Below are 57,671 nucleotides of genomic sequence, written 5' to 3'. Positions count from 1 at the left end.
CTTCTCGAACCTGGGGAGTGAGGGTGCGCCATCAGGGACTCGAACCCCGAACCCGCTGGTTAAGAGTCGTTTTGATCAAGGTTCGGGCGGTGTCGCGTGATGCCGCGCAGGGTCGTTTTCCTCGGCGCGGGGTGTCGCCGGTGTCGGGTGGTGTCGTGGTTTGTCGTCGAGTTTCTGCGCGCTCGGGCTCCCCTCGGGCTCGCAAGTGCCGGGCTCTGCCGACCGGTCCACCACGCTCAGCTTGGCGGTTTTCGCCGGTGCTCGGTCGTGTGGCGGGGGCGCTGTCGTGATGGGCGGGCAGCGGGACCGGGTTGCCCCGAACCTTGCCCTGTGGGTGCAGTGCGGCTGTACGGATCTGGTGGCGGTCGGTGCGGCGTATGCGTCGTATCGCCACGGTCGGGAGTTCGCTCTGCGGTTCGGTGCTGATGTGTCGACTGCGTCGATTTGGCCGTTGTTGGTGGACGGGTTGTTGGCGATCGCGACGGTGGAGTTGTGGAAGCGGCGCCGGGCTGGCCGGGAGCGTGGCCGGTGGGTGGCGTGGTCGGCGTTCGTGTTCGGGATCGGGCTGTCGTAGTTGGCGAACGTGGGGTCGGCTTCGGCGCTGAGCCCGTTGCAGGTGGTGGTCGCGGCGTGCCCGCCGGTGGCGTTGCTGTTCACGGTCGAGCTGCCGAACCGGGCGTTGAAGCAGCACGGCACCGAGACTTGCTCCGAGACCGTGTCTGTGCGAGATAGCGATGGCCGGACCGTCTCGTCGGCCCAGCGAGATGGGGTTCGACGGCCCGGGGCGAGTGGAAGGGCTGACGGCCGAGCAGTACATGTGGGCGTACTACGTGCAGCAGGTCGCTGCGGGGCGGTCTCTGAGCGGGGCGGAGCTGGACCGGGTGGCCGGCACGCACAACTACGCCCGGAGAGCGGCGCGATGAGAGATCCGGTCCTAGTGCGTCTCGGTGCCCTCGGCGGAGCATCGCTGACATTCCTCAAGGATCTGGTGTCCGCTACGGCAACTCACCTTCTCGTCAGGCCGACAACTCCCCTGGTGTCCTGGGCCTGCCCCAAGGGGTACCTGCGCCGAGCAGATGGGGTGAGGGCCGGGCTCAACCGGCGCGTCGTGATGGTGCCCCTGCTGCCGGAAGATCCGGCCGGCGATCAGGCGCGGCCCAGTTGGCGCGTCACGGAACCGCGTTTGCCATCAGTGTGTCGGAGAACGACAGCGGCGGTGATCGTCGCTGAACGCGGTTAGGGTGTCGGTCATGGCAGGGACCGCGGCTGTCGAAGCGATCGGTCAGGTCACGCGTTATCTGGACCTGGCCGGGGTGTTCGCGTGTGCGATTCTGGGCGGTGCGGTCGCGCGTGCCGAGCAGCTGGATCTGTTCGGCTATCTGGTCGTCGGCACGGTGTCCGGGCTGGGCGGCGGGGTCATCCGGGACACGCTGCTGCAGCATGGCCCGCCGGTCGCGTTGACGGATTACGCGTATTTGCCGACGGCGATGGCCGGTGCCCTGCTGTCGTTTGTCATGACGATCAGCGAGAGCTCGTGGAATCGGGTGTTCACTGCGCTGGACGCTGCTGTTGTCGGGTTGTGGGCAGTGACCGGAGCGCAGAAAACGCTGGCTGCCGGCCTGGGCTGGCTTCCGGCGATCCTGCTCGGGACGACGACTGCAGTGGGCGGCGGCGCATTGCGCGACATCATGCTGCGCCGCGTACCGGCAGTGCTGGGCCGAAACGGCCTGTACGCGACGGTCGCGGTTGCCGTGGCGTCGGTCATGGTCGTTTGCTCGGAGCTGGGCGCTCCGCTGGTCGGGGTGGTCAGCGGCGTCGTGGGTGCCTTGGCGTTCCGGGGTGTTGCGCTCGCATTCGACTGGAACTTGCCTTCGGGCCTCGAATGGCACCCCCGAGCGCGGCTGCGCGAGGGTCGGCGCAGCCGGCCACGCCCGCCGGAAGAAGGAGGAGCTTGATCATGGAAGCCGTGGTTCGCGCAGTTCTTGCGCCGCTGGAGGAAATTCGCTCAGGGATCGAGGAGCTGTACCGGGATCTGCACGCGCATCCCGAGCTCGGGCTGCGCGAGCACCGTACGGCGGCGGCGGTCGCGCAGCGGCTGGGCGCAAGCGGTTACGAAGTGACGGAGGGGATCGGCGGCACCGGAGTGGTGGGCGTGCTGGTCAACGGGCCGGGTCCGACGGTGATGCTGCGCGCGGACATGGACGCGCTGCCGGTGGAGGAACGGACCGGCCTGTCGTATGCCTCGCAGGTCGTCGCGGCCGGGCCGGACGGCGTGGAGGGGCCGGTCATGCACGCGTGCGGGCACGACGTGCACGTGGCCTGCCTGGTCGGTTTCGCCGAGTTGATGACGCGCGGGGCCAGGGAGTGGCAGGGCACGGTGATGGTGTTGTTTCAGCCGTCGGAGGAGAACGGTGACGGCGCGGACGCGATGATCGCCGACGGCTTGACCGAGCGCGTGCCGAAGCCGGACGTGGTGCTGGCCCAGCACGTCCTGCCGTATCCAGCGGGGTATGTCGGTACTCGTGCTGGCTCGTTTCTGTCGGCGGCGGACAGCCTCCGGGTCACGTTGCACGGGCGCGGCGCGCACGGTTCCGCGCCGCAGGCGGCGATCGATCCGGTTGTGATGGCGGCGATGGCGGTGGTGCGGTTGCAGACGATCGTGTCGCGCGAACTGGCGGCCACCACGCCGGCGGTCGTCACGGTGGGCAAGATCCAGGCGGGTAGCGGTCCGAACGTCATCCCGGACCGGGCGGAGCTGGAGCTGAACGTGCGTACCTACGACCAGTCGTCGCGGGAGCAGGTGCTTGCTGCGGTCGAACGGATCGTGCGCGCGGAAGCTCAGGCCGCGGGTGCGCCGCGCGAGCCGGAATTCGTACGGCTGGCGACGTTCCCGCCGACGGTGAACGACGAGGAACCGACGCGGAGGGTGGCGGATGCGTTCGCCGGAGCGTTCGGCGCAGACGCGCATACGATCGACTTGCAGACCGCGAGCGAGGACATGAGCCAGATTCCGCAGGCGTTCGGGGTCCCGTTCACCTATTGGGGAATCGGCGGGATCGACCCGGGCCGCTACGCTGAGGCGGAGCGTGGGGGGACGCTTGCCCGAGATGTCCCGGTCAACCACAGTCCGGAATTCGCGCCGGTGCTGCAGCCGACGCTCGACACCGGCGTCAAGGCCCTCACCGTCGCCGCTCTCTCGTGGCTGGCCGCCGGGCAGCCGGCTCGCGAATGAATCGCGCAGCCATCCGGTGCGAAGCGGCCGACGTCTTGAGGTGCGCCGCAAGTCAGATCGGTGCAGCTGAGCTGCCCGCCGCGCGGTGCGCAACGGCGGGCAGCTCGTCGGCCGGCCGAACGCAGGGGTCAGCGGACGCTGCCAGACCCGCCCTGCTGGCACTGCGCGGCTGGTTCGTCGCCGGGCGTCATCGTCGGATGATGTTGTGTTCCGGTCCGTACGGGAAGCCGGTGATGTCTTCGGCACCGGAGTCGGTCACCACCATGATGTCGTGCTCCCGGTAGCCGCCGGCGCCCGGCTCGCCTTCCGGGATCGTGATCATCGGTTCCATCGAGACGACCATGCCCGGTCGCAGCGCGGTGTCGATGTCTTCGCGGAGTTCGAGTCCTGCCTCGCGTCCGTAGTAGTGGCACAGCACGCCGAAGGAGTGCCCGTAGCCGAAGGTCCGGTTGGGCAGCAGGCCGTGCTCGGCGTAGACCTCGTTGAGTTCGGCGGCGATGTCGCGGCATACCGCCCCGGGTTTGATCAGTTCGAGCCCGCGCCGGTGCACCTCGGTGTTGATCTGCCAGTAGCGCAGCGCTTCGGAGCTCGGCTCGCCGTAGAACAGGGTCCGTTCCAGCGCCGTGTAGTAGCCGGCGATCATCGGGAAGCAGTTCAGCGAAAGGATGTCGCCGTCCTGGACGCGTCGTGTCGTAGGCCAGTTGTGGGCTCCGTCGGTGTTGATGCCGGACTGGAACCACACCCAGGTGTCCCGGAGTTCGGCGTGTGGGAAGGTTTCCGCGATCTCGTGCACCATCGCCTGGGTGCCGGCTAGCGCGACTTCGTATTCCGGGACGCCGGCGCGCACGGCCTCGACGACCGCTGCACCGCCGAGATCGGCGATCCGCGCGCCGTGTGCGATGAGCTCGATTTCCTCGCGCGACTTGACCATGCGCTGGCTCATCGCCGCGGCGGCGACGTCGACCAGTTCGACTCCGGGCAGGGCATCGGACACCTGTGCCTTCAGGGTTGGCGGGATGTGGTCGTCCTCGAGGCCGAGCCGGCCCCGGGTGAAGCCGGCGCGCTCGAGCGCGGTGGTCACCGCGTGCGGGAAGTTGTCGCGGCGCCAGTCGGTGTAGACGATGTTGTCGCCGAAACTGCGCCGCCAGGGCTGTCCGGCGTCGATGTTCGCGGAGACGCTGATATGGCCGTCGACGGTGATGATCAGCCCGTAGTTGCGGCCGAACGCGGTATACAGGAAGTCGCTGTAGTAATTGATGTTGTGGTAGCTGGTGAACAGCACTGCGTCGATGTCGGACTCGGCCATGTGCTTGCGGAGCAGGGTGATCCGTCGGTCCATCTCGTTGGCGGAAAACGTCGGGGTGACCTTGGCGCCGTTGCGGATTTCTTTCAGACGTTCGGTCATCGTGTCGCCTCGTTTCTGTGCGGTCGGGATCTTCGGGTCAGCTGTGCGGACTGGCGCGGTCACGTCGGTCGGCTCGGCCGGTGCTTGATCGGCTGGGGACGGTCGGGCGCTGCCGGGGGAGTGCGCTGGATGTGCAGCTGCGGGATGTGCGACACGTCGAACCGGGTGTGAGTGATCGTTTCGGTGCACACCCGCTCGGCGTGCTCGGCGATCTCCTCCAGCGGCGCGACCCACATTCCGGGCAGGGCCTTGACGGTCTCGATCAGCTCCTCCAGGGCCGCCGCCCGAGAGGGGCGTCCGGAGAGGAAGGGATGGTTGGTCAGGACGAAACAGCCGCCCTCCCGGTGCTGCGCGACGGCCTCGAGCGACCACATCTCGCTGACTTTGGCGGGGCTTTCGATGACGCCGCTCCCGGTCCAGCCCGGGTAGAAGGCGTACTGCTCCCAGTCGTCGAGGGCCCAGTCGACGGGGATCTCGATGAGCGTGCCGGGTTCGTCCGGGGTGACGAGGAACCGGTAGGGCGCATCGCCGTCGAGCAGGCTGGAGTCGTAACGGAAACCGCGTTGCCGCAGCAGTTCCGCGGAGTGCCAGTTCAGTTCCCACCACGGCGCGCGGTATCCGGTCGGGCGGACCCCGGCGATCCGGTCCAGCGCGTCGAGCCCCCGGTCGAGGTAACCGGCCTCGGTTTCGGCGTCGATGTTGCGCATTTGTTCGTGCAGGTAGCCATGATGGCCGATCTCGTGTCCGCCGTCGGCGATGGCGCGCACCACGTCCGGGTAGCATTCGGCGGTGAAGCCCGGCACGAAGAACGTCGCGCGCACCTCCTGCCGGTCCAGGATCCGCAGCAGCCGGGCGACTCCGACTCGCGCGCCGTAGCTTTGATGGGACATCAGCGACATTCGGCTGGTCGCCGTCGGGTCGTGGGCGAGAAGGCAGGATTCGGCGTCGACGTCGAAGGTGAACGCTGCGGCCGCGGTGCGTCCCGGGGGCCAGTCGAACAGCCGGAATCCTTTGGGCGGAACAGCATTCGTCATGCGTGTGGCCTCCTCGTGGCGATGCGTCTGAAGCGGACGATGGTGTTCGGCGCGACTGATGGGTCACTTGCCTGTCGGCGGCTCGGCCGATGCGCTGGCCGGCTGGGCGGAAGTCGTGACCGACGCCGCCGCGAGGGACTGCCGGTGCGCCTTCGGCGCCAGGACTGTGTAGAGGGCGGCCGCGACGGCACCGCCGGCGAGCCAGGACAGGTCCACCCCACCGAGGGCGGCAGCCACCGGCCCCTGCAATGCGGGAGTGCTGCCGTACATGAACAACCAGGTCGCGACCATGCTGGTCACGAAGGCCGCGATGGTTGCCCAGTTGATGTCCGGAAGCCGCTTGCCGCCCACCGGGTCGAACAACCGTTCCGTATGCGCGGCATTGCGTTCCAGCCGGAAGTAGTGCACGAGCATGATGCCGCCCCAGGCCGCGATCCAGGCGACGATTCCGGAAAGCCAGGTGTCCAGCACGGTCGCGATGCTGGATTGGAAGACGAAGAAGATGACCGCGAGGAAGGCGAACACTCCGACGAACACGCTGAGTTTGCGTCGGTCGACCTTCACGTCCATCGCCTGCGCGGCGACGGTGAAGGTGTAGATGTTGAGGATGTTGGTCGCGATCGGCCCGTGGATCACCAGAAACAGCACGGGCAGCGCGAGCCGGCCGTAGTTGTCGACGATCAGCTTGCCGGGGTCGATCTGTCCGCTGGCGGTGGCGAGACTGGCCCCGAGCACGCCTAGCCAGACGACCGGGACGAACTGGCCGAGCACGCTTGCCAGGTAGAGCCTGCGCCGGGGCACTGTGCGGCTGACGAAACGGGAGTAGTCCGCAGCATAAGTGAACCAGGTGATTCCCCAGCCGATTCCGATCGCCGTCATGACGCCGGTCATCGCGGCCAGGCGGGCGCCGCCGGTCAGCACGTGCCCCGGGGCGCCGGCGTAGGACCAGTTGACGTGCAGGTGGGTCCAGGCGACCACGGACATCGCGATCAGGACGAGCAGGGTCGGCGGCACCGTCCACCGTTCGAACGCCGCGATGACGCGGTAGCCGAGCCACGCGATCGCCACCTGCACCGCCATGATCAGGCCGGCGACCACGATGCGGGCGACGATATTGGGCGCCGCGGGGTCGACCAGCCCGAGCTTGCCGAGCAGCGCCATGACCAGATCGAGGATGATCCATGTGTTCACCGCGCACCAGCCGACCGCGAGGCACGCCTGGACGGCCGCCGGAAGATAGTTGCCGCGACGGCCGAAGGCGGCCCGTCCGAGGATCATCGCGGTGGCTCCGGTGCGCTGCCCGAGCAGCACGAACAGGCCGAACAGCGCCATCCCGACCAGATTGCCGGCGACCAGCACGATCAGCGTGTCGCGCAGGCCGAGGCCGAGGCCGATGCCGAGCGCGCCGAGCACCCAGTTGATCGGAGCGATGTTCGCTCCGGCCCAGATCCAGAACTGGCCGGACACTCTGCTGGTGCGGGCCGTCTCCGGGATCGGCTGCAGCACCTGTTCGAGCTCAGCGATGCTGGCATCGGGCTGAGTGTTCTTCATCTGATCGCCTCCAGTGGACTGCCGGTCCCTCGGAAGACAGAGTGATCCGGGTCACCGTCGCGGTCTATGGTCATTGTGTAAGCAGTTCGACCGTTAAGGAGTGACAGAATGACGCTCTCGCTGCGGGAGGTGTTGTCGAGCCCGGCCCTGTCCCGAGCGACACCGGTCGTCCGCGCCGGCCAGGACGCGCTCGACCGGCCCGTTCGCTGGGTGCACTCCAGCGAGGTCCTGGAGATCGCCCACCTGCTGCGCGGCGGCGAATTGCTGTTGACCGGCGGCGTGGTCCTCGCCGCAGCGGACGGAGACGGCCGGCGCCGTTACGCGCGGGAGCTCGCCGCGCGCGGCATCGCCGGGCTTGCCATCGAAACCGGTGCCGAGTTGCCGGCCATACCTGAGGAACTGCTCCACGAGGCCGCCGCCTTGGGGCTGCCGGTGATCGAACTGCGCCAGGTGGTGCCGTTCGTCGGCGTCACCGAAGAGATCAACGGCATGCTGGTCAACGAATCGGTGCGCGGATTGCGGGCAGCCGATGCCCTCTCCCATCTGTTGTCCCAGGTGCTGGCGGATGGGGGCGGGCCGCGGGAACTGATGGCCGCGCTCGGCGACGCCACTGCCTGCGAGATCAGCCTGCTCGACCTGGCCGGCCGGACCCTGGGCTCGACAACCGGCCCGTCCGGGTACCGCGCCGACGCCGATGCGGCATCGGAGGTCCCGATCTCCGTGCACGGGATGAGCGTCGCCCGGCTGGTCGTGGTTCCGGACGCCGAGACCGACCCGGTCGTCGTCCGCGCGGCCCTCGAGCGGGCGCCGCAGATCCTGGCGCTGGCACTGGCCCGATCCGGTGCGGTGACCGCGGAAGACCGCGCTGTTCGCGAACTCCTGCGCTCGGTGCGCGCAGCCGATACGAGGCCGGAGCACATCGCTGTACTCGCGCATGCTGCCGGGGTTCCGGAAACATCGTGTGCGGTGGGGGTCTCGGCGACCGGCGACGGCGATCTGCCCGCGCTCGGCGCGCTCGACTCCGTCCTGCGCCAGCACGGCCGGCAGGTGCTGGCGACTGTGGAGGACGGGACGTTGTCCGGTCTCGTCGTGCTACCGACCGCGTCCGCGGAGACGCAGCGCCGGGCGCTCATCGCCGACCTGACCGGCACCGGCCGGCTCGGGCGGCTCCGGGTCGGCGTCGGCCCCTCCGCCCGTGCGGCAGCCCGATTCCCGCACACGCTCGCCGAGGCCGAGCGCAGCGTGGAAATCGCCGACGAATTACTGTGGCCGCAACGGGTTCTGGACACGGCGGCGATCGGAGTCGAGCTGCTGGCGCACCGCATCGGATCCGCGTCGGTGCTCGGCGATTTCATCGAGGACCACCTCGGCCCGGTCCTCGCGCTGGGCGCGCCGCGCGCCGCGGTCCTGCTCGAGACACTCGCGACCTACTTCGCCGCCGGCTGCCAGAAGACGGAGACCGCTCGCCGGCTCAATCTGCAGCGACAAGCGCTCTACCAGAGGTTGGCAAGGGCTTTCTCAGCTCTCGGCGGCGACCCGACCGGCACGCCGCGAGCGGTCGGGGTGCACCTCGCGGCTCGGCTCTACCTCGGCGGTCGGGCCGACACCGGCGGGCCGTCGGCCCGCCCCCGACTCTCGTTGTGACCGGCCCGGCAGAACCTGCCGGATCAAGGATCGCGGGTGCCCCGCCCGCGGTGTGCTGGTGCGCACGCGCGATCGAGGAATCGATCGACAGCCGCTGGGCGAGTTCCGGGCAGTCGTCGATGCCGTGGCTGGAGCGCACCACGTCGAACATCCGCTGAAACCTACCGTCGACAGAGAACCTGTGGCGTCGTTTCCCGACGGATCTGCCACGGCCCGAAATCTACGAGCAGGTCAGGCGATCGCGCTCAGGTCCGGAACCGCCGCGCGATCCCTTCCCGGATCAGCGCGGGAAATGAAGTCGACCGTTGTCGGGATGGCCACGGCCGTACGACCGTCCAGGGAGATTCCTCCCTCTTTACCGATCGTCGCGGTGCCCCTGCGCACGCCGTTGACATCGACGACGTAGGTGCCGGGTGCTGGCAGTTTCTCCGGGGCACAGCGACATTCAGGCTTGCCGCACACACTCGCGCGGTGGGGGCGGCCGAGAACCCGTGCTGCGCCGCGTACGTCGCCCTTGCCGAGGAGTTCCCGGACCCGTGTCGACGAGCAGCCCGGGCGCAGCTCGACCTCGTGCGCTGCGAAGCCGTGACAGGCGCCGAGGTCTTTGAGCCGCGCGATGTCTCCTGCCCCTCGGTGTCCGAAGCGAAAGCGGGCACCGACGAGGACGGCGCGCGCCGACAGGGCCTTGTCGAATACAGCCGCGGCGAAATCTTCGGGCGAGGTCTGTGCCATGACCTGGTCGAACGGGAGGACCAGGACAGCCGCACACCCCAGGTCGGTCGCCAGCGCTGCCCGGCGTTCCAGGGTCGTGAGCAGCGAGGTGTCCCGCCGCTGCCCGACGACTGATGCCGGATGCGGATCGAACGTCGTGAGGACTACCGGCAGCCCGCTCTGCCGTCCCAGGCTGACCGCCCGCTCGATCAGCCGGGCATGACCTCGGTGGACACCGTCGAACACGCCCATGGTGACGACGGTCGGGCCGCAATCTTCGGGGACGGAGTCCAGACCGATCCAGGTCGGGCTGGACTGTGCGGGACCCGGCCACGCCTCCGCGCGGGCCGGACGGCTGTCTCTTGGGCGAGCTTTGATCGGCACGGCTGCCTCCTGGGCAGATCAACGCAGCGTCGGTTCGAGGACGAGGTGGCGCAGATTCGATACGTCTCGGCGTCAGGCGGAATTGACAAGCGGCGAGGCTTCACTGCGCGGGAACTCCGCTGCCGCCGCTGCCGCCGCGCACCGCTGGTGCCCCGCATCGACAACCGACTTCGACGCGCCCGCCTCGGAAGGGCATGTTTGCACCCGCCGCGGCTCGCTCGGACCGCGCATCGCGAGACCTCCTTGTCTCCAGTGCGGCACCCGTCCCCAGATCGGCCCCTGGCGGCATCGAAACGTCCGCTGCTCTGGCGTGCCGCTTGATCGCTGAGGAGCAAACCCGGGCCGGCGAAACCTGGCCGAAATGGCCGGTGCGCTGCAGGCGAGGGCTTACTTTTCGCCTTCATTTACGCCGCTTGAAGACTCTGCGTCGACGAGCTTCGTCAAGGGAGACGTGGTGGATCTTGGAGGCAACAGCACATGACTACGACCGAGGACCGTGCCGGTGAAGCGTCGGCGCCAGCAGCGACGACGCCTTCGCCCAACGGTGTGAAGCCGCCGCCGACCGGTGCCGAGTACCTGGAGACCCTGCGAGATGGGCGCGTCTTCTACTTCGAGGGTGAGCAGGTCGATGACGTCACGACCCACCCGGCGTTCACCACGACGGCCCACTCCGTGGCCCGGATGTACGACGCGTTGCATGACCCTGCCAAGCAGGACAAGCTGACTTTCGTGACCGAGCGCGGTACGCGTTCGCACAAGTTCTACAAGATGGCGACATCCTCGGAGGACCTCTTCGAGTCGCGGGACGCCATCGCGGAGTGGGCTCGGATGAGCTACGGAAGTCTGTCTCGTGGGCCGGACTACAAGGCGGGCCTCGTCGCGGCGCTGGCCGCCGACGCGGACTTCTACGGGGATTTCGCGGGCAATGTGCGGAAGTGGTACGAGAAGACCACGGACGACGTGATGTTCGTGAACCTGAGCCTGCTCAACCCCTCTTCGGACCGGACGCGGTCGATCGCCGACCAGCGCGACACGTACATGCACGTCGTCAAGGAACGAGATGACGGAATCGTGGTCCGCGGTGCGCGGATGATCTCTACCGGAGCCGCGTTCAGCCAGGTCACCTACGTCAGCCAGTATGTCCCCGCGGCCGGGCTCGGCGTCGACGACAAGGATTTCGCACTCGGGTTCTTCGTCCCGTTCGACGCCCCGGGCGTGAAGTTGATCGGGCGCTATTCCTACGAGTACATGGCGAAGAAGATCGGAACGCCGTTCGACTACCCGCTCTCGAGCAGGTTCGACGAGTCCGACTACTCGGTGATTCTTGACGACGTGTTCATTCCATGGGAGAACGTCACGGTCTATCGCAACCCGGAGGTCGTCAACGGGTTGTTCCCGCGCGGTTTCGCCCAGCGGTTCATCTTCCACGCCTGTACGCGCACGGCGGTGAAACTCGACTTCCTGTGCGGTCTTCTGCTCAAGGTGACCGAGATGAACAAGGTGTCGGCGTTCCGGGGCGTGCAGGCGCAGATCGGCGAGGTCCTGGGGATGCGGCACAATCTCTGGGCGCTGGCGACGGCGATGGCGGCCGAGCCGAATCCGGCCGTGGGCGGCGGGCCGTACGTGCATCCGAACGTCCATTACGCGCTGCAATGGCGAAACATCTACGGCGACATGTTCTCGCGCATCCGAACGATCTTCCATAACGTGATGGCGGGCGGTTTCATTCAGATTCCTTCCTCTGCGAAGGACTTCAAGAACCCGGCTACCCGCCATTGGCTGGACAAGTACTGGAACGGGGCGGAGATCTCCGCCGAACAACGGGTCAAGCTCATCCGCCTGGTGTGGGACGAGTTCGCTACCGAGTTCGGCGGTCGAGCCGAGGTGCACGAGCGGAACTTCTCCGGGAGTTACGAGGGAAACCGCGTGGAGACGTTCCACACCGGCGAGGCGGTCGGCAGCAACGCGTACTTCCGGTCGATGGTCGACCAGTGCATGAGCGAGTACGACCTCGACGGCTGGACCGATCCGGCATGGCCGGCGTGGAAGCAGATCGGCGAGGCCTGACCGGGCTGGCGTCAACATCATGAAGATTCCCCGACTCTGGACAGGGTCAACACGAAGAAAGCGAGAACCGGCAGTGAGTATCGGCATTATCGGGACCGGCAGCATGGGCAAGGCGATCGCCGGCCTTTTCGCAGACGGCGGACACGACGTGTACGTCGCGGGTTCGGACCCTCGGAAGTCCGAGGCCGCGGCACAGGAGCTGGCTTCGCGCGGGCCGGGCAAGGTCAGTGCTGTTCCCACGGCCGAGGCCGCCGCCCGAGGAACCGACGTCGTCGTGCTCGCCACCTGGTACGCGGTGTCCGCCAGGATCGCCGTGGCGCTCAGTGACGTGCTGCGCGGCAAGATCGTCGTGGACATCTCGAATCCGTTCAATGCGACGTTCGACGGCTTGATCACCGACCACGGCAACAGCGCGGGCCTGGAGCTGCAGCGTCGTCTCGACGGATCCGCCCTGGTGAAGGCGTTCAACACGACCCTGGCGCCGACGCTGCAGGGCAAGTCGTTCAGCGGAACCGAGGTGGATGTCTTCCTCGCTTCCGACCACGACTCGGAGAAGGCCCAGGTTGCGAAGTTGATCGGTTCAGCGGGGCTGCGTCCGATCGACGCCGGTGGGCTCGGCAACGCCGGGACGCTGGAGCGGATGGCGTTGCTGCTCGTCGAGCTGCAGGGGCGCTACGGCCTCGAGTTCGCGGCCGGGATGAAGTTCCTGCCTGGGCAGTCGTTGTCCTTCCCCGCAGTGGTTGCCGCCTCCTGATCGGTCGGTATTTCGCGAAGAATGGGAGGTCCGGGACCGTCTGCGGCGGTCCCGGACCCACCCGTTTCCGGGCAGGCGCGCCTGGTTCGGCACCATAGAATGAAGCGACCGCGACGGGGTGAGCGATGACATCGAAGTCGGACCGGCGCGGCACCGTGCGCTCAGCGGACGGGGGCACTGTGCCGAGGGGCGACCTGCGCCCGTCTCAGCCGCCGAGAGTCATCCGGAGCAAGGTAACCCCGCCGATCCTGCAGGCATCGGCTGTTCGCCGCCCGCGTATCGACGAATTGCTGTTCGAGCTGCTCGACCGCAACCCGGTCGTGTGCGTGTACGCCACGGCCGGAGCGGGGAAGACCACGGCTGTTCGGCACGCTCTCGATCGCTTCGACGGCGCTGTCGCCTGGCTCTCCGTGGACGACACAGACGGCGCTCCTGGCCGGTTGCTGACCTATCTGCAAGCCGCGCTGTCGGCTGCCGAGGTCGCACCGGCGGACATCGTCGGCGCCGCTCTGCTCGCCGGGCTGACGCATCTGGAAGCGGCCGGCCTGCTCGCCGACTCGATGGCCGGCAAGCCGACCATGATCGTTCTGGACGACGTCGAACGGATCATCGACTCGGACGAAGCCTTGGCCGTGATCGGCAGATTCGCCCAGTATCTCCCGGTCGGCGCGCGCATGATTCTGCTGAGCCGCCGCGAGCTCCCGCTGCGGTCCTTCCCGGACACGATGATGCTGGGCTTGGACGAGCGCACCCTCGCGTTCACGCCGGAGGAGGCGGCGGAGGCGTTGAACCTGCTCGGCCGGGGGGAAGTCGACGTCCGTCATGCCGTCGAGGTGACCGGAGGCTGGGTCGCCGGGGTGCTCTTCGAGGCGTGGCGCTCGCAAGCGCACACGAGAGGGCTCAGCGGCGAGGCTGACCCGCTGTACGGGTACCTGTCGCTGCACATACTGGACCAGCTGACGCCGGAACAACGAGACTTCCTCGTGTGTACCTCCGTACTGCACGAGGTCACCGAGGACGCGGCGACCGCGCTCGGGTTGCATTCCGCGGCGGGACACCTGCACGCTCTGCAAAGCGCGCACCTGCCGGCCCTCTGGGAGCACGAGGACGAGGTCGTGCTGCGGTGCCACCCGCGTTTTCGTGAGTACCTCCTCAAACTGCTTGGGCGCCGCAGCAGCGTGGAGGTCCAGGAGATCTACCGGAGGCACGCGGCGATCCTCGCCGTGGCAGAGCGCCACGAAGAGGCTGCCGAGGAACTTCTCAAAGCCGGGCTGCTCGAGGAAGCGTTGACGCACGCGGAGTATGCCATCGAGGCGGTCATGGACCGGGGTGACTTTGCCGTCGCCAGGCGGTGGCTGACTCGGTTCAGCGCATTGGAGACCGAAGGGACGACCGCGCTCCCCGCAGCGGAGCTGATGATGGATCTCGTGACCGAGAACTACAGAGGCGGTCTCGCCGTGGCGGATCGTCTGGCCGCGCAGGGGCTGCGGGACGAGCTCGCCCGGTCGTCGAGCCGGATGGCCGCCGCGCTCGCATGGTGTTATTTCCACGCGGGGCGGACCAGCGACATTCAGGAGGTCCTGGAGGTCGCGAAACCGGGACCCGAAGTCGACGCAGCTCGGTACTGCATGACGATGCTCGACGAGGGGGCGGCCGGCGCGGTCGCCGGTGACCGCAACATCCCGCTGAGCGGCGGGCCTCTCGATGCGTTGATCATGCGAACGCACTATTACCGTGGCCGACTCGCACTTCTGCTCGAGGAACCTGCTTCGCCCTGGGCGGTGATCGCCGCGCGCCCTTGGCAGCTCGGCGCGCGGCTTGCGATGGGGCAGATCGGCCAGGCGGCGGCCCTGTACGAACAGGAACGTGCGTCCGGCTCGCCTGGTGGCGCCTGGCTGAACGCCGTGTTGAGCGTCCAGCTGTGCCGGGAACAAGGCCGGCGTGAGGACGCTTGGCGCCTTCTCCTGACCGGCCGCGAACAGATCCGGGCCAGCGGAAGCTTGATGCTCGAAGCCTTCAGCTACGTCATTCAGGCCGAGCTGGAGCTGCTGCTGAACAAGGATCCGGCTGCCGCTCAGTCCGTGCTGCTCGGGGTCCGACGGCATCCTGTCGGCGGCGCCTACGGCTTCATCGTGGAGCAGGCCGACACCTGGCTCGGGTTCAGCTACCTGCTGCAGGACGACGTCGCTCGAGCTGTCGTCACCCTCCGGCATGCCGTCGCGAGCATGCGGCACAGCGAACGGGTGCTGATGCTGCCGGCGGCCGCGGTGTACCTGGCCGAGGCCGAATGGCGGGCGGGGAACGAAACCGCCGCGGACGATGCGATGGACGTCGCTTTGCAGGCGGCGCGGGTGCAGGGCTCCAACCATTCGTTGCTCGGCGCGATGGCGATGTTCCCCGCGACGTTGTCGCGGCGTCTCGACGCCGAGAGGTCGTCGGAGTCGGCGTGGCATCAGCTGGGCCGCTTGTTGATCGCGCGCGACGTCGAGCTGAACTGCTATGTGGGCGCGTCGGTGGACATCGCCGAGTTCGGCGGGATCGAAATCAAGGTGGACGGCAGCGTCGTCAGGCCGCAGATCAAGAAAAGCGCCGAGCTGTTGGCGTTCCTGGCGCACCGTCCCGGCCACAGCGCGACCCGCGAACAGCTTCTCAGGGCGTTGTTCGGCGGCCGCAGCGACGAGTCGGCGACCTCCTATTTGCGGCAGGCGGTGCGCTGGCTGAGGCAGGTCCTGCCGGACGAAGACAGCGTCGTGGTGGCGGACGGCGTGGTCCGGTTGTCGTCGACGTTGCGGGTGCGGACGGAATCGGCACAGTTCAAACGCACGGTTGCCGAGGCCGCAGACCTTCCGCCGCGCTCCCGATACGAGGCTCTCAGGTCGGCACTCGCCATGACGGAAGGCGGCTTGTTCGCGGCCGGCGTCGAGAGCCCCTGGGCGGAGGAGCGACGCCGTGACCTCGATTCGGCGGTCCTCGACGTGCGATGCTCGGTCGCCGAACTCGCTCTGAACGGGGGGGACCACCAGACCGCGTCGATCGAGTCGAACCTGGTTCTGCGGGCGGACCCTTACCGCGAGTCGATGTGGCGTCTGGCCATGCGGCTGGCCGACGCCAGCGGCGATCCCGACGGCGTGCTCGCCGCGTACCGCCGTTGCGAGGACGCGATGCGCGAATTGGGAACGAGCCCGGACCATACGACGGTCTGCCTGCTGCGGGATCTGCGCCGCTGACGAGACGACACCCGGTATTTCGGGCTCCTTCACGCTCTTGCCCGATGCTGATGAAATCTCGCTGACTGAGCGGGTGCAGCATGAGGAGGCGTCATGGACGAACCGGACTTCCGCCGGGCGATTAGCCGCTTCGCCACCGGCGTCACTGTCGTCACCGCGCGAACGGGAGATCGAACATACGGAATGACGCTCAGCGCCATGACGTCGCTGAGCCTGGAACCGCCCTCGTTGCTTGTCTGCATCAATCGCAGGGTGCCGACCGAACAAGCCGTGGCCAGCAGCGGGAAGTTCGTCGTCAACGTGCTGGCCGATTACCAGGAACGTATCGCGCGGCGGTTTGCGCGTCCGGCATCGGACAAATTCGACGGGGTGGACATCGAGTTCTCGCGAACGGGGATCCCGGTGCTCAAGGGGACCGTCGCAAGTTTTGAATGCACCGTGCGGGAACGACTCGCCGGCGGTACGCACTCGATCTTCGTCGGACACGTCGATTCTGCCCGTTTCAACGACAGGCTCCCGCTCGTTTACCACGCTGCCGGGTTCGGCGATTTCAACGCGCGGACAGGACGCACAGCCGCGGAGGGACAAGTTGGATCAGACCAGTTCGCGTCATTCGGCGCCACCCCGGCCGAAGGACTCGCCGGAGTGGGAGCCTTCTTCTCGTCATGACCGCCTGCTGCGGCAGTTGCTCGATGCTGCTTCGGCCCGGCCCCCGGCGATCGATCTCAGGGACGCGGGCCTGCCCTGCGTCATGACTGGATCGAGGGAAACCGTTGGACCTCATTCACGGCCGTTGCATGACACGGAGGCAAGATAATGGTCGACCCGATTCCGGCGATCCGGGCTAATCACGTCGTCTTGTTCGTTTCCGACCTTGAGCGATCGGTGCGCTTCTGGACGGCCGCTTTTGCTATGGACGTCGTCGCGCGGGAGCCCGGCGCGAATGCCGCCTTCCTCCGTCTTCGCCGATCGGGGAACCATCACGATCTGGGACTGTTCGGCATCGGTCCGTCCGCCCTGCCGAAAGTTTCGGGATCCGTCGGGATGTACCACGTCGCGTGGCAGGTGGACGTGATCGAAGACCTCGAGGAGGCGCGGCTGGTTCTCGTCGAGCTGGACGCCTATACGGGCGAATCGAGCCACGGCGCGACCAAGAGCGTGTACGGCAGGGATCCCGATGGCAACGAATTCGAGGTGATGTGGATGATGCCGCGAGAGGAATGGGGGGCCTATGCGTGCGAGGCGCCCGTGGGCCCGCTCGATCTCAGCAGGGAGGTCGCGGTCTGGAGCGGAGTGGCGACCGCGGAGACCGTCGGAGGCGGCGTGTTCGGGGCGGCGTCGTGACTTCGGCCCCGTCGCAATACGGCGATCCGGTCGTAGCCACCAGCGGAAACGACGATGAAGAAGCCCCGCTGGTCGTTCTGCTCCACGGCCGGGGGTCGCATGAACGAGACATCATTTCGCTCGCCGACCGCCTTCCGCCCGAATTCGGCTACGCAGCCGTTCGTGCACCGATCGTGGAAGGAGGCGGCTACGCGTGGTTCGCGAACCGCGGCATCGGTCGGCCAGTCGCCGCGTCGCTGCGCTCCACTACGGACTGGTTCCGCGGCTGGCTGGACTCGGCCGTGCCGAGAGAGCGTCCGGTGGTGCTCGCGGGATTCAGTGGCGGAGCCGCGTTCGCCGGCGGCTTGATCTTGGACGAACCCGGGCGGTTCGCCGGCGCGGCGATCCTGTCGGGAACGATGCCGTTCGATGCGGGAATGCCGGCCACGCCGGCGCGCTTGGCCGGCCTCCCGGTGTTCCTCGCACTCGGCGCCCGCGACACTGTGATTCCCGCGGAGCTGCTCGCGAGGACATGGGCATATCTGACGGGGGAGTCAGGCGCGCCGACCGTCGCCCGGCGGGACGCGACCGGGCACTCGATCACCGAAGAGCAGCTCCGGAATCTCGCCGGATGGGTCCGGGAACGCTTCCTGTTCATCAAAACCAGCGGCCTGGCACCGAACCCAGCGGAGTCTCGCTCGGCGCGCTGGCCCACACTGCCGGCGGGTGCCTTGGCGGCACGAGTGGGCCGGCGACCCGAAGTGACGACCTCGATCCCTCAACAGCAGGTATCGCAGAATGCTCCGGCGACATTGCAGGAACAGCTGTTCGCGACTCTTGCCGGGCTGCCGGGGGTCACAACGCAGCAGTCTGAGGTCTCGGTGCCGGGTGCGCGCGGCTTCGTGCTCGAAGAGCGGAGAGGCCCGGAATCGGCTTTCCTCGTTCCCTCGGCTGGAGAGTTCGCGCATCTTCACCCCGCCTTCGACGGTTCGATGCATCTCGCCCTTCCATTGGTCTTGGCCGCCGATGCCGTAGCGAAGGGCTGGGCGCTGGCGCATCCCCTCGCCGGCGTGCGCCTCCCGCCAGGCATGGTCATGGTCTACGGCCCGCGTGATGGCGACGAGCTGCACACCGTCACCGAGATCGCCCGCAGCTCGTATCTGTTCGCCTCGGGCCGGCTGCGCGCGGATTTTGCGACCGATTGGCGGAAGTCCTAGTCGGCCGCTCCGTCGGCCGCCTGCGGACACTGGCCGACGCAGGTCGCAGGGCTGCACGCGGCACCGGTCGAGATCAGCTGCGCTCCGCAGCCGGCAGGCCCGTCGTAGCGATCCTCGACCACGCGCAGGTAGGCGTCGCGCGGGCGACCGGCTTCAACCGGTCGCCCGCGCGACACCGGAGGATCAGGTTGACGAACATGAGTTCGTCGGCCCTCTTCTCGTTTCGCCTCCGGACGTTGCCCGCGCACTCCCCGGAGAACACGGGTGTCTGAACCGGCCCGGCGACCGGAGCCGCCGTGCAGTCCGGCCCGTGCGCCAAGCTGTCGCTGCGCTGCAGAGCCCGTTCGGCAGAAACCGCCCGTTCCGAAGGTTCTCCAGCCGCTGCGCTCCGGCCGGCAGTTCGTCGACCGGCGCCGGTGGTCTGAGGTCCTGCGCGGGTCCCCGGCGAACAGCGTGCGTCGCCGAGTCCGCCTTCGTTCGTGCGATCGGAGCGGGCGCTAGGCCGAAGCGAGATGCTCCGTGGCGGCAGGCTGCTCGGCGTCCGGTCAGCCGGCTTTCGAGGGGTGCGCCGCGAGCGGCGTCACTTTGATTTTCATGTAGGGAAAGAGCGGCAGGCTCGAGAGCAGGGTGTGGAGCGCGTCGTTGTCTTCGACGTCGAAGATGCTGATGTTCGCGTATTCGCCGACGATTCGCCATAGTTCGGGCCATGTCCCGGTGCTCTGGATCTCTTCGGCTCGTGCTTTCTCCCGCGCGACGAGGTCGGCTCGGGTTGCCGAGTCCAGCTCGTGCGGGATCGCGACGTCCATCCGAACGTGGAACAGCATTTTTCCTCCTGGTCTGATGCGGGGGTCAGTCGCGAGTGAGTCCGCGGCGCCGGAGGGCGCGGACTGCTTCCGGGTCGACGGTGACGCCCAGGCCCGGGCCGGTGGGCACGTGCAGGTGTCCGGCGGCGAAGCGCAGAGGTTCGGCGATGATGTCTTCGGCGAACAGCAGAGGCCCGAACAGCTCGCTGCCCCAGGTGATGCCGGGCGCGGCGCAGGCCAGATGGAGCGAGGCAGCAGTGCCCAGCCCGGTTTCGATGGATGTCCCTGCGTGGCAGGGGATTCCGGCGGCGGCGCCGAGGGCGACGAGGTCACGGGCCCGGCGGAAGCCGCCGACTTTGGTGAGTTTCATCGACCACACGTCGGCTGCTCTGGTCCGGACCAGGCGCAGCGCGTCCTGGGAGGTGCGCAGGCTTTCGTCGGCCATGACGGGCACGGGGAGCGCGTGGTTAATCTCGGCGAGTGCGTCGATCTGGTCTCCGGGGACCGGCTGCTCGATCAGGTCGATGCCGGCGGCGGCCAGCCGGGGCAGGAGCCGGAGGCTGGTCGGGAGGTCCCAGCGGGCGTTGAGGTCCACGCGCAGGCTGGCGGAGGAGGACATCTTCTCGGCGATCGCGGCGATCCGGTCGATGTCGTCGGCCGGATCGAGGGCGCCCATCTTGAGCTTGAAGCTGCGGTGGTCGCCGCTGGCGAGGATCCGCTGGATCTCGTCCACGACGACGCCGGCGGGTTCGGCGCCCAGGGCCCAGGTGACCTCGATGCGGTCGCGGGCGAGACCGCCGAGGAGGGTGTGCACCGGAACGCCGAGGCTGCGTGCCCAGGCGTCGTGGAGGGCGACTTCCACTGCTGTCTTGGCGTAAAGGTTCGCGGCGACGTGGTCGGTGACGTCCCGCATCAGGTCGTCGATCCGGTCGACCGGCCGTCCGTGCAGCAGCGGCGCGATGTAGGTGTCGATGGTGACTTTCATGGACTCGACCGATTCGCCGCCCCACCACGGGCCGCCGGGCACGACGCCTTCACCCGTTCCGACGATCCCGGCTCGGGTGCGGACGAAGACCAGCAGGACCGGTTGCGCGTGGAGCGTCACCCGGGCGAACTTGTGCGGGCGGCGGAGGGGGACGTCCAGGATGACGGTTTCGATGCTTTCGACGAGAACGTCGTCATGGGTCGGGGACATGGTGCCTCTCGGGAGCCTGGGCGGAATGCAACTGCAAGGCGTGGCTGCAGGGGCGGCAGCCGCCGTCCCCGCAGCCACGTGCGCAGCGTCAGTCCTTTTCCAGTTCGAAGTCGTACGTCACGCGGCGAACACCGGTGCCGTCGTCGGCCGGCGCGATGACGAGTTCGGGTTTGGTTGCCGCGGCGACGTCGGAGTCCAGGTACTCGCCGGCTTCGAAGTACAGCTGGGTGGTGATCGTGCGGTGACCGTCGGCGCGGACCATGAGGTGGATGTGCGCCGGTCGCCACGGGTGCCAGCCCGCGCTTTCCAGCAATGCGCCGGTCGGGCCGTCGTGCGGAATCTGGTACGGCGCGGGCTGGACAGTGCGGATCGCGAACCTGCCGTCCTCGTCGGTGACGACGACGCCGCGCAGGTTTCCGTCGGGGATGTGCGGGGCGAATCCGGCGTAGTAGCCCTGATCGTCGGCGTGCCAGATGTCGACCTCGGCACCGGGCAACGGGGTGCCGTCGACGTCGCGCACCTGGCCGGACAGCACCAGCGGCGTCCCCTTTTCGTCCGGGCGCATGGGAAGCGTGCAGTCGGCGGAAAGCTTGACCTGGCCGGGCAGGTAGTAGGGTCCCTCGATCGAGCCCTTGGTGCCGTGCTGCGACCTCGACACCTGGTCCTCGACGAAGTGTTCGACGAACACGTCGAGCACCAGCGGCCATTCTCCGCCTTCGCCGACCGACATCAGCCACGCTTTGGCGGCCTGGTATTCGGGGTACGTGACGTCGTGGCGGTGCACGACGTCGTCGATGGCCTTCAGAATGTCGCCGACAATTCCGGCGACGCGCTCGGGGCTGCTTCCCGCGGTGCTGCGCCGTGTGGAGCTTTCCTTGAACGCAGCGGTCGCGCTGGCGCCGGATCCGGCCGCGGTAGGGGAGTGATGTTCATGGGTGGCAGTCATTCGGTGCTCCTGGTCGGATGATCAGCGGTCGTGAATGCGGCTCGCGTCGATAGGGCTGATGAGGTCCAGCACTTTTCACGGCCGCATCGTGCGGCAGGTCTCCACCGGTCGTGCACCCGATGCCGGTGGCGAATCGGCCGAACGCGTCTCGCATAGGTCGAGAGTCCGCACTGGACCTCTGTCGTACGCTATGCGTACGACGAATACGATGTGCGGTTCACACCGTGGGCTGCGACGGCGGGTTTGTCAAGTCAGATCCGCGCGCCAATTGCTGGGAGGATGGGCCGATGGAGCGCAAACCCGTCAACGAGCGAGACTTCGTCCAGAGCATCGAACGCGGTTTCGCCGTGCTGAACGCTTTCGACGAACAGCATCCGCGGATGGGCATGCCGGAAGTCGCGCAGCGGACAGGGCTGTCCCGTCCGGCTACCCGCCGGATTCTCCTGACGCTGCAGGAACTGGGCTACCTTGCGAATGCGGGCGGCACGTGGTTCCTCACACCGCTGGTGCTCACCCTGGCGCAACGCTATTCGGCCAGTCACAGCATGATCGAGTGGGCGCAGCCGTTGCTGCTGCGGCTGGCCGAGGAGACGCAGGAGTCTGCGTCGCTGGCGACCCTGGTCGGCACGGAAGTCGTCTACGTCGCGCGCGTCCAGGTGCGCCGCATCCTGAGCAACACCGTCGACGTCGGCAGCCGCATGCCGACGACCGCGACCTCGACCGGTCGCGTGCTGATGGCCTGGCGCGGGCCGGACTTCCTCGCCAAAGTGATCGCCGAACAGGGCATGCCGCGGCTGACCGCGCACACCGTGATCGACCCGGCGCGGCTCGCCGACATCCTGCGCGAGGTCCGACAGCAGGGGTACTGCATGGTCGAGTCCGAACTCGAAATGGGATTGCTCGCCGCTTCCGTGCCGGTGCGCGACGTCAGCGGGGAGGTCACCGCGGCCATCGCGTACTCGACGTCGCTGGGCAGATTCACCCGCGAGCACGTCGAAACCAAGGTGATTCCCCTGATGCTCGACATCGCCGGCGAGCTGTCGCGACTGCTCGGCCACGGTTCGGCGGGCAAGACGCCGCGCCCGGAACGAGACGCGTTCTACTGAGCGCTGCGACTCATCCGGCCGAGAATCGCGAGCGCGCGCTCCATCACCAGGTCGGTCTCGTCCCTCGTCGCGGCTACGAGCGGGACTGTCGGCACGTCGTCGAGCGGCAGGTGCACGACTCCCGGCACGCCGAGGAACTCGGTCGGCTCCGGCACCACCGCAACGCCGAGCCCCGCGGCCACGAAGGTCAGCAGTGTCGAGGTTTCGGCGACTTCGTGCGTGACGTGCGGGGCGAATCCGGCGTCCTCGCACAGCCGGGTCACCAGCCGGTGCATGGAGGATCCGGCGGCCCCGCTGTGCAGGACAAGGCCTTCGGCCTCGAGGTCGCCGATCGCCAGGCGCGCACGCGTGGCCAACGGGTGGTCCTGCGGCACCGCGACCAGCAACCGGTCCTCGCGCAGCACGGTTAGGCGCAGGTCCGGAGCCAGCCCCTCGGTGTGCCGCAACAGGCCCAGATCGAGTGAACCCTCGCGCAGGCCCGCGACCTGCTCCGGGGCCAGCATCTCGCCTCGGAAGCGGACCTCGACGGCTGGCAGCTCCGCTCGCAGCTCCCGGGCGAGCGCCGGCAGCAGCGAGTACGTCGCAGATCCGACACAGCCCACGGTCAACCGGCCTTCGCGGCCCTCGGCGACGCGCCTGGCCCGGGCGCGCGCCGCATCGACCGCCGCGAGCACCGCGCGAGCCTCGTCCAGATACGCATCCCCGGCCGGGGTGAGGGCGACCCGGCGGGTCGTCCGCTCCAGCAGGTCGACGCCCAGCTCGGCCTCGAGGTGCCGGATCGCTCGGGACAACGGCGGCTGCGCCATCCGCAGCCGCTCCGCGGCGCGCCCGAAGTGGCTTTCCTCGGCGACGGCGATGAAGTACCGGAGGAGGCGGAGCTCCATTAATACCTCCAGAGTTGACTTCCGAACTTAAATGATACTTCTGTTCTCTCGGTCGGGCTCTTACGCTCGCCGCGTGAGCAATGTGGTGATCTGCAATCCGGTCCGTACGCCGGTCGGCCGCTACGGGGGCGCGCTGGCCTCGCTGACCGCGACCGACCTGGCATCCGGGCTGCTGAGCGAACTCGCCGGCCGAACCGGGCTGGGCGAGGGCGACGTCGACGACGTGCTGCTCGGCCAGTGCTACCCGAGCGGCGAGTCGCCGGCCATCGGCCGGGTCGCCGCGCTCGACGCCGGTCTCGGGACTTCGGTGCCCGGGCTGCAGATCGACCGCCGCTGCGGCTCGGCGCTGCAGGCCGTGCTCTACGCGGTCGGGCAGGTGGCCTCGGGCGGTGCACGGCTCGTCGTGGCCGGCGGAGCCGAGTCGATGTCCACTGTGGAGCATTACGCCACCGGCCTGCGCGCAGGCAAGATCGCCGGAGGGATCCAGCTGCACGACCGGCTCGTACGAGCGCGGGAGACCGCGGGCGGCAAACACTTCCCGGTTCCCGGCGGGATGCTCGAGACGGCCGAGAACCTGCGCCGGCAGTACCGGATTTCCCGCCACGAGCAGGATGAACTGGCCGCAGCGTCGCACGAGCGGGCTGTCGCCGCGCACGAGACCGGGAAATTCGCCGACGAACTCGTCCCGGTGGTCGTCCCGGGAAGTCGGCGCGCGCCGGAGACCACTGTGGACCAGGACGAGCACCCGCGGCCCGGCACGACCGCGGAGCAGCTCGGCCGGCTGCGTCCGGTGCGGCTCGCTCTGGACGAGGCGGCGACAGTCACCGCGGGCAACGCCTCGGGTCAGAACGACGGTGCCGCGATGTGCATCGTGACGACCCGCGAGGAAGCGGACCGCCGCGGCCTCACCCCGGTGCTGATGCTGAAGTCGTGGGCGGTGGCCGGCGTCGGGCCGGAGGTCATGGGCATCGGCCCGGTGCCCGCCACCCGCGAGGCGCTCAAACGCGCCGGGTTGACCATGGCCGACCTCGACGTGATCGAGCTGAACGAGGCGTTCGCCGCCCAGGTGCTGGCCTGTCTGCGCGAGTGGGGCATCGACGCCGACGACAAGCGGCTCAACCCCAACGGTTCCGGCATCTCCCTCGGCCACCCGGTCGGCGCGACCGGAGCGCGGATCCTGGCGACGCTGGCGCACGAGATGACGCGTACCGGGGCACGTTACGGCCTGGAAACCATGTGCATCGGCGGTGGCCAAGGCCTCGCCGCGATCTTCGAAAGGGTTCAGCCGTGAACGAGTCCATTGTGGTCCATCATGAGGTGACCGGCCGGGAAGACGGCCCGGTCGTGGTGCTCTCGAACTCGCTCGGGACCACGATGGCGATGTGGGACGCGAATCTGGCGGAGCTCGAGAACCATTTCCGCGTCGTCCGGTACGACACCCGCGGCCACGGGGGCTCACCGGTCCCGAGCGGCCCGTACACGATCGACGACCTCGCCGACGACGTCGTCGCGCTGCTGGAGCGGCTCGGGGTGCGCAGCGCCCACGTCGTCGGCCTGTCCCTCGGAGGCATGACCGCGATGCGGCTCGCCGCGCGCCGTCCGGATCTGGTCGACCGGATGGTGCTGCTGTGCACGAGCCCCTACCTCGAACCGTCGTCGGCGTGGCGCGACCGTGCGGCGCTCGTGCGGGCGGAGGGATCCCAAGCCGTCGACGCCGCGGTCGTCGCGCGCTGGTACACCGCAGCGCATCTCGACGCCCACCCCGAGGTGAAGGCGGCGGGCGCGGCCATGGTCGCGGCGACACCGGCCGAGGGCTACGCCTCGTGCTGCGAAGCCATTGCCGCCATGGACCTCCGGCCGGATCTCGCGTCGATCACCGCGCCCACGCTGGCCATCGCGGGCGCGGAGGACCCCGCCACGCCACCGCCGCACCTGCAGCAGATCGCCGACGGCGTCGCGCAAGGCCGCCTCCTGGTGGTCGACAAATCGGCCCACCTGGCCAACGCCGAGCGACCCGAGATCGTGACGCCGGCGATCCTCGAGCATCTGGGAGCGGCGCAGTGATCCCGGACAAGGTCGTCGCCGATGCCGCCTCCGCCGTGGCGGACGTCCGGCCGGGCAGCACCGTCGCGGTCGGCGGGTTCGGCCTCGCTGGCATCCCGTGGTTCCTGATCGAGGCGCTGCTCGAGCAAGGCGCCGACGACCTCACGGTCGTGTCCAACAATTGCGGCGTGGACGGCGGCGGGCTCGGGCTGCTGCTGGAGCAGCGGCGGATCAGCCGGGTGATCGCTTCCTACGTGGGCGAGAACAAGGAATTCGCCCGCCAGTACCTCGCCGGCGAAGTCACCGTCGAGCTGACGCCCCAGGGAACGCTGGCCGAACGGCTGCGTGCCGGGGGCGCGGGGATCGGCGCGTTCTTCACCCCCACCGGCGTCGGCACCGTGGTGGCCGAAGGGGGTCTGCCCTGGCGCTACCGCCCGGACGGCTCGGTCGCGCTCGCTTCCCCGGCCAAGGAAGTGCGCACGATCGCAGGCCGGGCGATGGTTCTGGAAGAGTCGATCGTCGCCGACGTAGCGCTGGTGCGGGCCGCGGTGGCGGACCGCGCAGGGAACTGCCGATTCCATCGCTCCGCCCGCAACTTCAACCCTGCCGTGGCGACCTCGGGCCGGCTGACGATCGTGGAGGCCGAGCGGCTGGTCGAGGTCGGCGACCTCGACCCGGACGACGTCCATCTGCCCGGCGTATTCGTCCAGCGGGTCGTGCCGTTGACCCCGGACCAGGCGTCGCGCAAGGAAATCGAGAAGCGCACGATCCGCGAAAGGCGGGCATGACATGCCGTGGACCCGTGAGCAGATGGCGGCCAGGGCCGCACGCGAACTGCGCGCCGGCGAGTACGTCAACCTGGGCATCGGACTGCCGACCATGATCACCGAACACCTCGCCGCCGGCTCCGGGGTGACCGTGCACGCCGAGAACGGCATCCTCGGCGTCGGCCCCTTCCCCGACGTCGACGAGGTCGATCCGGACCTCATCAACGCGGGCAAGCAGACCGTGACCGTGACGCCCGGGGCGTCGTTCTTCGGCTCCGACGAGTCGTTCGCGATGATCCGCGGAGGCCACATCGACGTCGCCGTGCTGGGCGCGCTTCAGGTGGCCGCCAACGGCGACATCGCGAACTGGAGCGTTCCCGGCCGGATGATCAAGGGCATCGGCGGCGCGATGGACCTGGTGTCCGGCGCGTCGCGGGTGATCGCACTGATGGAGCACCGCACCCGTGACGGCGAACCGAAGCTGGTCGCCGAGTGCGCGCTGCCGCTGACCGGACGCGGCGTGGTGTCCCGGGTGATCACTGACCTGGCCGTGCTCGACATCTCCGACGGCAGCTTCGCCCTCGTCGAGTGCGCCCCCGACGTCACGCCCGAACAGGTGCGCGCCGCAACCGGCGCACCGGTCGCCGAGCGGCAGGCGGTGGCCGGATGAGCCTCGAAGAACGCGTCCGGCGGATGGAAGATCTGCACGCCCTGCAACAGCTGCGCGCCCGCTACTGCCAGTACCTCGACGACGGGCGCTGGAAGGAACTCGTGGAGCTGTTCACTCGCGACGGCGCCTTCGTCGGGCTGTCCGCGGTCCGCGGACACGCGGAACTGCTGGACTTCTTTCCCGGTCTGCAGAAGGGAAGCCTGAGTTCCTGGTGGCACTTCTCGGCCAACGAAACGCTGGAACTCGCCGGCGACACCGCGACCGGCGAAACGTGGCTGCTGCAGCCTTGCGTCGTCGACGGCCGGGCGCAGCTGGCCGCCGGCCGGTACGCCGATCGCATGGTTCGTGCCGAAAACGAGGGCTGGTTGTTCGACGAACGCAAGGTCACCTTCTTCTGGTGGTCCGACCTCGCCGAAGGCTGGGACGCCGGACGGTTCGCCTGGCCTCCCGCGCGCGTCGCGGCCGACGACCGGTATCCCCCGCGATGAGCGCGCGAACACCGGATTGCGCGCTCGTTCCGCGCTCGTGCCTGGTGGTGCCCGTGAGCGACGAACGCAAAACAGCCAAAGCCCTTGCCTCAGAAGCCGACGAAGTCGTGCTGGACCTCGAGGACGCAGTCGAGCCGGGGAGCAAGACGACCGCCCGCGAACGCGTCGCGCAGATCCTGGCCGAGGCCGCACGACCAGGCCTCGCGGTACGGGTCAACCAGGTCGGCACCGCCTGGTGCCACCTCGACGTGCTCGCCGCGGCGGCGGCCGCGACCAGACCGCTGACCCTGGTCGTGCCGAAGGTCGAGGACGCTGCCGACGTGTCCTTTGTGGATCGTCTGATCGCCGGCGCGGTCGCCGGCCGCGACGGCTGCCCGGAGATCCGGCTCGACGTGCTGATCGAATCGGCCGCAGGGCTGGAGAACGTGGACCGCATCGTGACCGCGGCCGCGCGAATCCGCGCAGTCGTCATCGGTTACGCCGATCTCGGCGCGAACCTCGGATGCGACCTCGAGGCTGCCGCACCCGGCGCGCGGAGCCTGCGCGCCCAGGTGCGGAGCCGGGTCTTGCTCGCCGCGCGCGCGGCGGGTCGCGCCGTCGTCGACGGACCGTGGTTGTCGATCGCCGCAGACGCCGAGTTCGCCGCGGACCGCCGGCAGGCCCGCGACCAAGGCTTCGACGGAAGCTGGACTATTCACCCCGCCCAGCTCGGGGTGGTCAACGACCTGTTCACGCCCGCACCGGCCGAGGTGGACTGGGCCCACGGCGTCCTCGACGCGCTCGCCGGTGCCGCGGCCCGCGGTTCGGGCGCGGTCGCGCTCGACGGGCAGATGCTCGACGCGGCCGTGGCCGTCCGGGCGAGCCGGGTGCTGGCCCGCGCTGGGGAGCGCCGGTGACCCGGACTGTTGTGCGTGCCCGGGGACCGTACTTCGACGAGCTCGAACGCGGCGAGGTGTTCGACGCCGCACCGCCGGTCACGCTCACCGCGGGCGGTGCGGCGGTGCATCAGATGATCGTCGGGGACCGGCTGCGCTACGCGACCGATCACGAGGCCGGAGCCCGCCTCACCGGGCGCGGTCCCGTCGCTCACCCCGCGTACGTCTGGGACGTCGCCATCGGCCAGTCGACCCAGGCCACGCATTTCGTCCGGGCCAACTTGTTCTACCGCGGCCTGCGCTTCCTGAGTTTCCCCGTGCTCGGCGACACCCTGCACACGCGGACCACCGTGGTGGCGCTTCGGGAGAACACGCGGCGGCCCGGCCGCGCCGCCACCGGACTGGCCGCGCTGCGGATCCAGTGCGCCGACCAGCGCGGAACGGCCGTGCTGGACTTCCACCGCTGCGCCATGCTCCCGCTGAGCCCGGACGCACCCGAAACCGGGCACCAGGACGACCTCAGCGGCATCGGGACCGACGCGCCGTCGGCCGAAGCAGCGCTGAAAACCCTTGACCTGACACAGCACCGGACCCGCACACCGCCGGAACCCGGCACTACGATCGAGGTGGTCGGCGGCGACGTGGTCAGCTCGGCGCCGGAGCTGGCGCGGCTGACGCTGAACGTCGCCCAGGTGCACCACGACGCCGGGGTCACCGGAAGACGGCTGGTCTACGGCGGGCACACCATCGGTCTTGCCGCGGCTCAGGTCGCCCGTGCCTTCCCGGACCTGGTCACCTTCCTGGGCTGGGAATCGTGCGACCACACCGGGCCGGTGCACGAAGGCGACACTCTCCGTTCGACGATCGAGCTGCTTTCCGCTCGTCCCGGGCCGTCCGGCAGCGTCGTCGCCGAGCTGCGGGTTCGCGTCACCGCCGAAGCAGGGAACGACGCTCCGCGGGACGTGCTGGACTGGCTCTGCGAGGTGCTCACGTGACCGCGCCACTGGCCGGGCTGCGCGTCGTCGAGGCCACCAGCTTCGTAGCCGGGCCGCTCGCCGGGATGACCTTGGCGCAGCTCGGCGCCACGGTGCTGCGGATCGACCCGGTCGAGGGCGCGGTCGACGGCGGCCGCTGGCCGCTGGACCGCGCCGGGCGAAGCCTGTTCTGGGCCGGCCTCAACAAAGGCGTCCGCTCCGTCGCGCTCGATCTGCGCATTCCGGAAGGCCAGGAACTGGCGACCGCGCTGGTGACCGCGCCCGGCGACGACGCGGGACTGTTCGTCGACAACACGATCGGCCGCCTGTATTTCGACCACGACCGCCTGCGGGCCCGCCGCGAGGACCTGGTGCACGTCCACATCCAGGGCTACGCCGACGGCCGCGCGGCGATGGACTACGCGGTGAACCCGCGCTACGGCGTGCCGATGCTGACCCGCCACACCGATCTCGACCGGCCGACCAACCACGTCCTGCCTGCCTGGGACATCGCCACCGGGCTGCTCGCGGTGTCCGGACTGCTCGCCGGGCTGCGCCGGCGCGCGCTCGACGGTCAGGGTTCGCGGATCGACCTCGCGCTCGCCGACGTCGCGGCGGCGCACGTGGCGCATCTGGGCTGGCTGGCCGAAGCGGAGGAGAACGGCCGCGACCGGCCGCGGCTGGGCAACCACATGTACGGGGCGTTCGGGGTCGACTTCGCCTGTGCCGACGGGCGGCGGGTGATCGCCGTCGCGATCACCCGCCAGCAGTGGCGGGATCTGGTCCGGGTCACCGGGACCGAGAAGGTCTTCGCCGCGCTCGAAACCGCACACGAGGTCGACCTCGACGAGGAAGGGGCGCGCTTCGAGCACCGGGCGCTGATCGAAGCGGTCCTCGCGCCCTGGTTCGCCGCCCGCACGGCGGCGGATGTGCTCGACGCCGCGAAGGGCACCCGGGTGATGGTCGGCGAGTTCCGCACGCCGTCGGAAGTCGTGGCGGCCTACCGCCGCGGCGAGGAATCGGCGGTGCTGGTCGACGTCGCCGCGGAAGGGCGGCCGCCGATGCTGACGGCGACGTCGCCGCTGCGCTGGGACGAGCACTACCTCGAGACGTCGGGCGCCCGCCCGTTCGGCTCGGACACGCACTGGGCGTTGAGCGAGATCCTCGGCCTGTCCGACCGGGAAATCGGTTCGCTGGCCGATCGCAAAATTGCCGGGCCGCGCTCGGTGCCTGGCCGCCGGTAGCCCGCTCCTTTTCCCAGCCCGAGAACCACGTTCGCACCCCGTTCGAATCCAGAAGGAGTGACATCGATGTCGCACAACCCGGTCCCCGCAGGCGGCCCGCGCACGCTGGCCAGAGTCGCCGGCGCAGCTCTCATCGGATCCGCGCTGGAGTGGTACGACTATTTCCTGTACGGCACCGCTGCCGCGCTGGTCTTCAACAAGGTTTTCTTTCCGGAGCAGAGCGCGACGACGGCGTTGCTGCTGTCATTCGCCACCTTCGGCGTCGGGTTCGTCGCCCGGCCGGTCGGCGCCGCGATCTTCGGGCACATCGGCGACAGACTGGGCCGCAAGCCCGCGCTCGTCGCGACCCTGTTGCTGATGGGGGCTTCCACGACGCTGATGGCTGTAATCCCGTCGTACGGATCCATCGGCATCGCCGCGCCGGTGATGCTCGTCGTGCTGCGGCTGTTGCAGGGCGCGGGGTCGGGCGCGGAATACAGCGGTGCCGCGATCTTCGCCGTCGAATACGCGCCCGCACACCGCCGCGGGCTGTACGGCGCTCTCGGCGCCAGCGGCTCCTATGCCGGGATGGCGCTGTCGTCGGCGGCGGTTTTCCTGTCCACGTCGCTGACCACCGACGAGCAGTTCCTCTCCTGGGGCTGGCGGTTGCCGTTCCTCGCCAGCGTGGTGCTCGTCGGGCTCGGCATGTGGCTGCGGCTGCGGCTGGACGAAACCCCGGCCTTCGAGGAGAACCAGCGGGAAGCCGCACCGGCCGAGGAAAGCGGCGTTCCGATCTTCACCTTGCTGCGCACGCAGTGGAAGAACGTGTTGCTGGTCGTGGGCGTGGTTGCCGCGCCGCTGGCGCTGAGCTACGTGTACCAGGTTTACGCGCTGGCTTTCCTGAAGCAGTCGGGTCACTCGGCCTCGGTCGGCACCGCCAGTCTGGTCGTCGCCGGCGTGACCGTGATGGTCACCGCGCCACTGGCCGGGCTCGCCTCCGACAAGTGGGGCCGGCGCCCGGTGCTGATCGGCGGCGCAGTCTTCGCAGCGGCCTATGCGTTCCCGTTCTTCTGGCTCGCCGGAAGCCACAACACCTTTCTCGCGATCGTCGCGGTCGCCATAGCCCAGGGCGGCAGCGTCGGCATCATGTTCGGTGTCCAGGGCGTGATCCTCGCCGAGCTGTTCGCGACGAAAACCCGCTACAGCGGGGCGGCCGTCAGCCGCGAGATCGGCGCAGTCCTTTTCGGCGGGCTGGCCCCGCTCATCTCGGTCAGCCTCGCCGCGGCCGGCGGCGGTGCGCCGTGGCCGGTGGGTCTCTACGTCCTCGGCTTGTGCGCGATCACCGCCGTCGCTGGGCTCTTCGCCCCGGAAACCGCCCGCACGACCCTCGATTCCCTCGACGACGTCGTCGAGGGAGGCCACTCCGAAAGCAAGGTGGACGCCTGATGACACACCGCCCTGTCCCGCGGCCCGGCACGCCGCGATATCTCACCGAAGACCGGCGCGACGTCCAGCAGCTGGCCCGTCAGTTCGCCCGCGAACGGGTCCGGCCGCTGGCCGACGAGCTCGACTCCCGGCAGGGTGCGATCCCCGACAGCCTGCGCGACGAAATGGCCGAACTCGGCTTCTTCGGCCTGATGATCCCCGAGGAATACGGCGGCCTCGGGCTCGGCGTCTTCGAGTACTGCCTGGTCGCCGAGGAGCTGGCACGCGGCTGGCTCAGCGTCGCCAGCCTGCTTGCCCGAGGCAACGGAATGGGCGGAGAGTTCACCGAGGAACAGCGCAAGGAACTGTTGCCGCGCATGGCTGCGGGGGAGTACCTCGGCGCCTTCGCGCTGTCGGAGGCCGAGGCAGGCTCGGACGTCGCGAACCTCTCCTGCCGCGCCCGCCGCGACGGCGACGAGTGGGTCGTGCACGGCACGAAAATGTGGTGCACGTACGCGGATCAAGCCGACTACCTCGTCCTGTTCGCGCGGACGTCGGACAAGGACCCGGCCAAGCCGCACCGGGGGATCAGCGCCTTCCTGGTCGACAAGCCCCGGGGCTCCTTCCCCGCGGGTATGAGCGGTACGAAGATCCGCAAGATCGGCTACTTCGGCTGGTCGACCTGGGACCTGGCGTTCGACGGCCTTCGGCTGCCCGCTTCGGCGATGCTCGGCGAGGAGGGGCGCGGCTTCTATCTCGCGCTGAGCGGTCTCGAGGTCGGTCGCGCGCACACCGCGGCGCGCGCCATCGGGCTCGCCCAGGCCGCGTTCGACGACGCGGTCGAGTACGCACGCACCCGGCAGCAGTTCGGCGGACCGCTCACCCAGTTCCAGGACCTCCGGTTCAAGCTCGCCCGCATGGCCGCCGACATCGAAGCGGCTCGCCAGCTGATGTACCACGTGGCCACGGAAATCGACTCTGGCCGCCGCTGCGACCGCGAGGCCGCAATGGCCAAGTACTTCGCCAGCGAAATGGCCGAGCGGGTGACCAGCGAAGCCATGCAGATCCACGGAGGTGCCGGGTACACCACGGACTTTGCCGTGGAACGGCACTGGCGAGACGCCCGGCTGACTCGGATTTTCGAAGGTGCCAACGAAATCCAGCTCCGCGTGATCTCCGACGACATCCTCGGCCCCGCGAGATGACACGAGCCGCAGCTCGGACCGTATGTCGATGGCGGCTGGCGCTGTGCCGAGGTCGATGCTGGGTGTGGAGTACTCGCTGATGCCCGCCACCTGCACGGCTGCGCGCTGATGCATGTCAGGACGGCAGCCCGGCGAAAGCCGGTTCGACGGCATGCTGCGCCGACAGGGTGAGCCGAGCCGCGGTTCAAACGCCGCGGGCTGATTCGCCTGGGCAAAACCGCATCGAAGGTCCTGGCCTGCCCGGTGGGACGTCGCCGGACCGTGCTGGGCTACCGGCCGGTCGGCTATATGGCCGTAATTGCGGCGCTGGGCGGCAAGGCCGCTCTGCGCCGCGGGGTGCATTTGAGGAGGATGCCGAGGCATCGGCGGGAGCTGCTCAATGTCCTCGTCCAGCTGACGTCGCCGTTCGCTCCGTCGTTGAGGGCGATCATCATTTCTCTCGGTCGACGCAACAAGTACACGACTGGCAACGCCGGTCGAAGGGGGCGGCATGCTGCGCCGGAAGAGGTGACCGTGCGGTCTCCGTCCGTGCGGGGGTCGTCTGTCCGGCAGCAGCTGGCTACGGCCGGCCGGCTGCGGATCAAAGGCTGAACTTCGCCTCATCGCTCTGGGTGGTTTCCGAGGTCTTGGAGCCCAAGGGTGCACACCAGGCCCAACGGTTCCCGCGGCGCGTTGTCGGCGCGAGGTAACTGGGTGGACGAGGCAGAGAGCCGCGTTCCGGGCGGCGGCCGCCGGCGCGGGGACGCTAGTCCCGAGGCGACTGCTTTCCGATCTCGAACTCGCCGCGGTCGGCGCGCTCGCGTACGCCGCGCCAGAACTCGAGGGCGGCGTATTCCATGCCGAGCCCGAGTTCCAGGGTGATCATCCGGCCGGCTACTTCCTCGATGTGGCCGAAGCGGCGCTGCATTTCCTCGTATTCGGCGATCCGGCGCTCGTGCTGCTCGACCTGACCCTTCGCGAGCTGTGCCACGTCGTCCGGTCCGGCCAGCTCGCTGAAGAACAGCTTGATCTCCGCTACGTCGCGCAGCTCGAAATGCTCGTCGACAGGCTCGGCCATCCAGCCGCGCAGCGCCTTCCGGCCGGCTTCGGTGATCGAGAACGTTTTGCGCCGGCGCCCCGAATCTTCCTCGTCGAGTTCCAGCAAGCCGGCTTCCTCGAGCCGTTTGGGCTCCGAGTACAGCTGCGCGTGCGGGAAGTTCCAGAAGTAGCCCACTGACCGGCCGATCGCGCGTTTGAGGTCGTAGGACGTGGAAGGACCGCGCAGCGCGATCATGCCGAGCACCACGTACGACGTCGTCGACAACCGAACCGTTGACATGCTCCGAACCATATCGTAGGTTCGCAACCATCCGAAACAGACGGTCGGAAGCATACCGTTTGTTACGGACGGTAGTTCCGGTCGGCACGACCGCTGTCGCGATGGAGGGACGGTCATGGATCTGGGCACGGTTCTGCGCTGGACGGCGGAGCGTTATCCCCGGCGCCGCGCGGTGGGCGGCAGAAGCCCCATGACCTATGCGGAGTGGGATGCGCACACCGACCGGCTGGCACGGGCGCTGGCCGAGCTCGGCGTCCGGCCCAGCGAACGGGTAGTGCTTTCGCTCGCCGGCGGCGAACCGCTGGCCAGCCTGCACCTGGCCGTGCAGAAGCTCGGCGCGGTCTCGGTGCCGCTGTCCTTCCGGTTCGCGCCGCCCGAACTTGCCTACTGCGTCGCCGACGCCGCGCCCGCCCTGGTGATCACCGACGCCTCGACCGCGGCTCTCGCGGACGAGGCGCTGGTTGGGCTGCCCCCGGTGGCCCGGATCGCCTCGGGGCCGCCGGGCGAGGACACCATCGAGCGCCGGGCGCTGGCTCAGCCGAGCGGCTCCCTGGGAATCCGAGTGTCTGATCAGGACACCAGCGTGATGCTCTACACCTCGGGCACCACCGGGAAGCCGAAGGGCGTGCCGCGCACGCACTCCGCCGAGCATCACGCGGCGATCGCGCATTTGATCCAGAGCGGACAGTCTCGCTTCGACGCCACGCTGGGCGTGATGCCGCTGTTCCACACGATGGGGCTGCGCACCCTGCTGGCCACTCTGGTCGGCGCGGGAACCTGGGTGCCGCAGGTGAAGTTCGACGCGGACGAGACGCTCGAATTGATCACCGCGGAGAGGATCGGTTCGCTGTACCTGGTGCCGACGATCTACTGGTCGCTGGTGCGCACCGGCCGGCTCGCCGAGGCGCGAACCGTGCGCAGGCTGGCCTACGCCGGCTCGTCGATGACGCCGGCGTTGGCCGAGCAACTCGCTGGCGCGCTGGAGCCGGAGTCGTTCGTCAACCACTTCGGCAGCACCGAGATCTACACCTTCACGATCGGCCCGGACGTCGTCGCGAAGCCGGGGTCGGCGGGCCGCGCCGGCCTCTTCTCCCGGGTCCGGCTGGTGGACCCGGATCCCGCGGCGCCGCCGGACGCCGAAGTGCGGCCGGGGGAGCAGGGTCAGATCGCCGTCTCGATGTCGAGTCCCGAGGCGTTCGCGGGGTACTGGCGCCGGCCCGACGCTGACGCCGGCTCCATTCGCGGCGGCTGGTATTTCCCCGGCGACCTGGCGATCGCCGACGAGGACGGGGACCTCTGGGTCGCCGGCCGAGTCGACGACATGATCAACTCCGGCGGCGAGAACATCTACCCCGAGGAGATCGAGGACGCGCTGATCCGCTGCGCGGCGGTGCGCGAGCTGGTCGTCGTCGGCATCGCGGACGACCGGTGGGGCCAGGCCGCCACCGCGTTCTTCGTCCCGGGTGACGGCATGACCCCCGAACACGCGACGGAAGTGCTGGAGACCTTCGTTCGCGAGCAGTCCGGGCTGCCGTCGTTGAAACGCCCCAAGCGGTTCGTCGCCGTCGAGACCATTCCCAAATCCGGGGTGGGCAAGATCCTGCGCCGCGAACTGAGCTCCGGCAACTATCGCGCGCTGTCCGACAGCGCCGCAGAAGCAGGCAGGTGAGCCGAATGACCGCAGTCTCCGACAAACCGGCCAGGAGGACAGCGCGGGTCGAGGACCCCGCGCTGCTCACCGGCCGCGGCAGGTTCCTCGACGACATGGACCCGTTGCCGGGCACGCTGACCGCGGCGATCGTGCGCAGCCCGCACCCGCACGCCCGGATCCGCGGCGTCGACCTCGAGCGGGCCCGCCGGCACCCCGGGGTCGCCGCGGTGATCGGTCCCGAGGAGGTCAAGGCGACGCTGCGGCCGTTCCCGCTGGCGCTCAAGACACCGATGCCGTACTACCCGACGGCGACGGACAAGGCGCGCTTCGTCGGCGAACCGGTCGCTGTCGTGGTCGCAGGCGACCGGTACCTGGCCGAAGACGCCGCGGAACTCGTCGAAATCGACTACGAGCCGCTGCCGCCGGTGGTCGACGTCGAGAAGGCGCTCCTGCCGGACGCGCCCCGGCTGCACGAGGACGCGGACGGCAACGTCGCGACCGACCGGACTTTCTCCTTCGGCGACGTGGACGACGTGTTCGCCAAAGCGGATCACGTGGTGAAGGGCAAGTACGACTTCCCGCGTTATTCGTCGACGCCGATGGAGTGCTACTCGGTCGTCGCCGAATGGCAGGACGAAGTGGACGGTCCGGCCATCCAAGCATGGGCGAACTTCCACGGCCCGTTCTCCATGGTGGCGGTGCTGGCCGGTGCCTTCGGACTGCCCGCGTCGCGGATCCGGCTGATGATCCCGGCCGACAACGGCGGCAGCTTCGGCATCAAGGCGGGAATCTATCCCTATGTCGCGCTGATGGCGCTGGCCAGCAAGCACGCGGGCCGGCCGGTGCGCTGGACCGAGGACCGCATCGAGCACCTGCTGGCCAGTTCCGCCGGGTCTGACCGGGCAATGCGGTTCGAGGCCGCGGTGTCGGCCGACGGCATCGTGCAGGGGCTGCGGGCTGACCTCGTGGACAACGTGGGCGCCTACCTGCGGCCGCCGGAGCCCAGCACGCTGTACCGCTGCTTCGGCAACATCACCGGCGCGTACAAGATCGACGCGGTCGAAATCCGCTCGCGTGCGGTGGTGACGAACAAGACGCCCACCGGACTCAACCGCGGCTTCGGCGGCCAGCAGCTGTACTTCGGCCTGGAACGGCTGATGGACAAGGTCGCCGAGACCTGCCGCCTGGACCCGGTCGAGCTGCGCAAGCGGAATTTCGTGCGGCACGAGGATTTCCCGTACGCCACGCCGACCGGCGGCATCTACGACTCCGGCGACTACGACCGCGCACTGGACCTGGTCGTGAAGAACGCCAACTATCAGGCGCTGCGGGAAAAACAACGGGAAGCCCGGGCGAGGGGCGAGTACTTCGGCCTCGGCGTGGCCACCATCGTCGACCCGTCCGCGACCAACATCGGCTACGTCGGCCTGGCCACCCCGGCCGAGCAGCGGGCGTCCGGCAGGGGCAAGTCCGGCTCTACCGAGCACGTCCGGATCAGCGTGGACCCCAACGGGCTGGTGTCGGTGCTGCTGGGCACCGTGCCGCAGGGCCAGGGCCACGCCACGGTCGCGCAGCAGGTGGTTGCCGAGCAGCTCGGCCTGCCTCTGGACCAGGTGCGCCCGATCGTCGAAATGGACACCGCCACCACGCCGTGGACCATCAGTTCGGGCAGCTACTCCTCACGCTTCGCGCCGCTGCTGACCAGCGCGCTGGTCGAGGCCGCGGAGAAGCTCGCCGAGACAGTCAAGATCGCCGGCGCCACCCTGCTCGGCGTCGCGGCCGAGGACGTGGAACTCGCTGAGGGGCACGTCCGGCAGCGCGGCGAAACGGGCCGGGCGGTCCCGTTCAAGCACGCGGCCGGGCTGGTGCACTGGGATCCCGGCGCGCTGCCGGAAGGCACCTCCGCGCGGTTGTACGAGGAGGCCGCGTTCACCCCGCCGCAGTCGAAGGCGGCGAGCCGCTCGGACCAGATCAACTCCAGCCTGTGCTACGGCTTCGTCGCGGAACTGGCCGTCGTCCGGATCGACCCGGACACCCGCGAGGTCAAGCTCGAGCAGGTGGTCACGGTGCACGACGCCGGCACGATCCTCAACCCCACGCTGCTCGAAGGCCAGGTGCACGGCGCGCTCGCGCACGCGCTGGGCGGCGCGCTGTTCGAGGAGATGCGCTACACCGACGCCGGGCAGCCCACCGCCACCTTCATGGACTACCTGTGCCCGACCACCGCCGAAACCACGTTCGAGCTCAACAGCGACCACCTGGAAACACCGTCGCCGCTGACCCGGCTCGGCGCGAAGGGCTGCGGCGAAGGCAGTTGCATGAGCCTGCCGGTCGCGATCGCCAACGCGGTCGCGGACGCGCTCGCCCCGGCCGGTGTGGACATCACCAGCCTGCCCCTGCACGGAAACGTGCTCCACGAGCTGCTGACCGGCAGCACCTCGCAGAACGAAAGGAACCACTGACGATGGCACTCACCGGAGGCGAGATCAGGCTCGACCGCGGCCACGAAGGCCGGGTCGCCTACCTGACCCTCGATCACGGCAAGTACAACATCATCACCTGGGAGACCCGTCAGGTGATGGCCGACCGGTTCGCCGAGATCGACGCCGACGACGAGATCAAGGTCGTGGTCGTCCAAGGCGCGGGGGAGCACTTCTCCTCCGGCGGCGACATCGCCGGGTTCATGGAGGTCGACCCGATCGACTTCACCGATCTGGGGCAGAACGTCACCGCCCCGGCACGCAGCCCGAAGCCGGTGATCACCGCGGTCGACGGCTACTGCTTCGGCGTCGGGCTCGAACTCGCGCTGTCCACCGACATCCGGGTGGCGACCCGGCGCGCCGAATTCGCGCTGCCGGAAATGCGGCTGGGCATGATCCCCGGCTCCGGCGGCACCCAGCGCCTCGCCCGGCTGATCGGGCTCGCCCGCGCGAAGTACCACGTGATGACCGCGTCCCGGATCAACGCGCAGCAGGCCGGGGACTGGGGTCTGGTGGCGAACGTGGTCGAGGACCGCGCCGCGCTGGACGCCGAGGTGGAGCGGATCGTGGGCGTGCTGCTCGGGTTCTCCCCGCTCGCCGCGCGCACCGCCAAGGAGGTGCTCGACAAGGGCGTGGACGCGCCGCTGTATTCCGGCATCGAGCTGGAGCGCAAGGCGTACTCGATGCTGCGCTCCAGCAACGACTTCGCCGAGGGCGTCGCCGCGTTCACCGAGAAGCGCGCGCCGAAGTTCCAGGGCCGGTGAGCTGACACCATGAAGGCCGCACCATTCGCCTACGTCCGGCCGTCGAGTCTGTCCGAGGCGATCGCCGAACTCGCGAGCACGGGCGGCGGCGGCAAGGTCATCGCGGGCGGGCAGTCGCTGGTCCCTGTGCTGGCCATGCGGCTCGCCCGCCCGGAAACCTTGGTGGACATCAATTCCGTCGCGGAGCTCGACCGGGTCGACATGGCGGACGGGTACCTGGAGATCGGCGCCACGGTGCGCCAGCGCCGGGTCGAACGGGACCCAGCGGCTGCCACGGTTCCCCTGCTGGGCATGGCGTTGCCGTGGGTCGGGCACCGGGAACTGCGCAGCCGGGGCACCGTGTGCGGGAGCCTCGCGCACGCCGATCCCGCCGCCGAGCTGCCAGCCGTGGCGTGCTGCCTGAATGCCGAGCTGACCGTGACCGGCACCGGCGGTTCCCGCCGGGTGCCGGCCCGGGAGTTCTTCTCCGGCGCGATGACCACCGCGCTCGGGCCAGACGACATCCTGACCGCGGTGCGCTTCCCGGCCGCCGCGGATCGGGAGGGCTTCGGGTTCGCCGAGATCGCCCGCAGGCACGGCGATTTCGCGCTCGCCGGGGTCGCGGTCCGGGTCCGGGTGCGCGGTGCGGAGACCGAGGCGGAGCTGACCGGGTTCGGCGTGTCCGATCGGCCGGTCACCCGCTCGGTCCGCGGCGAGCTCGCCACCGCGCTCGGTGAGTGCGGCGGCGACGTGCGCCGCCTGGCGAGCGCTCTGTCCGACCCGCTCGCGGCGGTGGCCGACGAACTGGTCGACACCGACGGCGACGCCCACGCGTCCCGCGACTACCGCCGCCGGCTTTTCCGCACGCTGGCGAGCCGCGAATTGTGCAAGGCATACGAGCGCGCTCGCAGGAGCGCCGGTGAGGTGACCTCGTGAAGACTGTTCCGGAAACGACCGAGCCCTTGGCGCAAAAAGGAAAACCGCGTGCGGTCAAGGCGGCCGCGGACGCCCTCGTCGAGGTCAGGATGACGGTGAACGGAACGCCTGCCGTGCTCAGCGTGCCCGCGCGACTGACGCTCGCCGACGCGCTGCGGGACCACCTCGGGCTCACCGGCACGCACGTGGGCTGCGAGCACGGCGTGTGCGGGATGTGCACGGTGCTCGTGGACGGGGAAGCGGCCCGGGCCTGCCTGCTGTTCGCGGTCCAGCTCGACGGGGCGGACATCGTCACCGTGGAGGGCCTGGGCCGGCCGGACGACCTGCACCCGCTGCAGGAGGCATTCGGCCGCAACCACGCACTGCAGTGCGGGTTCTGCACCCCTGGCTTCTTGATGAGCTCGTACGACCTGCTCAGCAACAAGCCCGAAGTGACCGAGGACGAACTGCCCGAGGAACTGTCCGGGGTCATCTGCCGCTGCACCGGGTATCGCAACATCCTTGCCGCGGTCGAGGAAACCCGGGCTGCGCACCCAGACGGCATTCCCGCCCCGGGCAACTGCGCACACCGCGCGCTTGTCGGCCGGGCCAGCGGTCAAGCGGGCAGCACCGACGGCCGCGACGCCGATGAGGACAGCAACGCCGCCGAGACCCGCCGGGTCGACATCGTGCTGCCGGACGGCGATCCGACGATCGCGGTCGACATCAAGACCGAGATCGGCGTGCCGGTGGACGCGGTGTGGCGCGTGTTCGACGATGTGTCGCTGCTCGCCCGGTGCCTGCCAGGAGCAGAGCTCACCGAGGACCTGGGCGAAGACCACTATGCCGGCCGCGCCCGCGTTTCGGTGGGCCCGATCAAGCTCGCGTTCAAAGGGGTGGCGCACGTCGTCGAGCATGACCGCGCCAGTCAGCGGTTGCGCGTGCTCGCGCAGGGGCAGGACACCGGCGGAGCGCAGACGCAGGCCGACATCGTGCTGCGCACCGAGGCCACCGCCGCCGGCACCGCGATGCGGGCCGAAGCCCAGGTGTATCTCACCGGGCGCATCGCCCAGTTCGGCCGCGCGCTGGCCGGGGACGTGAGCCGGCGCATGTTCGAGCAGTTCGCGGACGCCCTTCGCGAAGCCGCGACCTCCGGGCAGGCGCCCAGCGGCCCGGTCAAAGCGCCGAGCGCGCTCAAACTTCTGTTCGCTCCGCTGTTCGACCGGATCCGGAAAGCTCTGCGTCGCACGCGCCGGAAGTCCCGCTGATCCGGATTCGCGGGCAGGACTTCACGTTTCGGATTCCTGTCCTGGTTCTCGCTGTCCTGTCCCGTCTCCCGTGAGGGGAAAACCTTGACACCCGATATCGCACCACGGTCAAAGTCGCCTCGTGCCGCGGTATTCGCATCCGTCGCCGGCTGGTCCTTCGACTTGTTCGACCTGTTCCTGCTGCTCTACGTGGCCGGACCGATCAGCAAGAACATCTTCCCGAGCACCAGTCCGACCCTGGGTATCGCCGCGGTGTTCGGCTCGTTCGCGGTCACCGTCGTGATGCGCCCGGCGGGCGCCGCGATCTTCGGTGAGCTGGCCGACCGCAAGGGACGCAAGGCCACCATGGTGCTGGTCATGGGCGGCGTCGGCGTCACCACCGCCGCGATGGGCCTGGTCCCGCCTCACGCCGCGGTGGGCGTGCTCGCCCCGATCTTGTTCCTGGCGCTGCGGATCGCGCAAGGATTGTTCGTCGGAGGCGTCACCGCGACCACGCACACGCTCGGCACAGAAAGCATCGGCGCGCGCTGGCGCGGCTTGATGAGCGGGCTGATCGGGGCCGGCGGAGCGGGCCTCGGTGCCGCGCTGGCCAGCCTGGCCTACATCGTGGTCTCGGCGATCTTCACCGGCCCGGCATTCGACCAGTGGGGCTGGCGGGTGCTGTTCTTCTGCGGACTGCTCAGTGCGCTGCTGAGCTTGTTCGTGCTGCGCAAGGTCGAGGAATCTCCGGAATTCGAAGGGAAACAGCGGGCTCCGGCGCCGTTCCGGGAACTGGTTCGGGGCCGCGGAAAGAAGATCCTCGCGCTCAACATCGCGGTGGCCGCCGGCGGCGGCGCGCAGTACTACCTGACGTCGGGGTATCTGCCCACCCTCCTCAGCGAGGTGGTGCGGGTGCCGGCAGGTCAGCGCGGCGCCATCCTGCTGATCAGCAGCGTCGTGGTGATCGGGGCGGCGATCGGGGCGGGCGAACTGAGCGAACGGCTCGGCCGCCGCCGCACCATGATCGGGTTCGGCCTGTGCAACCTCTTCGCGTTGCCGTTGCTCACCTGGGGCATCGCCTCCGCCGGAGGCCATCGCGGCGCGGTCGTCGCGGTGCTGTGCGTGATCATGGTGATGCTGTCCAACGCCGCGTACTCGCCGCTGATGATTTTCCTCAACGAGCGGTACCCGACCGCGTTGCGGGCCAGGGGCACCGCAGTGAGCTGGAACCTCGGCTTCATGCTGGGCGGGCTGATGCCGACCGTGGTGAGCCTGCTCAGCCCGGCTCTGTCGGACGTTCCCTCGCGGCTCGTGATCTTCTTGGCGGGGGCGACTCTGGTGTTCGTCATCGCGATCGTGGCCAGCCCGGAAACCCGGGGCGCGCTCGATCGTGAGCGCGGCACCCGGACCGCGGCCGACGACGCCACTCCCGTCTGACAGTGGCGGTGCGGGACGGCTGCCCTCGCGGCTTGGCTGACCGGCGAGGTCTCGCGAGGCCCACCGCATGACGCGGTGAAGATTCCTGGGCAACGGATGCCCATGCGCCGCTCCGCCAACGCCGCGGCCGGCACGCCGCCGCGGTTGAGTCCAGCGGGGACAACCGATCCTGCCAGCAGGTGCCCGCCACTGGTCTGACCACTTGACCAGTGGCCGCGCGCGTCGTACGGTCCGCGCATGCACTTGCAGCCGGTCGCTCGACGGTCCGTTCCCGACGAGGTCTACGACCAGCTCCTCGGCGAGCTGATGGCGGGCGATATGGCCGCCGGTGAGCGGCTGCCCAGCGAGCGCCGGCTCGCCGAGGTCCTCGGGGTGTCGCGCCCGGCAGTCCGCGAGGCGCTGCAACGGCTCTCCCATGCCGGATACGTCGAGGTACGACAGGGCGACACGACCACCGTCCGCGACTTCCGCCGACACGGCGGCCTGGACCTGCTCCCGCGCTTGCTGGTGGTGGGGGGCCGGATCGACCTCACCGTCGCGCGCAGCATCCTCGAGGCCCGGGCGTACGTCGGCCCGCGGATCGCCCAGCTCGCCGCGGAACGCAGGGGCGCGAAGCTGGCGAAGCCGCTGCAGCAGGCGGTGGAAGCGCTGGAGTCCGACCTGGATCCGGTCGCGCGTCAGCGTGCTGCGCTGGACTACTGGCAGGTTCTCGTCGACGGCGCCGACTCGATCGCGTTCCGGCTGATGTTCAACAGCATGCGCGCGGCGTACTTGCCGCTGATCGATGCCCTCGCGCCGGTGATGTCCGCTGAGGTCGACCAGATCGACACCTACCGGCGGATAGCCGAGGCAGTGACCTCCGGCGACGGCGGTACGGCGCGTGACCGTGCCGCGCAGCTGCTTACGTCGGCGACCGATGCGCTGACCTCGATGATCGACACCTTGCAGGAGGACCCGTCGTGACCGACCATGTTGAGCGACTCGCGCAGGAACGGCTGAGTGCGGCCGAGCGTGATCTGGCGCGCCGACCGGCAGTGACGCTCGGCGCGACGTGGCGCGCGTTCTGGCGCTATCCGTCTCCGTGGATGATCAGCGCCGTTCTCGTCGGTGTGCTGGCCGGTCGTCTCGTCGTCGGGCAGTGGGCACTCGGCGACTTGTGGGCACCGCTCGTTCTCGTCGCGCTCTACCCCTTCATCGAGTGGACTGTCCACGTCTTCATCCTGCACTGGCGTCCCCGCCGGATCGCCGGGCTGTACCTCGACACCCGGCTCGCCCGCGACCACCGGCGCCACCACGCCGAACCGCGCGACGTACCGCTGGTGTTCGTGCCCTGGCGTTCACTGATCTGGGGCATCCTCATCGTCGGCTGCGCACTCCCGATCGGGGTCGGCCTGCTGGTCGGGGCGTCCCCGGGCGAGATCCTGTCGTTCATGCTCGCCGAGGCGGTCACCTTCGGGATCTACGAGTGGACGCACTACCTGATCCACAGCGACTACCGGCCGAAATCACGCGCCTACAAGGCGATCTGGCGCAACCACCGGCTGCACCACTACAAGAACGAGCACTACTGGTTCTCGATCACCACGAGCGGCACATCGGACCGCGTGCTCGGCACTCATCCGGACCCGGCGAAGGTGCCCACCAGCGGCACCGCGAAGAACCTGCACGGAGAGGTCGCGTGAGCGGCCGGTCGCGTACTCGCTCGGCCGGTGCTGTCGACCGTCGCCGACCTGGCCCTCTCCAAGCGGAGCATCCTGCGAGGGTCGACGGCGGTAGCTGGGCCGCTCGGCCGTTGTCGCTGGACTTGGAAGACCGGCGACAACAAGCACATCGTGTCCCAGGTCAGCCGCACCGCGGCGGACACGATCACCGAACGAGTCCCTCGCCGGCACCGACGCCCGGCCCAACTACGGGTACGACGGCGCGGGACGCCTGACCGAGGCGTGTGTCACCGGCGACCACTCCGCCTGCGACTACGCCGCCGCATCCGCGACCTGCCCACTGGCACTCAGGCCAACGCCGGCCTCAACACCAACCGGATGCGCCTGCTCGACCAGACCGCATCCGGAACCGCAAAACCCGCTACTGCTACGACGCGGCCGACCGGCTCCTGGCGACCGAAAGCGCCACCGCCCTGACCGGGTTCACCTCCGATGCCGACGGCAACACCGCCAACTGGAAAGCCGCCGACGCGCAGCACCTTTTCCGACGACATGCCTGGCCCTCTCTGTGTCATTTCTTGCTTTCGCCTGCCTCCACGGTCAGCGCCGGGCCGGTGATCCGCTTCGCCGCGTCGGACACGAGGAACGACACGACATCGGCCACGTCGCGTACCGGCATCGCATCGGCTGGTCTCAGGTTGTAGCGCATGGCGTCGCCGAGTTCTTTGTGTTCCTCGAGCCATTGCGGGTAGAACTCGTCGTTGGACATGGGGGAGTGGACCCCGGTGGGGTGGATGGTGTTGACCCGGATGGACTCCGGTGCCAGCTCGCGCGCGAGCGTCCGCATGAGGCCGACGATGCCGTGTTTCGCCGCCGTGTAGTGCGTGCAGCCCGCGACTGCCTTCAGCCCGGCGATCGACGACGTGAAGACGACGGAGCCGCCGCGGCCGCCTGCCCGGATGTGCGGGATGACCGCCCGGCGGGATGTGAACCGAAGCAGGCGGCCTGGCTCGACCTTCGGATGTTCCCGCAGAGCACGACGCTCGCGGCCGTCGGCCACGGCCTGGGCACCTGCGCGGCAGTCGCTCGCCTGGCTACCGCCAGGTCATCCGCGAGCACTGAAGGTGCGAGACAACGAGATCACACCATGCGGGGCTGTCGCTGGGCTCCTCGACCTGGTGCTCCGGCCAGCCAGCTGGGGACTGCCCGGGAACCGGTGTCCGCTTTCGCGCACTTCATCGCCTGCAAGGAGTGAGCTGGCGGCGGGCCTTGATCAGGCATCCTCGCCGAACTGGGCAAGCAGCCACTCGCGGAAGACCTTCGGGCTGTCGCGATCGCGGCGGCCGTGTCGGCGTGCGCAGACTCGCCGATTTCGACGGTTTCCGCGAAGGGCTGGACCAGGATGAAAGACATGGCGGTGACGACGCAGCGGGCGCGCCAGGAAAGGGCGATCACGGTGGGAACGGTGGTCAGGTCGCCGTGGACGGCTAGGGCACCGGTGGTCTGCACTCTGGCCGATCCGGCCGGCGGTGGCCATGTTGTCTGCGGTGAGCAGCAGCTGCTCACCGACCTCGACGACACCCGGGCTCTGCTGGCCGACTGCTCTGCGAAACCTGTTTCTCCGAGGAGCATTGGAAAAACAAGGCCGAAGGCCCCATTCACAGTGCACCCCCCAGCACCTTCCAGGCCCTGGTGGCCACGTGCAGGTTGAGCCGGTTGTCGACGTCATTCAGGTCGAGGTCCGTGATGTCCCGGATCCGGCCCAGACGGTAGCGGAGGGTGCTGCGGTGGATGACCAGGGCGGACGCGGTCTCGTCGTAGTGTCCGCCGCATTCGAGGTACTGTGCCAGCGTCTGGACCAGATCCGTGTTCTTGTGCTCGTCGTAGTCGAGCAGCCGGCCCAGCCATTCCCGCACGTACGCCACGATTTCGGCGCGATTTTCCCCGCTGTCCAGAATGCGATAGAGGCCCAGCTGGTCGAAGGTCGTCGCACCATCGGGCGACCCCGATTTCCGGCGGATGTCCAACGCTCGCATCGCTTCCGAGTAGGACCTCGGAAAGTCGCCAGGGCGGTCGCACCGGCCACCGATCCCGGTGGCGCCGACGCCGCCGAGGTCCGCCGAGAGCAGGCGATACAGAGCCTCCCCTTCCGGGCAGCCGCTGGCGAGGAGCACCACCACACCCGAGTGCCGCGAGATCATCGAGCTCAGCTGGAGCGATGCGGCCGCCCGGCCCACGGCTTCGGCGACGGCGTCGTCGGTCTGCTCGCCGTCCCAGCAGACGACGATCACGCAATGTGGACCGCGCAGGTCGTGCCCGAGCGCGTCGGCGCGAGCGTACGCGCTTTCGTCGTCGGTGCCGATGATCAGGTCATCGACCAAGTCACGGTGCAGGCGCAGCTCGACCTCGACGAGACTGCGCAGGTGGGACAGCTCCAGCGCCAGCACCGTCGTCGCGTATTCGAGCGTGAATATCTCGTGGGCGCCTACGGTGTTGCGCGGGTCCACCAGTGCGACCACAGCGAGCACCTCGTACCGCGGTTTGACCAGGGAGAGCACCCGATTCTTCTCTCGGATCGGGTGGGGGACCGCCGCGGCGCGCCTGAGGAGCTCCTCGCGCTGGTGGGCCTCGTTTTTCGGGTACGGGTCGGGCTTGCCGGGGCCGGCCCAGGCCCGCAGGTTGCCGAATCGGTCCTCGATCGCGACCGGCAACGATGTCAGCTGGTGCACGGCGTGGGCGATGCCGGGCTCGCCCGCACTCGACACGGCGATATCGCTGAGCACCTCGTGCACGTGCGTCTGCTGTTCGAGCCGGGCGACCGAGGCGGACAGCCTGCGGTTGAGCTCCTGCAGTTCGAGCGCATGCTCGCGCTCCCGCCGGTGAAGCGAGGCGTTCACCAGCGCACTCGCCGTCTGCCGGCCGAGCGCCTCAAGCAGGAAGAATTCGTCCTTGGGCGGCTCCACCGCCGCGTGCACCGCCAGGTAACCCAGCAGGCCGTCCAGCCCCCGCAGCGCGAAGCCCCAGCACCAGTCGCCGTCGGGGAGGACCAGCGGGCCGCTGACGCCGTCGAGGAGCCAGACCTGCCGGTCAAGCTCCGCGTCCGGCTCCATGTCGTCACGACGGCGGAGTGCGCCGCCGATGAACAGATAGACCGCCTTGGCGCAGCAACTGCTCAACGACGAGACGGAGGCGCCGGCCAGCCGCATGATGCCGTCGGCTTCCCGGCCGTCGATCATCCTCGTCGAGACGGCGAACAGCCCGCGCAGATTCGACTGCTGGCCACGCCACCAGTCATCCGTCTTTTGTGGAATCTCGTGAGCTCCGTCGCCAGCCTCCACGGGTGACATCGGACCTCCGGCCGTCGACTGGCCACAACTTTACAACGACTGGTCGTGCTCTGCCGGGGCGATCGCGCGCATGAAATTTCGGCCTGCCAGGCGCACGCGCGGGCACTGCCGTCCTTGCCATCGTGGGTGTCGCGTGGGGAGAGATCGCCGTCGTCGAGGACCCGGCCACCAAGCCGAACACCGTGACCGTGTCGTGCGCCCCGGCTACGGGACCGACCAGCACCAACTGCGGCCGACGGCCGTGGCGGTGTCCAGGTTCCCGCGGTTGAGGGCCGGTGGCCACCGATTTCTAGGACGCCCCTCGGTGTCGGTGCCGGCCAGGAGGCCGAGCTCGAACTGACGGTCGAGGAGGCCTGCCGTGGCGGGCGGCGGCCACTGAGCATCGCCGGTCAGGGCGGGCGAGCCTCCGGGAACACCTCGCCCGGTGACCTCATACCCTCGTGGTGCGGATCAAGCCGAATCCTCACTGCCGCTTGTCAGGGCGCGATCTTGCGGCCGAGCTGCCGGTGTCGCCCGGCGGTGAAGTGAAGGCACGGGGTCGTGCCCGGCTCGGGATACGGAGGCTGATCACGACGGGATCGGGCTGCAGACTGGTGCCGTGCGGGCCCTGGTAGCCGATCGGAGCCGCTCTCGTGATCGACAGAGACCGACTCTGCGTGCCAGAGTGGATGGCGTGAGCAATGAGCGCGTGATGACGGAAGTGTCCGGAGCGGAAGCCGAGTTCACGCAGCTGCGCCAGGAGTTCCGCAGCAAGGGGCTTGGGGGGCGGGTCGGGTTCGGCGAGCGGCCGGCAGTGCTCGTCGTGGACATGGTCCTCGGGTTCACCGACCCGCGTTCACCGCTGGCCGGACCGCTCGATCCGCAGGTCGAGGCGATTGCCGCTCTGCTCGAACCGGCCCGCGAGGCGGGTTTCCCGGTGCTGTTCTCCACGGTCGCCTACGAACCTGGGCTGGGGGATGCGGGTCTGTGGATCCGCAAGATCCCGTCCAATCGGATGCTGGTCGAGGGCTGCGAGTGGGCCAGGGTGGATCCGCGCCTCGACCGTCGGCCGGGCGAGCCCGTGGTGGTCAAGAAGTTCGCCTCCTGCTTCTTCGGCACCGACCTGACGGCCCGGCTCACTGCAGCGCGCGTCGACACACTGCTGGTGGCGGGCTGCACGACCAGCGGGTGCGTCCGGGCGACGGTCGTGGACGCCTGCTCGTTCGGTTTCCACACGATCGTTGTCGAAGAAGCGGTCGGGGACCGCGCGGCATTGCCGCACGCGGCCGCGCTATTCGACATGGACGTCAAGTACGCCGACGTCGTCGGGCTCGACGAAGCCTGCGCCGAGGTGCGCAAGCGCGCTCCGGCCGGTCCGCGCGACACGCGGCGGCGCTAGGGTCTCTGCTGTGAAGAAATCCGTACCGGGGGAGGGGGAGGTCGTCGGGCCGAAGCCCCCGCAGTACCCGATCGAGTCGGTGGACAACGCGCTGAAGATCCTCTTGCTGTTCGGCGAGCGGTCCGAGGTCCGGATGACCGAGATCAGCGAGTACCTCGGCGTTGCTTCGTCCACAGCGCACCGGATGCTTGCGATGCTGCTCTACCGCGGGTTCGTGCGCCAGGACCCGGACACCAAGGTCTACCGGCCCGGGACGGCGCTTACCGGCGTGGCGTATTCGATCCTGCAGCGCTTCGACTTCCGCAAGGCGCTGCGGCCGTTCCTCGAACGGCTGAACACCGACCTGCGGGAGACTGTCCACCTCGGCCTGCTCGACGGAACCGTGGTGCGGTTCATCGACGCGATCGAGAGTCCTCAGGGTGTCCGGGTCGCTTCGCGGCTCGGGATGTCGATGCCCGCCACCTCTACCTCGACGGGCAAGGCGATGCTCGCGCGGATGTCGCGGGCGGAGGTTCACGCGTTGTACCCGGGGGAGGACCTGGACGGGCTTACGGAGAAGAGTGTCCGCAGTCGCGCCGAGCTGGACGAGCAGCTGGAGCTCATCCGGAAGCAGGGGTTCGCGGTGAGCTCCGAAGAGAGCGAGCCGGGGGTGTCCTCAGTCGCGGTAGCGTTCGCGCCCGACCGCGCCCCTGCTCGGCTGGCCTTCAATGTTTCCCTGCCCACCTCCCGGATGTCCAAGGCAGACCAGGTCCGGATCGGAAAAGCTTTGCAGGCAGCCGTTCTCGACGCGGAAGCCGTGCTGCACGGCTGACCCGTCCCTCGCGTTGCGACGCCCCCGCCCGGTTTCCGGGCGGGGGCGTCTTGCATTTCCGCCGCCGCCTTGACACGACGAGATCCGTCGATAATTCTGTTGTGCGGATAGCTACTCTGGCAGACAGAGAAAGATCAAGGAGTCGTCGATGACCGACCTGGACCTCGTACTGGGGGATGTGCGTCGCGGGATGATCCCCGCGCACATCTACAACGACGAGGAGATCTTCCGGCTGGAGAAGGAGCGCATCTTCAGCCGCGCCTGGCTGTTCGTCGGACACGAGTCCGAGATCCCCCAGAACGGGGACTACGTGGTGCGCCGAGTGCTCGAAGACTCGTTCATCCTGTCCCGCGGCGAAGACGGCCAGGTCCGCGCCATGTTCAATATGTGCCTGCACCGCGGCATGCAGGTCTGCCGCGCGGAGATGGGCAACGCGAGCCACTTCCGCTGCCCGTACCACGGTTGGTCCTACCGCAACGATGGCCGGATCGTGGGTCTGCCTTTCCACCAGGAGGCTTACGGCGGCGAGGCCGGTTTCCGGCGCAAGGGCCAGACCCTGCTGCCCGCGCCTTCGCTGGACACCTACAACGGCCTGATCTTCCTGAGCATGGACCCGGATGCGCCGCCGCTGCGCGAGTACCTCGGGGACTTCGCATTCTTCCTCGACTACTACACCGGCCAGTCTGCCAGCGGGATCGAGCTGCGCGGGCCGCAGCGCTGGCGGGTCAAGGCGAACTGGAAGATCGGTGCGGAGAACTTCGCCGGCGACATGTACCACACGCCGCAGACCCACACCTCCGTCGTCGAGATCGGGCTCTTCCGCGAACCGAAGGCGGAGAAGCGCAAGGACGGCAACACCTACTGGGCCGGCAACGGCGGCGGCACCACGTACAAGCTGCCGCCGGGCACGCTGGAGGAGAAGCTGCGCTACGTCGGCTACCCCGACGTGATGATCGAGAAGATGAAGCAGCAGTGGTCCCAGGACCAGCTCGAGGTGATCGGCCGCGACGGCTTCATGATCTCGGCGGCGTCGCTGTTCCCGAACATGAGCTTCGTGCACAACTGGCCCAAGGTCGAGGACTCCGACGAAGTCCTGCCGTTCATCTCCATTCGCACGTGGCAGCCCGTCGGCCCGGACGAGACCGAGGTCCTGTCCTGGTTCGCGGTGGACGCCGAGGCTCCGGAGGAGTTCAAGGCGCTGTCCTACAAGGCTTATCTGATGTGCTTCGGCTCGACCGGCATGTTCGAGCAGGACGACGTCGAGAACTGGGTCTCGCTGACCAACACCGCGGCCGGCACCATGGCGCGGCGGCTGCTGCTCAACAGCCGGATGGGCTTGCTCGAGGACGGCACAGAAGTCGGGGCGCCGCTGACCTGCGAGCAGTACGCCGGCCCGGGCGAGGCCCACGTTGGCTATGGCGAATACAACCAGCGGCACCTGCTCAACCGGTGGGCGGACCTGCTGGAGAAACCGGCAGAGAAGGTCTCGCAGGTCGCTGTCTCGAACGTCCGGGCGGAGGGGAACGCATGAGTGCCGAGACCGATCCGGGCACCCGGCCTACTGGCAACGGCGGACCGTACTCCGCCGACTCCCGCCTCGGCGGGCACGCGCCGCGCACCGGGCGCACCGGCCGGGCGCTGCCCTTCGACGACCGCCGGCACCTGCAGGCCCACCACTGGATGGTGGAAGAGGCCTACCTCCTCGACGCGCAGCACTACGAGGCCTGGCTCGACTTGCTGACCGAGGACATCCACTACCTGATGCCGGTGCGGGTCACCACGGCGAAAGCCGCCGGGTTCGACTCCGCCCCGCACATGGCGCACTTCGACGAGAACAAGTACTCGCTTTCACGCCGCGTCGCCCGCTTCGGCACCGAGCACGCGTGGACCGAAGATCCGCCGTCGCGGCTGCGCCACCACGTCACCAACGTGCGGACCTTCGCCACTCCGAACCCGGACGAGCTGATCGTGGACACCGCCATCCTGCTCTACCGGAGCCGGGGCGACGTCCGCGAGGCTTCAGTGCTCTCCGCGGGCCGCGAAGACCTCCTTCGCAAGGCCGGCGACGGCTGGCGGCTCGCCCGCCGCACGATCCTGGTGGACGACTCGGTCCTGCGCACGCAGAACCTGGCGGTGTTCCTGTGACCCGGACCGGCCTGCAGTGGGAAGGCGAAGCCGAAGACGCGGCCGCCGCGGTTGCGGCCGCTGCGGAGCTGCGCGAGCTGAAGGCCCGCCAGAGCGGGGACGCCATCACGATCGGCAACGAGTTCTCCGAAATCCGCGTATCGCGGGTCGAGACCCGCAATGGCGCCCGGCTGCTGGTCGAGGCGCCGAAGTCCGGCCAATGGGTGGCGCTGTGCCCGCTCGAAGTCGAGTCGCTGACCTGGCAGAACGCGGAAACGTTCTCGGCCATGATCGGCCACCCCTTCGGTCCCCTGCTCGAGGAGGAGACATGAGCGACTGGCTAGCCGGCAAGCGCGCGCTGATCGTCGGTTCCGGCTCCGGAATCGGCCGCGCGGTCGTCGACGCCTACCTCGCCGAAGGCGCGCGGGTGGCGGTCCTCGAACGGGATGAAGCCAAGTGTGTCAAGCTTTCCGCGGAGATCCCGGGACTGCCGGTGGTCACCGGGGACGCCACGACGCGGGAAGCGAACGAGGAAGCCGTCGCGACGGCGGTGTCGGCGTTCGGCGGGCTCGACGTCCTGGTCAACTGCGTCGGGGTGTTCGACTTCTACCGCGGCATCTGCGAGCTCGACGCCGACCAGATCGACGACGCGTTCGACGAGATCTACCGCGTCAACGTCAAAAGTCACCTGCACGCGGTGAAAGCGGCGCTGCCCGCGCTGCGCGAGAGCGGCGGCACGATCATCCTCACCGAATCCACCTCGGCCTACTACCCGGGCCGCGGCGGAGTGCTCTACGTCTCGACCAAGTTCGCGGTTCGCGGGCTGGTCGTGGCGATGGCCCACGAGCTGGCACCCGGCATCCGGGTCAACGGTGTGGCGCCCGGCGGGACCCTCAACACCGACTTGCGCGGCATCGGCAGCCTCGGGCAGGACGAGCGCAGGCTGAACGACACCCCCGGCCGCGCGCGCGAGCTGGCCGCGCGAGTGCCGCTGCAGGTCGCGCTGTCCGGCGAAGACCACGCGTGGAGCTATGTGTTCCTCGCCTCGGACCGCTCGCGCGGCGTCACCGGCGGGGTCGTGCACCCCGACGGCGGCATCGGCATCAAGGCTTAGTTCTGCGAAGGAGACATGACATGGCGATCGTGAAGGCCGATCTCGAGGCGTGCCAGGGCTACGCGAACTGCGTGGTCGGCGCGGACGACGTGTTCGACATCGACGACGACGGGATCGTAATGTTGCTCAAGGCGACGGTTCCGGACCAGGACCGGGCCCGGGTCGAAGAGGCGGCCCGCAGCTGTCCGGTCTCGGCGTTGGCGGTGGCAGACGAGTGACGGCCCGCACCGTGATCGTCGGGGCATCGATCGGTGGTGTGCGGACCGCCCAGGCCCTGCGCGCCGCGGGTTACTCCGGCGCGATTTCGCTCGTCGGCGACGAAGACGCGCCGCCGTACGACAAGCCACCGCTGTCCAAGGCCCTGCTCGCCGGCACGGTCACCGAGGACAGCGTCGGGCTCCTCACCCCGCAAGCCGCGGCCGAGGCAGGCATCGAGCTGGTGCTGGGCCACGCCGCGACCGGCGTCGGCGACGGACAGGTGCTCCTCGATGACGGCACCGAACTGCCATACGACGATGTGGTCATCGCCACCGGTGCCCGCGCCCGGCCCTCGCCGTGGGGCACCCCGCCCGGAGTGCACGTCGTCCGCTCGCTGGCGGACGCCCGCGCTCTCGGAACCGCGCTGCGCACGGGCGGACCGCTGGTCGTCATCGGTGCCGGGTTCATCGGCGCCGAGGTCGCCGCGACTGCGCTCGGCATGGGCGCGTCCGACGTGACCGTCGTCGACCCGGTGCCGGTGCCGCTCTCGCGCGTGCTCAGCCGCGAGGTCGCCGCCGTGTTCGGCGAGCTGCACGCCAGCCGGGGGATCACCACCCGTTTCGGCATCGGGGTCACCGGCATCCACCCCGACGGCGACCGGCTCGCCGTGGCGCTCGACGACGGCACCACGCTGGCCGCCGCAACGGTCGTCGTCGGCATCGGCGCGGTGCCGAACGACGACTGGCTGGCCGGCAGCGGGATCGCCACCGACGACGGCGTGCTGTGCGACAGCCGGTGCCGCTCGATCGTCGACCCTCACGTCTGGGCAGTCGGGGACGTCGCCCGCTGGTGGCACGCCCGGTACGAACGCACCGTCCGATTCGAGCACTGGACCAATGCGGTCGAGCAGGCCGCGTGCGTCGCCCACAACATCACCCATCCCGAGAGCCTGCGGACCTACACGCCCACCGAGTACGTCTGGAGCGACCAGTACGACTGGAAGATCCAGTTGGTCGGACGCACCGGCGGCGATGTCCACGAGCGGGTCGACGGCGCCGGGCCGGAGAAGTTCGCGGTGCTCTACGCAGACGGGGACCGCTTCGCCGGCGCTCTCACGGTCAACTGGCCCAAGGCGCTGATCACCTGCCGTCGAGTGCTCAACGCAGCCGGCGCGTCCTTCGCCGACGTCCGTGCGCAGGTTGAGAACGCCCGGCCCGTGGGGGCCCGATGAGCGCCCCCGCGCCGCCGTCGGCGGAACTGGAACCCCTCCGCGTGCTGATCGCCGAGGCCTGCCGCGTGCTGGCCGGACGGGGCTTGGCCGAAGGGATCCTCGGACACCTCAGCTTGCGGATCGACGACCGCAGGCTCCTCGTGCGCTGCCGGGGCCCGCGAGAACGCGGCCTCGGCTACACGGTGCCGGACGACATCCGGCTCGTCGACCTCGACGGCGGAGAGGGCGCACCCGGCGAGCTCGCCGGTTACTCCCCGCCGAACGAGCTTCCGCTGCACACCGAAGTCCTGCGCTGCCGACCGGAGGTCGAGGCGGTGCTGCACGCGCACCCACCGGAGGTCGTCGCCGCAGACCTCGCCGGTCTCCGGATCCGCCCGATCGTCGGTGCCTTCGACATCCCCGGGACGCGGCTCGCGGCCGGCGGCGTGCCCGTGCACCCGCGCGGCGTGCTGGTGCGCACCCGCGCCCTGGCCGAGGAAATGGTCGAATCCATGGCCGGACGGCCCGTGGTCATCCTGCGCGGACACGGGCTCACCAGCGCGGCCGACACCGTCGAGCAGGCAGTGCTGCAGGCGATCAGCGTGGACGGGCTCGCCCGGCTTTCGCTGAAGGTCGTCTCCGCCGGGGGCGTCCTCACCGATCTGCCCGACGCCGACCTGGCCGAGCTGCCCGACCTTGGAGCCGGCTTCACCACGGCGACAGCCTGGCGGCACGAGGTCGCCCGGCTGCGCGGCGTGCTGGAGCCCGACCGCACCTGACCGACCTGACGTCCCCACCATCACCGAGGAGCGATCAATGCCGACCCGCTCACGAGGCCCCGGCCCGGCCATCCCTGTCCGGTCGAGACCGTTCGCCATGCTGGCCGCGGTCGCCGCGCTGGCCACCGGATGCGCGACGGCCGCCGGCGCCCAGCCGGTCTACACGATCGGCGTGATCACCAGCCAGACCGGTGCGTCGAGTCAGCTCGGCCTCGGCGAACTGCAGGGCGCCCAGCTGGCCGCGGACGCGATCAACGCCCGCGGCGGCGTCAACAAGCGCCAGATCCGGCTCGAAGTCGCCGACGACCAGAGCACACCCGTCCAGGCGGTGCTGCAGGCCCGCCGGATGATCGGCACTGTCGATGCGATCGTAGGCCCTTCGGTGTCCTCGACCTGCAACGCGATCACCCCGCTCGCCGAGAGCAGCCGCACCGTCGTCTACTGCCTCTCACCCGGGATCAAGCCGAAGCCCGGCAGCCACGTCTGGTCGGCGAGCGTCGCGACATCGGATCTGATCCAGCGCACGCTGCAGCACTGGCAAGCGGCCGGCATCACCGATATCGCGATGCTGAACAGCACCGACGCCAGCGGGCAGGAAGGCCTCGCGTCGTTCCACACCGCGCTGACCCGCCTGCCCGGGATGCACTCGGTCGCCGAAGCCAACTTCGAACCCGGCGCCGTATCGGTGACCTCGCAGCTGCAGACGATCGCCGCCGCCAGACCGAAGGCGCTGATCGTGTGGTGCACCGGAGCAGCCGCCGCGGTCGCGCTCAAGGGCGTCACCCAGCTCGGCCTGCGGATCCCCGTGGCCACCACCGACGGCAACCTCAGCTACGCCTTCCTCAAGCGCGTCGCCGACTACACCCCGCCGGAACTGCTCATCCCGGCCACCCAGGACTTCTGGTGGGAACAGTCCGATCGCGGCGGCGACGCCCGCGCGCTGGAGGAGTCCTACCACCGGGACTTCGAAGCCCGGTTCGGCGCGAAGCCCGACTTCGGGCCCGGCGTGGGTTACGACGCCGTGCGGGTCCTGGCCGACGGCCTGGGCGCCAACGGCGGCGATCCCACCTCGCTCAAGGAGACCCTCGAAACGCGCACGAACGTCGTCGGGGTCGTCGGCACCTACAACTTCGCCCCGGGCAACCACCGCGGCCTCGGACTCTCCGACGTGGCGATGGTGCGCGTGCGCGACGGCAGCTTCGAACCCACGGACAGAAGGTGACGGCGATGAACCTCTCCTCCAGCATCCAGGTGCTGTTCGGCGGCCTCGTCGACGGCTGCGTCTACGCCCTCATCGCGGTCGGCATGTCGCTCGTCTACTCGATCACCCGGGTCATCAACCTCGCCCAGGGCGGATTCGTCGTCCTCGCCGCGCTGCTCAGTGTGTCGCTGCAGCAAGCCGGCCTGCACCCGCTGGTCGCGCTGCTGGTTGTGGTCGCGGTGCTAGCTCTGGGCATGGCGGCGGTCGACCGGGTGGTGCTGCTGCCCGCCGCGCGAAGAGCGACCCCGGACCGCCTCCTGCTGGTCACCGTGGGCCTGCTGCAGGCCGTCGGCGGGGTCCTGCTGCTGGTCTGGGGCAACCTGCCCTACACCGGAAAGCCGTTCACCACCGGCGCGCCGATCGTCCTCGCCGGGATCGCGATCCAGCGCCAGCAGCTGTGGATAGCCGCGATCCTGCTGGTCGCCGTCGTCGCGCTGGGCCTGCTGCTCACCCGCACCGAGCTGGGGCTCACCATGCGGGCCACCGCATCCCGGCCGGACTCGGCCCGGCTGGTCGGCGTGGACGTCGACCGGGTGCGGCTGCTGGCGTTCGTCCTGGCCGGCGCCATCGCGGCGCTGGCCGGCTCGGCCGTCGTCCCGATCACCTTCCTGCAGTTCGACACGACCACCTCCTACGCGGTCTCTGGCTTCGTCGCCGCCGTAGCCGGTGGGTTGGGCAGCGTGGGCGGCGCGGTCCTCGGCGGGTTGCTGCTCGGCGTCGCCGAAGGAGTGCTGGCGCGCTTCACCGGCGCGTCGTTGGCCGAGGTCGCGGCCATCGGCCTGATGATCGTCCTGCTGCTGGTCCGACCGTCCGGCATCCTCGGCCGCACCGCGGAGGTCCGCCG

Annotated in this window: 55 protein-coding genes (1 of these 55 running past the window's edge); 44 read left to right on the top strand and 11 right to left on the bottom strand. The window is 69.2% G+C overall.

The features are described from left to right. From H5411_RS28150 to H5411_RS28135, 5 genes are all read left to right on the top strand, one after another. Positions 1–100, top strand: the 3' end of a protein-coding gene (locus tag H5411_RS28150) for a site-specific integrase (protein ID WP_183125562.1). Its footprint begins 1,526 nt before the window's first position; the window shows 100 of its 1,626 coding nt (coding positions 1,527–1,626); its start codon lies beyond the left edge, outside the window; the stop codon is at positions 98–100. Positions 101–289: 189 nt separating this feature from the next. Beyond that, positions 290–574: a DUF2637 domain-containing protein gene (locus tag H5411_RS47850; protein WP_240692041.1), complete on the top strand. Its 285-nt coding sequence runs from the start codon at positions 290–292 to the stop codon at positions 572–574. Between the two features lie 160 nt (positions 575–734). Further along, the gene (locus H5411_RS47845) at positions 735–923 is read left to right on the top strand and encodes a hypothetical protein (protein WP_240690821.1); all 189 of its coding nucleotides are present in this window, start codon (positions 735–737) and stop codon (positions 921–923) included. A 327-nt stretch (positions 924–1,250) separates the two neighbouring features. Then, a complete protein-coding gene (locus H5411_RS28140; protein WP_134667195.1) occupies positions 1,251–1,955 on the top strand; it encodes a trimeric intracellular cation channel family protein in 705 nt (234 codons plus the stop codon). A gap of 2 nt (positions 1,956–1,957) precedes the next feature. Then, entirely contained in the window at positions 1,958–3,232 is a 1,275-nt protein-coding gene (locus H5411_RS28135; protein WP_134667193.1) for an amidohydrolase, read from the top strand. 187 nt (positions 3,233–3,419) lie between these two features. On the opposite strand, the gene H5411_RS28130 is transcribed toward H5411_RS28135, so the two are convergent. The 3 genes from H5411_RS28130 to H5411_RS28120 all read right to left on the bottom strand — a co-directional run bounded on the left by H5411_RS28130 (position 3,420) and on the right by H5411_RS28120 (position 7,222). After that, positions 3,420–4,637 (bottom strand): M24 family metallopeptidase, encoded by a 1,218-nt coding sequence (locus H5411_RS28130; RefSeq protein ID WP_134667191.1) that lies wholly within the window; start codon positions 4,635–4,637, stop codon positions 3,420–3,422. Between the two features lie 59 nt (positions 4,638–4,696). Then, positions 4,697–5,671, bottom strand: coding sequence for a polysaccharide deacetylase family protein (locus H5411_RS28125; protein ID WP_183125561.1), 975 nt, complete (start codon positions 5,669–5,671; stop codon positions 4,697–4,699). Between the two features lie 63 nt (positions 5,672–5,734). After that, positions 5,735–7,222, bottom strand: a complete 1,488-nt coding sequence (locus H5411_RS28120) for a purine-cytosine permease family protein (RefSeq protein ID WP_134667187.1) — start codon at positions 7,220–7,222, stop codon at positions 5,735–5,737. A 108-nt stretch (positions 7,223–7,330) separates the two neighbouring features. Between H5411_RS28120 and H5411_RS28115 the strand changes: the two genes are divergently transcribed. Both H5411_RS28115 and H5411_RS28110 read left to right on the top strand, forming a co-directional pair. Next, the gene (locus H5411_RS28115; RefSeq protein ID WP_134667185.1) at positions 7,331–8,866 is read left to right on the top strand and encodes a PucR family transcriptional regulator; all 1,536 of its coding nucleotides are present in this window, start codon (positions 7,331–7,333) and stop codon (positions 8,864–8,866) included. Next, complete coding sequence (locus H5411_RS28110; RefSeq protein WP_167756592.1) at positions 8,863–9,024, top strand: hypothetical protein; 162 nt, start codon at positions 8,863–8,865, stop codon at positions 9,022–9,024. Before H5411_RS28115 ends, H5411_RS28110 begins: the two co-directional genes overlap by 4 nt. Positions 9,025–9,097: 73 nt before the next feature. On the opposite strand, the gene H5411_RS28105 is transcribed toward H5411_RS28110, so the two are convergent. After that, the gene (locus H5411_RS28105; RefSeq protein ID WP_281377400.1) at positions 9,098–9,871 is read right to left on the bottom strand and encodes an adenylyltransferase/cytidyltransferase family protein; all 774 of its coding nucleotides are present in this window, start codon (positions 9,869–9,871) and stop codon (positions 9,098–9,100) included. Positions 9,872–10,438: 567 nt separating this feature from the next. Here H5411_RS28105 and H5411_RS28100 point away from each other — a divergent pair. The 6 genes from H5411_RS28100 (at position 10,439) to H5411_RS28075 (ending at position 18,549) form a co-directional block, all read left to right on the top strand. After that, positions 10,439–12,028, top strand: a complete 1,590-nt coding sequence (locus H5411_RS28100) for a 4-hydroxyphenylacetate 3-hydroxylase family protein (RefSeq protein ID WP_183125560.1) — start codon at positions 10,439–10,441, stop codon at positions 12,026–12,028. A gap of 73 nt (positions 12,029–12,101) precedes the next feature. Further along, entirely contained in the window at positions 12,102–12,782 is a 681-nt protein-coding gene (locus H5411_RS28095; RefSeq protein ID WP_183125559.1) for an NADPH-dependent F420 reductase, read from the top strand. 125 nt (positions 12,783–12,907) lie between these two features. Continuing rightward, complete coding sequence (locus H5411_RS28090; protein WP_183125558.1) at positions 12,908–16,009, top strand: BTAD domain-containing putative transcriptional regulator; 3,102 nt, start codon at positions 12,908–12,910, stop codon at positions 16,007–16,009. A 93-nt stretch (positions 16,010–16,102) separates the two neighbouring features. Further along, positions 16,103–16,678: a flavin reductase family protein gene (locus tag H5411_RS28085; RefSeq protein ID WP_183125557.1), complete on the top strand. Its 576-nt coding sequence runs from the start codon at positions 16,103–16,105 to the stop codon at positions 16,676–16,678. A gap of 147 nt (positions 16,679–16,825) precedes the next feature. Continuing rightward, positions 16,826–17,353, top strand: a complete 528-nt coding sequence (locus H5411_RS28080; RefSeq protein ID WP_183125556.1) for a VOC family protein — start codon at positions 16,826–16,828, stop codon at positions 17,351–17,353. After that, entirely contained in the window at positions 17,245–18,549 is a 1,305-nt protein-coding gene (locus tag H5411_RS28075) for a luciferase domain-containing protein (protein WP_312878640.1), read from the top strand. The genes H5411_RS28080 and H5411_RS28075 overlap by 109 nt, the downstream gene beginning before the upstream one ends. A gap of 545 nt (positions 18,550–19,094) precedes the next feature. Here the strand turns inward: H5411_RS28075 and catC are convergent. The 3 genes from catC to catA form a co-directional block, all read right to left on the bottom strand. Further along, positions 19,095–19,373, bottom strand: coding sequence for a muconolactone Delta-isomerase (gene catC / locus H5411_RS28070; RefSeq protein WP_101438479.1), 279 nt, complete (start codon positions 19,371–19,373; stop codon positions 19,095–19,097). Positions 19,374–19,398: 25 nt separating this feature from the next. After that, positions 19,399–20,547: a muconate/chloromuconate family cycloisomerase gene (locus tag H5411_RS28065; RefSeq protein ID WP_183125555.1), complete on the bottom strand. Its 1,149-nt coding sequence runs from the start codon at positions 20,545–20,547 to the stop codon at positions 19,399–19,401. An 88-nt stretch (positions 20,548–20,635) separates the two neighbouring features. Beyond that, entirely contained in the window at positions 20,636–21,493 is an 858-nt protein-coding gene (gene catA / locus H5411_RS28060; RefSeq protein WP_183125554.1) for a catechol 1,2-dioxygenase, read from the bottom strand. Positions 21,494–21,780: 287 nt separating this feature from the next. Between catA and H5411_RS28055 the strand changes: the two genes are divergently transcribed. After that, positions 21,781–22,599 carry an IclR family transcriptional regulator domain-containing protein gene (locus H5411_RS28055; protein WP_183125553.1) on the top strand — a complete coding sequence of 273 codons (819 nt, stop codon included), beginning with the start codon at positions 21,781–21,783 and terminating at the stop codon, positions 22,597–22,599. Here H5411_RS28055 and H5411_RS28050 read toward each other — a convergent pair. After that, positions 22,593–23,483 (bottom strand): LysR substrate-binding domain-containing protein, encoded by an 891-nt coding sequence (locus H5411_RS28050; RefSeq protein ID WP_183125552.1) that lies wholly within the window; start codon positions 23,481–23,483, stop codon positions 22,593–22,595. The two genes, H5411_RS28055 and H5411_RS28050, sit on opposite strands and share 7 nt — an antisense overlap. Before the next feature lie 73 nt (positions 23,484–23,556). Between H5411_RS28050 and H5411_RS28045 the strand changes: the two genes are divergently transcribed. The 11 genes from H5411_RS28045 (at position 23,557) to H5411_RS27995 (ending at position 33,744) form a co-directional block, all read left to right on the top strand. Beyond that, positions 23,557–24,774, top strand: a complete 1,218-nt coding sequence (locus tag H5411_RS28045; protein ID WP_312878635.1) for an acetyl-CoA C-acetyltransferase — start codon at positions 23,557–23,559, stop codon at positions 24,772–24,774. Continuing rightward, positions 24,771–25,547, top strand: a complete 777-nt coding sequence (pcaD, locus tag H5411_RS28040) for a 3-oxoadipate enol-lactonase (RefSeq protein WP_312878634.1) — start codon at positions 24,771–24,773, stop codon at positions 25,545–25,547. The genes H5411_RS28045 and pcaD overlap by 4 nt, the downstream gene beginning before the upstream one ends. Then, positions 25,547–26,314 (top strand): CoA transferase subunit A, encoded by a 768-nt coding sequence (locus H5411_RS28035; RefSeq protein WP_312878639.1) that lies wholly within the window; start codon positions 25,547–25,549, stop codon positions 26,312–26,314. The genes pcaD and H5411_RS28035 overlap by 1 nt, the downstream gene beginning before the upstream one ends. A 1-nt stretch (position 26,315) precedes the next feature. Then, positions 26,316–26,963, top strand: a complete 648-nt coding sequence (locus H5411_RS28030; RefSeq protein WP_183125548.1) for a 3-oxoacid CoA-transferase subunit B — start codon at positions 26,316–26,318, stop codon at positions 26,961–26,963. Further along, complete coding sequence (locus H5411_RS28025) at positions 26,960–27,451, top strand: nuclear transport factor 2 family protein (RefSeq protein WP_183125547.1); 492 nt, start codon at positions 26,960–26,962, stop codon at positions 27,449–27,451. Before H5411_RS28030 ends, H5411_RS28025 begins: the two co-directional genes overlap by 4 nt. Beyond that, on the top strand, positions 27,448–28,347 hold the full coding sequence (locus H5411_RS28020; protein ID WP_183125546.1) for an HpcH/HpaI aldolase/citrate lyase family protein: 900 nt from the start codon (positions 27,448–27,450) through the stop codon (positions 28,345–28,347). Before H5411_RS28025 ends, H5411_RS28020 begins: the two co-directional genes overlap by 4 nt. Then, positions 28,344–29,321: a MaoC family dehydratase gene (locus tag H5411_RS28015; RefSeq protein ID WP_220817571.1), complete on the top strand. Its 978-nt coding sequence runs from the start codon at positions 28,344–28,346 to the stop codon at positions 29,319–29,321. Before H5411_RS28020 ends, H5411_RS28015 begins: the two co-directional genes overlap by 4 nt. Then, on the top strand, positions 29,318–30,544 hold the full coding sequence (locus H5411_RS28010; protein ID WP_183125545.1) for a CoA transferase: 1,227 nt from the start codon (positions 29,318–29,320) through the stop codon (positions 30,542–30,544). The genes H5411_RS28015 and H5411_RS28010 overlap by 4 nt, the downstream gene beginning before the upstream one ends. Positions 30,545–30,610: 66 nt before the next feature. After that, positions 30,611–31,969: an MFS transporter gene (locus H5411_RS28005; RefSeq protein WP_183125544.1), complete on the top strand. Its 1,359-nt coding sequence runs from the start codon at positions 30,611–30,613 to the stop codon at positions 31,967–31,969. Further along, on the top strand, positions 31,969–33,153 hold the full coding sequence (locus tag H5411_RS28000) for an acyl-CoA dehydrogenase family protein (RefSeq protein ID WP_183125543.1): 1,185 nt from the start codon (positions 31,969–31,971) through the stop codon (positions 33,151–33,153). Before H5411_RS28005 ends, H5411_RS28000 begins: the two co-directional genes overlap by 1 nt. Before the next feature lie 243 nt (positions 33,154–33,396). Beyond that, on the top strand, positions 33,397–33,744 hold the full coding sequence (locus H5411_RS27995) for a hypothetical protein (RefSeq protein ID WP_134667175.1): 348 nt from the start codon (positions 33,397–33,399) through the stop codon (positions 33,742–33,744). Between the two features lie 154 nt (positions 33,745–33,898). Here the strand turns inward: H5411_RS27995 and H5411_RS27990 are convergent, their stop codons facing one another. Next, positions 33,899–34,471, bottom strand: a complete 573-nt coding sequence (locus H5411_RS27990) for a PadR family transcriptional regulator (protein WP_167442034.1) — start codon at positions 34,469–34,471, stop codon at positions 33,899–33,901. A 115-nt stretch (positions 34,472–34,586) separates the two neighbouring features. Between H5411_RS27990 and H5411_RS27985 the strand changes: the two genes are divergently transcribed. From H5411_RS27985 to H5411_RS27950, 8 genes are all read left to right on the top strand, one after another. Then, positions 34,587–36,140, top strand: coding sequence for a class I adenylate-forming enzyme family protein (locus H5411_RS27985; protein ID WP_183125542.1), 1,554 nt, complete (start codon positions 34,587–34,589; stop codon positions 36,138–36,140). Between the two features lie 5 nt (positions 36,141–36,145). Next, entirely contained in the window at positions 36,146–38,584 is a 2,439-nt protein-coding gene (locus H5411_RS27980) for a xanthine dehydrogenase family protein molybdopterin-binding subunit (RefSeq protein WP_183125541.1), read from the top strand. Positions 38,585–38,586: 2 nt separating this feature from the next. Beyond that, positions 38,587–39,366, top strand: a complete 780-nt coding sequence (locus tag H5411_RS27975) for an enoyl-CoA hydratase/isomerase family protein (protein ID WP_183125540.1) — start codon at positions 38,587–38,589, stop codon at positions 39,364–39,366. A gap of 9 nt (positions 39,367–39,375) precedes the next feature. Continuing rightward, positions 39,376–40,281 (top strand): FAD binding domain-containing protein, encoded by a 906-nt coding sequence (locus tag H5411_RS27970; RefSeq protein ID WP_183125539.1) that lies wholly within the window; start codon positions 39,376–39,378, stop codon positions 40,279–40,281. After that, a complete protein-coding gene (locus H5411_RS27965; protein ID WP_183125538.1) occupies positions 40,278–41,528 on the top strand; it encodes a xanthine dehydrogenase family Fe-S subunit in 1,251 nt (416 codons plus the stop codon). Before H5411_RS27970 ends, H5411_RS27965 begins: the two co-directional genes overlap by 4 nt. 162 nt (positions 41,529–41,690) lie before the next feature. Beyond that, entirely contained in the window at positions 41,691–42,944 is a 1,254-nt protein-coding gene (locus tag H5411_RS27960) for an MFS transporter (protein WP_220817570.1), read from the top strand. Between the two features lie 237 nt (positions 42,945–43,181). Next, positions 43,182–43,907, top strand: a complete 726-nt coding sequence (locus tag H5411_RS27955; protein WP_183125536.1) for a FadR/GntR family transcriptional regulator — start codon at positions 43,182–43,184, stop codon at positions 43,905–43,907. Next, complete coding sequence (locus H5411_RS27950; protein ID WP_183125535.1) at positions 43,904–44,626, top strand: sterol desaturase family protein; 723 nt, start codon at positions 43,904–43,906, stop codon at positions 44,624–44,626. Before H5411_RS27955 ends, H5411_RS27950 begins: the two co-directional genes overlap by 4 nt. 550 nt (positions 44,627–45,176) lie before the next feature. On the opposite strand, the gene H5411_RS27945 is transcribed toward H5411_RS27950, so the two are convergent. Beyond that, entirely contained in the window at positions 45,177–45,665 is a 489-nt protein-coding gene (locus tag H5411_RS27945; RefSeq protein WP_183125534.1) for an SDR family oxidoreductase, read from the bottom strand. A gap of 598 nt (positions 45,666–46,263) precedes the next feature. Beyond that, on the bottom strand, positions 46,264–47,952 hold the full coding sequence (locus H5411_RS27940) for a PucR family transcriptional regulator (protein WP_183125533.1): 1,689 nt from the start codon (positions 47,950–47,952) through the stop codon (positions 46,264–46,266). Between the two features lie 673 nt (positions 47,953–48,625). Here H5411_RS27940 and H5411_RS27935 point away from each other — a divergent pair. The 11 genes from H5411_RS27935 to H5411_RS27885 form a co-directional block, all read left to right on the top strand. Further along, complete coding sequence (locus H5411_RS27935; RefSeq protein WP_220817569.1) at positions 48,626–49,330, top strand: isochorismatase family protein; 705 nt, start codon at positions 48,626–48,628, stop codon at positions 49,328–49,330. 10 nt (positions 49,331–49,340) lie between these two features. Beyond that, on the top strand, positions 49,341–50,141 hold the full coding sequence (locus tag H5411_RS27930; RefSeq protein ID WP_312878633.1) for an IclR family transcriptional regulator: 801 nt from the start codon (positions 49,341–49,343) through the stop codon (positions 50,139–50,141). A 148-nt stretch (positions 50,142–50,289) separates the two neighbouring features. Next, entirely contained in the window at positions 50,290–51,672 is a 1,383-nt protein-coding gene (locus H5411_RS27925) for a Rieske 2Fe-2S domain-containing protein (protein ID WP_183125532.1), read from the top strand. Then, positions 51,669–52,286 carry a 3-phenylpropionate/cinnamic acid dioxygenase subunit beta gene (locus tag H5411_RS27920; protein ID WP_183125531.1) on the top strand — a complete coding sequence of 206 codons (618 nt, stop codon included), beginning with the start codon at positions 51,669–51,671 and terminating at the stop codon, positions 52,284–52,286. Before H5411_RS27925 ends, H5411_RS27920 begins: the two co-directional genes overlap by 4 nt. Further along, positions 52,283–52,597 carry a hypothetical protein gene (locus H5411_RS27915; protein WP_312878632.1) on the top strand — a complete coding sequence of 105 codons (315 nt, stop codon included), beginning with the start codon at positions 52,283–52,285 and terminating at the stop codon, positions 52,595–52,597. Before H5411_RS27920 ends, H5411_RS27915 begins: the two co-directional genes overlap by 4 nt. Then, positions 52,594–53,379: a 3-(cis-5,6-dihydroxycyclohexa-1,3-dien-1-yl)propanoate dehydrogenase gene (hcaB, locus tag H5411_RS27910; RefSeq protein ID WP_183125530.1), complete on the top strand. Its 786-nt coding sequence runs from the start codon at positions 52,594–52,596 to the stop codon at positions 53,377–53,379. The genes H5411_RS27915 and hcaB overlap by 4 nt, the downstream gene beginning before the upstream one ends. A gap of 20 nt (positions 53,380–53,399) precedes the next feature. After that, positions 53,400–53,597 (top strand): ferredoxin, encoded by a 198-nt coding sequence (locus H5411_RS27905; RefSeq protein ID WP_183125529.1) that lies wholly within the window; start codon positions 53,400–53,402, stop codon positions 53,595–53,597. Next, entirely contained in the window at positions 53,594–54,808 is a 1,215-nt protein-coding gene (locus H5411_RS27900; protein WP_183125528.1) for an NAD(P)/FAD-dependent oxidoreductase, read from the top strand. The genes H5411_RS27905 and H5411_RS27900 overlap by 4 nt, the downstream gene beginning before the upstream one ends. Further along, entirely contained in the window at positions 54,805–55,566 is a 762-nt protein-coding gene (phtC, locus tag H5411_RS27895) for a 3,4-dihydroxyphthalate decarboxylase (RefSeq protein ID WP_183125527.1), read from the top strand. Before H5411_RS27900 ends, phtC begins: the two co-directional genes overlap by 4 nt. Before the next feature lie 37 nt (positions 55,567–55,603). After that, a complete protein-coding gene (locus H5411_RS27890; protein WP_183125526.1) occupies positions 55,604–56,788 on the top strand; it encodes an ABC transporter substrate-binding protein in 1,185 nt (394 codons plus the stop codon). 5 nt (positions 56,789–56,793) lie between these two features. Next, positions 56,794–57,671, top strand: an 878-nt coding sequence (locus tag H5411_RS27885) for a branched-chain amino acid ABC transporter permease (protein ID WP_183125525.1), incomplete at its 3' end; no start/stop codon positions are given.

The organism is Amycolatopsis echigonensis (assembly GCF_014174495.1).
GTDB classification, from domain to species: Bacteria; Actinomycetota; Actinomycetes; order Mycobacteriales; family Pseudonocardiaceae; genus Amycolatopsis; species Amycolatopsis echigonensis.
This window is presented reverse-complemented; position numbering and strand designations above follow the sequence as displayed.

Bases quoted from the DNA above. Each gene is read 5' to 3' on its own strand.
- H5411_RS47850 (WP_240692041.1), top strand. From the start codon at position 290: ATGGGCGGGCAGCGGGACCGGGTTGCCCCGAACCTTGCCCTGTGGGTG.
- H5411_RS47845 (WP_240690821.1), top strand. From the start codon at position 735: ATGGCCGGACCGTCTCGTCGGCCCAGCGAGATGGGGTTCGACGGCCCG.
- H5411_RS28140 (WP_134667195.1), top strand. From the start codon at position 1,251: ATGGCAGGGACCGCGGCTGTCGAAGCGATCGGTCAGGTCACGCGTTAT.
- H5411_RS28135 (WP_134667193.1), top strand. From the start codon at position 1,958: ATGGAAGCCGTGGTTCGCGCAGTTCTTGCGCCGCTGGAGGAAATTCGC.
- H5411_RS28130 (WP_134667191.1), bottom strand. From the start codon at position 4,637: ATGACCGAACGTCTGAAAGAAATCCGCAACGGCGCCAAGGTCACCCCG.
- H5411_RS28125 (WP_183125561.1), bottom strand. From the start codon at position 5,671: ATGACGAATGCTGTTCCGCCCAAAGGATTCCGGCTGTTCGACTGGCCC.
- H5411_RS28120 (WP_134667187.1), bottom strand. From the start codon at position 7,222: ATGAAGAACACTCAGCCCGATGCCAGCATCGCTGAGCTCGAACAGGTG.
- H5411_RS28115 (WP_134667185.1), top strand. From the start codon at position 7,331: ATGACGCTCTCGCTGCGGGAGGTGTTGTCGAGCCCGGCCCTGTCCCGA.
- H5411_RS28100 (WP_183125560.1), top strand. From the start codon at position 10,439: ATGACTACGACCGAGGACCGTGCCGGTGAAGCGTCGGCGCCAGCAGCG.
- H5411_RS28090 (WP_183125558.1), top strand. From the start codon at position 12,908: ATGACATCGAAGTCGGACCGGCGCGGCACCGTGCGCTCAGCGGACGGG.
- H5411_RS28085 (WP_183125557.1), top strand. From the start codon at position 16,103: ATGGACGAACCGGACTTCCGCCGGGCGATTAGCCGCTTCGCCACCGGC.
- H5411_RS28080 (WP_183125556.1), top strand. From the start codon at position 16,826: ATGGTCGACCCGATTCCGGCGATCCGGGCTAATCACGTCGTCTTGTTC.
- catC (WP_101438479.1), bottom strand. From the start codon at position 19,373: ATGCTGTTCCACGTTCGGATGGACGTCGCGATCCCGCACGAGCTGGAC.
- H5411_RS28065 (WP_183125555.1), bottom strand. From the start codon at position 20,547: ATGTCCCCGACCCATGACGACGTTCTCGTCGAAAGCATCGAAACCGTC.
- catA (WP_183125554.1), bottom strand. From the start codon at position 21,493: ATGACTGCCACCCATGAACATCACTCCCCTACCGCGGCCGGATCCGGC.
- H5411_RS28055 (WP_183125553.1), top strand. From the start codon at position 21,781: ATGGAGCGCAAACCCGTCAACGAGCGAGACTTCGTCCAGAGCATCGAA.
- H5411_RS28050 (WP_183125552.1), bottom strand. From the start codon at position 23,483: ATGGAGCTCCGCCTCCTCCGGTACTTCATCGCCGTCGCCGAGGAAAGC.
- H5411_RS28030 (WP_183125548.1), top strand. From the start codon at position 26,316: ATGCCGTGGACCCGTGAGCAGATGGCGGCCAGGGCCGCACGCGAACTG.
- H5411_RS28025 (WP_183125547.1), top strand. From the start codon at position 26,960: ATGAGCCTCGAAGAACGCGTCCGGCGGATGGAAGATCTGCACGCCCTG.
- H5411_RS28020 (WP_183125546.1), top strand. From the start codon at position 27,448: ATGAGCGCGCGAACACCGGATTGCGCGCTCGTTCCGCGCTCGTGCCTG.
- H5411_RS28005 (WP_183125544.1), top strand. From the start codon at position 30,611: ATGTCGCACAACCCGGTCCCCGCAGGCGGCCCGCGCACGCTGGCCAGA.
- H5411_RS28000 (WP_183125543.1), top strand. From the start codon at position 31,969: ATGACACACCGCCCTGTCCCGCGGCCCGGCACGCCGCGATATCTCACC.
- H5411_RS27990 (WP_167442034.1), bottom strand. From the start codon at position 34,471: ATGTCAACGGTTCGGTTGTCGACGACGTCGTACGTGGTGCTCGGCATG.
- H5411_RS27985 (WP_183125542.1), top strand. From the start codon at position 34,587: ATGGATCTGGGCACGGTTCTGCGCTGGACGGCGGAGCGTTATCCCCGG.
- H5411_RS27980 (WP_183125541.1), top strand. From the start codon at position 36,146: ATGACCGCAGTCTCCGACAAACCGGCCAGGAGGACAGCGCGGGTCGAG.
- H5411_RS27975 (WP_183125540.1), top strand. From the start codon at position 38,587: ATGGCACTCACCGGAGGCGAGATCAGGCTCGACCGCGGCCACGAAGGC.
- H5411_RS27970 (WP_183125539.1), top strand. From the start codon at position 39,376: ATGAAGGCCGCACCATTCGCCTACGTCCGGCCGTCGAGTCTGTCCGAG.
- H5411_RS27955 (WP_183125536.1), top strand. From the start codon at position 43,182: ATGCACTTGCAGCCGGTCGCTCGACGGTCCGTTCCCGACGAGGTCTAC.
- H5411_RS27940 (WP_183125533.1), bottom strand. From the start codon at position 47,952: ATGTCACCCGTGGAGGCTGGCGACGGAGCTCACGAGATTCCACAAAAG.
- H5411_RS27925 (WP_183125532.1), top strand. From the start codon at position 50,290: ATGACCGACCTGGACCTCGTACTGGGGGATGTGCGTCGCGGGATGATC.
- H5411_RS27920 (WP_183125531.1), top strand. From the start codon at position 51,669: ATGAGTGCCGAGACCGATCCGGGCACCCGGCCTACTGGCAACGGCGGA.
- hcaB (WP_183125530.1), top strand. From the start codon at position 52,594: ATGAGCGACTGGCTAGCCGGCAAGCGCGCGCTGATCGTCGGTTCCGGC.
- H5411_RS27905 (WP_183125529.1), top strand. From the start codon at position 53,400: ATGGCGATCGTGAAGGCCGATCTCGAGGCGTGCCAGGGCTACGCGAAC.
- phtC (WP_183125527.1), top strand. From the start codon at position 54,805: ATGAGCGCCCCCGCGCCGCCGTCGGCGGAACTGGAACCCCTCCGCGTG.
- H5411_RS27890 (WP_183125526.1), top strand. From the start codon at position 55,604: ATGCCGACCCGCTCACGAGGCCCCGGCCCGGCCATCCCTGTCCGGTCG.